Origin of the sequence: Pseudomonas sp. Leaf15, from assembly GCF_001421425.1 — a bacterium.
GTDB classification, from domain to species: domain Bacteria; phylum Pseudomonadota; class Gammaproteobacteria; order Pseudomonadales; family Pseudomonadaceae; genus Aquipseudomonas; species Aquipseudomonas salomonii.
In genome coordinates, this window is sequence record NZ_LMKI01000034.1 from 57672 (window position 1) to 113774 (window position 56103).

56 protein-coding genes (2 of these 56 running past the window's edge) are annotated in these 56103 nt (G+C 60.8%); 24 read left to right on the forward strand and 32 right to left on the reverse strand.

From position 1 onward, the window contains the following. From ASE80_RS23865 to ASE80_RS23875, 3 genes are all read left to right on the forward strand, one after another. Positions 1–112 carry the end of an N-acetylmuramoyl-L-alanine amidase gene (locus ASE80_RS23865; protein ID WP_056861091.1) on the forward strand. It extends 659 nt beyond the left edge of the window, so 112 of the gene's 771 nt are visible here — the last part of the coding sequence; its start codon lies off the left edge, out of view; it ends in the stop codon at positions 110–112. A 175-nt stretch (positions 113–287) separates the two neighbouring features. After that, positions 288–1700 (forward strand): aspartate aminotransferase family protein, encoded by a 1413-nt coding sequence (locus tag ASE80_RS23870; RefSeq protein WP_056861092.1) that lies wholly within the window; start codon positions 288–290, stop codon positions 1698–1700. Between the two features lie 82 nt (positions 1701–1782). Continuing rightward, positions 1783–2007: an MbtH family protein gene (locus tag ASE80_RS23875; protein ID WP_056861093.1), complete on the forward strand. Its 225-nt coding sequence runs from the start codon at positions 1783–1785 to the stop codon at positions 2005–2007. Positions 2008–2071: 64 nt separating this feature from the next. On the opposite strand, the gene ASE80_RS23880 is transcribed toward ASE80_RS23875, so the two are convergent. From ASE80_RS23880 to minC, 8 genes are all read right to left on the reverse strand, one after another. Continuing rightward, positions 2072–3430, reverse strand: a complete 1359-nt coding sequence (locus ASE80_RS23880) for an amidohydrolase (RefSeq protein WP_056861094.1) — start codon at positions 3428–3430, stop codon at positions 2072–2074. 16 nt (positions 3431–3446) lie between these two features. Beyond that, the gene (locus ASE80_RS23885) at positions 3447–5612 is read right to left on the reverse strand and encodes a mechanosensitive ion channel family protein (protein WP_056861095.1); all 2166 of its coding nucleotides are present in this window, start codon (positions 5610–5612) and stop codon (positions 3447–3449) included. Positions 5613–5684: 72 nt separating this feature from the next. After that, positions 5685–5861: a hypothetical protein gene (locus ASE80_RS31165; protein WP_164488409.1), complete on the reverse strand. Its 177-nt coding sequence runs from the start codon at positions 5859–5861 to the stop codon at positions 5685–5687. A gap of 209 nt (positions 5862–6070) precedes the next feature. After that, positions 6071–7360 carry a M18 family aminopeptidase gene (locus ASE80_RS23890; RefSeq protein WP_017137857.1) on the reverse strand — a complete coding sequence of 430 codons (1290 nt, stop codon included), beginning with the start codon at positions 7358–7360 and terminating at the stop codon, positions 6071–6073. 135 nt (positions 7361–7495) lie between these two features. After that, on the reverse strand, positions 7496–8131 hold the full coding sequence (locus ASE80_RS23895; RefSeq protein WP_056861096.1) for an RluA family pseudouridine synthase: 636 nt from the start codon (positions 8129–8131) through the stop codon (positions 7496–7498). Between the two features lie 95 nt (positions 8132–8226). Beyond that, entirely contained in the window at positions 8227–8481 is a 255-nt protein-coding gene (gene minE / locus ASE80_RS23900) for a cell division topological specificity factor MinE (protein WP_003175252.1), read from the reverse strand. Positions 8482–8484: 3 nt separating this feature from the next. Further along, a complete protein-coding gene (minD, locus tag ASE80_RS23905) occupies positions 8485–9297 on the reverse strand; it encodes a septum site-determining protein MinD (RefSeq protein ID WP_056861097.1) in 813 nt (270 codons plus the stop codon). Between the two features lie 200 nt (positions 9298–9497). Beyond that, positions 9498–10235, reverse strand: a complete 738-nt coding sequence (minC, locus tag ASE80_RS23910; protein WP_056861098.1) for a septum site-determining protein MinC — start codon at positions 10233–10235, stop codon at positions 9498–9500. A 118-nt stretch (positions 10236–10353) separates the two neighbouring features. Here minC and ASE80_RS23915 point away from each other — a divergent pair, with 118 nt between their 5' ends. Next, positions 10354–11289: a lipid A biosynthesis lauroyl acyltransferase gene (locus ASE80_RS23915; RefSeq protein WP_056861099.1), complete on the forward strand. Its 936-nt coding sequence runs from the start codon at positions 10354–10356 to the stop codon at positions 11287–11289. A gap of 28 nt (positions 11290–11317) precedes the next feature. Next, positions 11318–12448 (forward strand): patatin-like phospholipase family protein, encoded by a 1131-nt coding sequence (locus ASE80_RS23920; RefSeq protein WP_056861100.1) that lies wholly within the window; start codon positions 11318–11320, stop codon positions 12446–12448. Between the two features lie 109 nt (positions 12449–12557). Here ASE80_RS23920 and ASE80_RS23925 read toward each other — a convergent pair whose 3' ends face one another. The 7 genes from ASE80_RS23925 to puuE all read right to left on the reverse strand — a co-directional run bounded on the left by ASE80_RS23925 (position 12558) and on the right by puuE (position 19799). Further along, positions 12558–13343 (reverse strand): outer membrane protein OmpK, encoded by a 786-nt coding sequence (locus tag ASE80_RS23925; RefSeq protein ID WP_017137852.1) that lies wholly within the window; start codon positions 13341–13343, stop codon positions 12558–12560. A gap of 446 nt (positions 13344–13789) precedes the next feature. Continuing rightward, positions 13790–15136 (reverse strand): nucleobase:cation symporter-2 family protein, encoded by a 1347-nt coding sequence (locus tag ASE80_RS23930; protein ID WP_056861101.1) that lies wholly within the window; start codon positions 15134–15136, stop codon positions 13790–13792. Between the two features lie 196 nt (positions 15137–15332). Further along, entirely contained in the window at positions 15333–16631 is a 1299-nt protein-coding gene (locus tag ASE80_RS23935) for a urate hydroxylase PuuD (protein WP_056861102.1), read from the reverse strand. Positions 16632–16682: 51 nt separating this feature from the next. Beyond that, positions 16683–17186 carry an ureidoglycolate lyase gene (locus ASE80_RS23940; RefSeq protein WP_056861103.1) on the reverse strand — a complete coding sequence of 168 codons (504 nt, stop codon included), beginning with the start codon at positions 17184–17186 and terminating at the stop codon, positions 16683–16685. A 137-nt stretch (positions 17187–17323) separates the two neighbouring features. Continuing rightward, entirely contained in the window at positions 17324–18319 is a 996-nt protein-coding gene (alc, locus tag ASE80_RS23945) for an allantoicase (RefSeq protein ID WP_014719294.1), read from the reverse strand. 41 nt (positions 18320–18360) lie between these two features. Continuing rightward, positions 18361–18876 carry a 2-oxo-4-hydroxy-4-carboxy-5-ureidoimidazoline decarboxylase gene (gene uraD / locus ASE80_RS23950; protein ID WP_056861104.1) on the reverse strand — a complete coding sequence of 172 codons (516 nt, stop codon included), beginning with the start codon at positions 18874–18876 and terminating at the stop codon, positions 18361–18363. Next, positions 18873–19799 (reverse strand): allantoinase PuuE, encoded by a 927-nt coding sequence (puuE, locus tag ASE80_RS23955; protein ID WP_056861105.1) that lies wholly within the window; start codon positions 19797–19799, stop codon positions 18873–18875. Before puuE ends, uraD begins: the two co-directional genes overlap by 4 nt. 390 nt (positions 19800–20189) lie before the next feature. Here puuE and uraH point away from each other — a divergent pair, with 390 nt between their 5' ends. Next, positions 20190–20543: a hydroxyisourate hydrolase gene (gene uraH, locus ASE80_RS23960; RefSeq protein WP_056861106.1), complete on the forward strand. Its 354-nt coding sequence runs from the start codon at positions 20190–20192 to the stop codon at positions 20541–20543. A 163-nt stretch (positions 20544–20706) separates the two neighbouring features. Next, the gene (locus tag ASE80_RS23965; RefSeq protein ID WP_056861107.1) at positions 20707–25941 is read left to right on the forward strand and encodes a dermonecrotic toxin domain-containing protein; all 5235 of its coding nucleotides are present in this window, start codon (positions 20707–20709) and stop codon (positions 25939–25941) included. Here ASE80_RS23965 and ASE80_RS23970 read toward each other — a convergent pair. The 3 genes from ASE80_RS23970 to ASE80_RS23980 form a co-directional block, all read right to left on the reverse strand. Further along, positions 25931–26557 carry a LysE family translocator gene (locus tag ASE80_RS23970; protein ID WP_056861108.1) on the reverse strand — a complete coding sequence of 209 codons (627 nt, stop codon included), beginning with the start codon at positions 26555–26557 and terminating at the stop codon, positions 25931–25933. The genes ASE80_RS23965 and ASE80_RS23970 overlap by 11 nt on opposite strands. Before the next feature lie 66 nt (positions 26558–26623). Beyond that, positions 26624–27970, reverse strand: a complete 1347-nt coding sequence (locus ASE80_RS23975) for an NCS2 family permease (protein WP_056861109.1) — start codon at positions 27968–27970, stop codon at positions 26624–26626. Positions 27971–28359: 389 nt separating this feature from the next. Continuing rightward, the gene (locus tag ASE80_RS23980) at positions 28360–28794 is read right to left on the reverse strand and encodes a MarR family winged helix-turn-helix transcriptional regulator (protein WP_056861110.1); all 435 of its coding nucleotides are present in this window, start codon (positions 28792–28794) and stop codon (positions 28360–28362) included. Between the two features lie 81 nt (positions 28795–28875). Between ASE80_RS23980 and ASE80_RS23985 the strand changes: the two genes are divergently transcribed. Both ASE80_RS23985 and ASE80_RS23990 read left to right on the forward strand, forming a co-directional pair. Then, positions 28876–30042, forward strand: a complete 1167-nt coding sequence (locus ASE80_RS23985; RefSeq protein WP_056861111.1) for an aminotransferase-like domain-containing protein — start codon at positions 28876–28878, stop codon at positions 30040–30042. A 10-nt stretch (positions 30043–30052) separates the two neighbouring features. After that, positions 30053–30655: a glutathione S-transferase family protein gene (locus ASE80_RS23990; protein WP_056861112.1), complete on the forward strand. Its 603-nt coding sequence runs from the start codon at positions 30053–30055 to the stop codon at positions 30653–30655. 69 nt (positions 30656–30724) lie between these two features. Here the strand turns inward: ASE80_RS23990 and ASE80_RS23995 are convergent, their stop codons facing one another. Beyond that, the gene (locus tag ASE80_RS23995) at positions 30725–31615 is read right to left on the reverse strand and encodes a LysR family transcriptional regulator (protein ID WP_056861113.1); all 891 of its coding nucleotides are present in this window, start codon (positions 31613–31615) and stop codon (positions 30725–30727) included. Between the two features lie 111 nt (positions 31616–31726). On the opposite strand from ASE80_RS23995, the gene ASE80_RS24000 reads away from it, so the two are divergent. The 3 genes from ASE80_RS24000 to ASE80_RS24010 are packed head-to-tail and all read left to right on the forward strand — an operon-like array spanning position 31727 to position 34654. Then, the gene (locus tag ASE80_RS24000) at positions 31727–33019 is read left to right on the forward strand and encodes a CitMHS family transporter (RefSeq protein WP_056861114.1); all 1293 of its coding nucleotides are present in this window, start codon (positions 31727–31729) and stop codon (positions 33017–33019) included. A 1-nt stretch (position 33020) separates the two neighbouring features. Next, positions 33021–34343 (forward strand): acyclic terpene utilization AtuA family protein, encoded by a 1323-nt coding sequence (locus tag ASE80_RS24005; RefSeq protein ID WP_056861115.1) that lies wholly within the window; start codon positions 33021–33023, stop codon positions 34341–34343. Next, on the forward strand, positions 34340–34654 hold the full coding sequence (locus ASE80_RS24010) for an AtuA-related protein (protein ID WP_056861116.1): 315 nt from the start codon (positions 34340–34342) through the stop codon (positions 34652–34654). The genes ASE80_RS24005 and ASE80_RS24010 overlap by 4 nt, the downstream gene beginning before the upstream one ends. Before the next feature lie 140 nt (positions 34655–34794). On the opposite strand, the gene ASE80_RS24015 is transcribed toward ASE80_RS24010, so the two are convergent. From ASE80_RS24015 to ASE80_RS24035, 5 genes are all read right to left on the reverse strand, one after another. Beyond that, on the reverse strand, positions 34795–35166 hold the full coding sequence (locus ASE80_RS24015; RefSeq protein ID WP_056861117.1) for a glutathione S-transferase N-terminal domain-containing protein: 372 nt from the start codon (positions 35164–35166) through the stop codon (positions 34795–34797). A 101-nt stretch (positions 35167–35267) separates the two neighbouring features. Then, positions 35268–35813, reverse strand: a complete 546-nt coding sequence (gene folE, locus ASE80_RS24020) for a GTP cyclohydrolase I FolE (protein ID WP_003442011.1) — start codon at positions 35811–35813, stop codon at positions 35268–35270. Between the two features lie 78 nt (positions 35814–35891). After that, entirely contained in the window at positions 35892–36449 is a 558-nt protein-coding gene (locus tag ASE80_RS24025) for a Smr/MutS family protein (protein WP_017137833.1), read from the reverse strand. A 75-nt stretch (positions 36450–36524) separates the two neighbouring features. After that, positions 36525–36845 (reverse strand): hypothetical protein, encoded by a 321-nt coding sequence (locus ASE80_RS24030; RefSeq protein ID WP_056861118.1) that lies wholly within the window; start codon positions 36843–36845, stop codon positions 36525–36527. 136 nt (positions 36846–36981) lie between these two features. Then, on the reverse strand, positions 36982–37572 hold the full coding sequence (locus ASE80_RS24035; protein WP_056861119.1) for a cysteine hydrolase family protein: 591 nt from the start codon (positions 37570–37572) through the stop codon (positions 36982–36984). 240 nt (positions 37573–37812) lie between these two features. On the opposite strand from ASE80_RS24035, the gene prmB reads away from it, so the two are divergent. Then, positions 37813–38721: a 50S ribosomal protein L3 N(5)-glutamine methyltransferase gene (gene prmB / locus ASE80_RS24040; RefSeq protein ID WP_056861120.1), complete on the forward strand. Its 909-nt coding sequence runs from the start codon at positions 37813–37815 to the stop codon at positions 38719–38721. A gap of 77 nt (positions 38722–38798) precedes the next feature. Here prmB and ASE80_RS24045 read toward each other — a convergent pair whose 3' ends face one another. Continuing rightward, the gene (locus ASE80_RS24045; protein ID WP_056861121.1) at positions 38799–39605 is read right to left on the reverse strand and encodes a hypothetical protein; all 807 of its coding nucleotides are present in this window, start codon (positions 39603–39605) and stop codon (positions 38799–38801) included. 99 nt (positions 39606–39704) lie between these two features. Then, a complete protein-coding gene (locus ASE80_RS24050) occupies positions 39705–40667 on the reverse strand; it encodes an alpha/beta hydrolase (RefSeq protein ID WP_056861122.1) in 963 nt (320 codons plus the stop codon). 143 nt (positions 40668–40810) lie between these two features. On the opposite strand from ASE80_RS24050, the gene aroC reads away from it, so the two are divergent. The 4 genes from aroC to ASE80_RS24070 all read left to right on the forward strand — a co-directional run bounded on the left by aroC (position 40811) and on the right by ASE80_RS24070 (position 44078). Continuing rightward, positions 40811–41902 (forward strand): chorismate synthase, encoded by a 1092-nt coding sequence (gene aroC, locus ASE80_RS24055; RefSeq protein WP_056861123.1) that lies wholly within the window; start codon positions 40811–40813, stop codon positions 41900–41902. 10 nt (positions 41903–41912) lie between these two features. Continuing rightward, on the forward strand, positions 41913–43073 hold the full coding sequence (locus ASE80_RS24060; protein WP_056861124.1) for an MFS transporter: 1161 nt from the start codon (positions 41913–41915) through the stop codon (positions 43071–43073). Further along, positions 43070–43600 (forward strand): acireductone dioxygenase, encoded by a 531-nt coding sequence (locus tag ASE80_RS24065; protein WP_056861125.1) that lies wholly within the window; start codon positions 43070–43072, stop codon positions 43598–43600. Before ASE80_RS24060 ends, ASE80_RS24065 begins: the two co-directional genes overlap by 4 nt. 208 nt (positions 43601–43808) lie before the next feature. After that, on the forward strand, positions 43809–44078 hold the full coding sequence (locus tag ASE80_RS24070) for a response regulator transcription factor (RefSeq protein ID WP_017137824.1): 270 nt from the start codon (positions 43809–43811) through the stop codon (positions 44076–44078). A 62-nt stretch (positions 44079–44140) separates the two neighbouring features. Here the strand turns inward: ASE80_RS24070 and ASE80_RS24075 are convergent, their stop codons facing one another. Continuing rightward, on the reverse strand, positions 44141–44419 hold the full coding sequence (locus tag ASE80_RS24075) for a DUF3509 domain-containing protein (protein WP_016970113.1): 279 nt from the start codon (positions 44417–44419) through the stop codon (positions 44141–44143). Between the two features lie 393 nt (positions 44420–44812). Between ASE80_RS24075 and ASE80_RS24080 the strand changes: the two genes are divergently transcribed. The 5 genes from ASE80_RS24080 (at position 44813) to ASE80_RS24100 (ending at position 50581) form a co-directional block, all read left to right on the forward strand. Continuing rightward, positions 44813–46639 (forward strand): long-chain-acyl-CoA synthetase, encoded by a 1827-nt coding sequence (locus tag ASE80_RS24080; RefSeq protein WP_056861126.1) that lies wholly within the window; start codon positions 44813–44815, stop codon positions 46637–46639. A 100-nt stretch (positions 46640–46739) separates the two neighbouring features. After that, positions 46740–47255, forward strand: coding sequence for an ankyrin repeat domain-containing protein (locus tag ASE80_RS24085; protein WP_056861127.1), 516 nt, complete (start codon positions 46740–46742; stop codon positions 47253–47255). Positions 47256–47295: 40 nt separating this feature from the next. Then, the gene (locus ASE80_RS24090) at positions 47296–47826 is read left to right on the forward strand and encodes a hypothetical protein (RefSeq protein WP_056861128.1); all 531 of its coding nucleotides are present in this window, start codon (positions 47296–47298) and stop codon (positions 47824–47826) included. A gap of 67 nt (positions 47827–47893) precedes the next feature. Next, on the forward strand, positions 47894–48085 hold the full coding sequence (locus ASE80_RS24095; protein WP_003172956.1) for a PLDc N-terminal domain-containing protein: 192 nt from the start codon (positions 47894–47896) through the stop codon (positions 48083–48085). 408 nt (positions 48086–48493) lie between these two features. Further along, a complete protein-coding gene (locus tag ASE80_RS24100; protein WP_056861129.1) occupies positions 48494–50581 on the forward strand; it encodes an LTA synthase family protein in 2088 nt (695 codons plus the stop codon). A 55-nt stretch (positions 50582–50636) separates the two neighbouring features. Here the strand turns inward: ASE80_RS24100 and ASE80_RS30435 are convergent, their stop codons facing one another. Continuing rightward, positions 50637–50789 carry a DUF3309 family protein gene (locus ASE80_RS30435; RefSeq protein WP_003236711.1) on the reverse strand — a complete coding sequence of 51 codons (153 nt, stop codon included), beginning with the start codon at positions 50787–50789 and terminating at the stop codon, positions 50637–50639. Between the two features lie 328 nt (positions 50790–51117). On the opposite strand from ASE80_RS30435, the gene ASE80_RS24105 reads away from it, so the two are divergent. Together ASE80_RS24105 and csrA are read left to right on the forward strand one after the other, a co-directional pair. After that, a complete protein-coding gene (locus tag ASE80_RS24105) occupies positions 51118–51933 on the forward strand; it encodes an SDR family oxidoreductase (protein WP_056861130.1) in 816 nt (271 codons plus the stop codon). A gap of 249 nt (positions 51934–52182) precedes the next feature. After that, a complete protein-coding gene (gene csrA / locus ASE80_RS24110; protein WP_056861131.1) occupies positions 52183–52380 on the forward strand; it encodes a carbon storage regulator CsrA in 198 nt (65 codons plus the stop codon). Positions 52381–52387: 7 nt separating this feature from the next. On the opposite strand, the gene ASE80_RS24115 is transcribed toward csrA, so the two are convergent. The 4 genes from ASE80_RS24115 to ASE80_RS24130 all read right to left on the reverse strand — a co-directional run. After that, on the reverse strand, positions 52388–52615 hold the full coding sequence (locus ASE80_RS24115) for a YheU family protein (RefSeq protein ID WP_056861132.1): 228 nt from the start codon (positions 52613–52615) through the stop codon (positions 52388–52390). Between the two features lie 99 nt (positions 52616–52714). Next, positions 52715–53899 carry an osmoprotectant NAGGN system M42 family peptidase gene (locus ASE80_RS24120; protein WP_056861133.1) on the reverse strand — a complete coding sequence of 395 codons (1185 nt, stop codon included), beginning with the start codon at positions 53897–53899 and terminating at the stop codon, positions 52715–52717. A 136-nt stretch (positions 53900–54035) separates the two neighbouring features. Next, the gene (gene ngg / locus ASE80_RS24125; protein WP_056861134.1) at positions 54036–55781 is read right to left on the reverse strand and encodes an N-acetylglutaminylglutamine synthetase; all 1746 of its coding nucleotides are present in this window, start codon (positions 55779–55781) and stop codon (positions 54036–54038) included. Positions 55782–55784: 3 nt separating this feature from the next. Then, positions 55785–56103, reverse strand: the 3' end of a protein-coding gene (locus tag ASE80_RS24130; RefSeq protein WP_056861135.1) for an N-acetylglutaminylglutamine amidotransferase. 1454 nt of this gene lie beyond the right edge of the window; the window shows 319 of its 1773 coding nt (coding positions 1455–1773); the start codon falls outside the window, past its right edge; its stop codon occupies positions 55785–55787.

Here is a 56103-nt window from a genome sequence, read left to right on the forward strand (position 1 = left end):
GACGCGGGCGTTTCAGATGCACTTTCGGCCGCGCGATTATGGTGGGGTGTTGGATGGCGAGACGTGTGCGATTTTGTATGCGTTGAATGAGCGGTATAGAGGGATCTGTTGAGCGTTCCTCCGCTCTGCGTGGGAATGCCGCCTGGGACGCTCCGCGTCCCGCTTTCGATCAAAAACCACAACAAGCCTAAATCCCCCCAGCGCTGGTGCGTTTCCAGAACATGAAATCCGCACATACGCGGATCGCCCGTTTGGTCACCCCTACCCGCGTATTGAGGGATCGAGAGATGTCAGTCGCTACCAGCCGTATCGAAGACGCACCGGTGCATGCAGGCGCAGCACCGGTGGAAACGCTCTACCACTTCGAAGAAACCCCGCTGCTGGCCCGACAGCGCCAGCAAGAGTCCAACGCCCGCAGCTATCCTCGGCGTATCCCGCTGGCGCTCAAGCGGGCCAAGGGCATCTACGTGGAAGACGTCGAAGGCCGTAGCTTCATCGACTGCCTGGCCGGTGCTGGCACCTTGGCATTGGGCCACAACCACCCGGTGGTGATCGCAGCCATCCAGCAGGTGCTGAGCGACGAGTTGCCACTGCACACGCTCGACCTGACCACGCCGGTCAAGGACCAGTTCGTCCAGGACCTGTTCGGGCTGTTGCCGGTAACGCTTGCGCAGGAAGCGAAAATCCAGTTTTGCGGCCCCACCGGCACCGACGCGGTGGAAGCCGCGTTGAAGCTGGTGCGCACCGCCACCGGTCGCAGCACGGTGCTGTCGTTTCAGGGTGGTTATCACGGCATGAGCCAGGGCGCGCTGAGCCTGATGGGCAGCCTGGGGCCGAAAAAGCCGTTGGGCGCTCTGCTGGGTAATGGTGTGCAATTTTTGCCGTACCCCTATGACTACCGCTGCCCATTCGGCCTGGGCGGCGCGGAAGGCGTGCGGGTCAACCTGCATTACCTGGAAAACCTGCTCAATGACCCGGAAGCCGGCGTGCTGTTGCCGGCGGCGGTGATTGTCGAGGTGGTACAGGGCGAGGGCGGCGTGATCCCGGCCGATCTCGATTGGTTGCGCGGCCTGCGCCGCATCACCGAGCAGGCCGGAGTGGCCTTGATCGTGGATGAAATCCAGAGCGGTTTTGGCCGCACCGGCAAGATGTTTGCCTTTGAACACGCCGGCATCATCCCGGACGTGGTGGTGATGTCCAAGGCCATTGGCGGCAGCTTGCCGCTGGCGGTGGTGGTGTATCGCGACTGGCTCGACACCTGGCTGCCGGGCGCCCATGCCGGGACTTTCCGGGGTAACCAGATGGCGATGGCGGCAGGCTCGGCGGTGATGCGCTACCTCAAGGAACACGACCTGGCCGGCCACGCGGCAGCCATGGGCGAGCGCCTGGCGGAGCACCTGCGCATCCTGCAGCGTGACTTCCCGCACCTGGGCGATATTCGAGGGCGCGGGCTGATGCTGGGTGTTGAGCTGGTTGATCCGAACGGTACGCCCGATACCCAGGGCCACCCGCCGGTGCATCGCCAACTGGCGCCACTGGTGCAACGCGAATGCCTCAAGCGTGGCCTGATCCTGGAATTGGGCGGCCGACACGGCAGCGTGGTGCGTTTCCTGCCGCCGCTGGTGATCACCGCCGCCGAAGTCGACCGCGTGGCCGAGATCTTCGGGCGCGCCTTGGCGGCCGCCGTCGCCAGCCTCTAATTTTTAGCGGGCCTGGTACGTTTCTACAGATATCAGCGCTGCGCGTGGTGCGCAGCCAGTTTTTTTGCGATGGAGAACAGCAATGACCTCAGTATTTGACCGCGACGACATCCTGTTTCAGGTAGTGGTCAACCACGAAGAACAGTATTCCATCTGGCCCGACTACAAAGTGGTGCCCGAAGGCTGGCGCACCGTGGGCAAGAGCGGCATGAAGAAAGAGTGCCTGGCTTACATCGAAGAAGTCTGGACTGACATGCGCCCGTTGAGCCTGCGCCAGAAGATGGATGGCGCTGCGCTGGCTGGCTGACACACTGTGGGAGATTCTATGGTTGAGAGTTGCCCCTCAACCATAGAATCTCCCACATAAAGCCTTACTGCGGTGTGTTGGTATACAGATAATCCGTCGCCAACGACGCCAGCGTCCGCACCCCCACCACCAACGCCGACTCATCCACGAAGAACCCCGGATTATGGTTCGGCGCCGCTTTGCTCATGTCCTGATCCCTCGGCGTCACGCCCAGAAACACAAACAGCCCCGGCGCTTCCTTGGCGTAAAACGAGAAGTCCTCGGCGCCGCCCACCAGTGGGCCTTGCACCACATCATCCTTGGCCGCCCAACGCAGGCTTGGCAGCATTTTCTCGGTGAGTGCCGGGTTGTTGATGGTTGGGTCGTATTTTTCGATGATCGTGACCTCGGCCTTGGCACCGCCGCTTTCGGCGATTTTCTCCACGGTCTGGCGCACGTCCGCGTGCAGCTTCTGGCGAATGCCGTAGTCGTAGGAGCGGATGGTGCCGCTCATGTCTACTGACTCGGGGATGATGTTGTAGCGGGTGCCGCCATTGATGGTGCCGATGCTCACCACCGACGGAAATGACGAGATGTCGGTGCGCCGACTCACCACGGTTTGCAAACCGACGATGGTCTGCGCGCCGACGGTGATCGGGTCGATGCCGTCCCACGGGCGGCCGGCGTGGGTCTGTTTGCCGAGGATCTTGATGCGCAGGTCATCGGAGCTGGCCAGGGTCGGGCCCGGCCGATAGGCGATCTGCCCGGCAGGCACACCGGCCCAGACATGCAGGCCGAACACCGCGTCCGGCTTGGGCGCTTTCATCACGCCTTCCTGCACCATCATTTTCGCGCCCCAGGTGTTTTTGCCGTCGGGGATAAAGTCGCTCGGGCCTTCTTCGGCCGGCTGGAAATAAAACACCACGGTGCCGGGCAGGCGCTCGCGCATGCCAGTGAGGATTTTCGCGGTGCTGAGCAAAATGGCGGTGTGGGCGTCGTGGCCGCAGGCGTGCATCACGTCGACTTCCTTGCCCAGGTAGGTGCCTTTGGCTTTGGAGGCAAAGGGCAGGTCGGCGACTTCCTTGACCGGCAGCGCATCCATGTCGGCACGCAGGGCCACGGTCGGGCCGGGCAAACCGCCTTTCAAGATGGCGACCACGCCGGTGCGGGCCACGCCGGTTTTGACTTCGAGGCCCAGGTCGCGCAGTTGTTTGGCGACCAGTTCGGCGGTGCGGGTTTCGGTATTGCCCAGCTCGGGGTGGGCGTGGATATCGCGGCGGGTTTCCAGCAACGCCGGTTCGAGGATTTTGGCCTGGGCGGCGATTTCTTCCCGGGCACTCTCCAGGTCATTGCCCTGGCCATTGCTGGCGGCAATCACCGCGCTGCTGGCGAGCCCGCACAGCATGCCGAAAACCCATTGGTGTGTCAGACCGTTCAAACGCATACAGACCTCTCCTTGTTTATTGTTGTTGATCTTTCTCCTGCACCGTACCGGCGGTCACCACCTGCACGCTCAGGCGCGGTGTTGCCAGGTCCAGCCCGGCTTCATCCAGCTGGCGCTTGAGTGACAGGTTGAACGCCCGTGACACTTCCCACTGCTTGATCGGCGCGGTCTTGAAGCGCGCCCGCAGGATCGCGCTGCCGGACTCAAAGCTTTCCACGCCCTGAATCTCCAGCGGCGACCAGATGTTGCGGCGTTGCAGTGGGTCGTTGCGCATTTTCTGGCCAACATCACGCATCAGTTTGATGGCGTCGTCGATTTCCATGTTGAAGGGGATCGCCACCCGGAAGATCGCGTAGCCGAACTCCCGCGAGTAGTTCTTGATGCTCTTGATTTCGCTGAACGGGATGGTGTGCACGATGCCGTCGATGTCGCGCAGGCGCACGGTGCGGATGGTCAGGCCTTCGACGGTGCCAAGGTGGCCGCCGACATCCACGTAGTCATCAATCGCCAGGGAGTCTTCGATGATGATGAACAGGCCGGTGATCAAGTCGGCTACCAACGACTGTGCGCCGAAACCGATGGCGATACCGATCACACCGGCACCGGCCAGCAGCGGCGTGACGTTCATGCCCATGTTCGCCAGGGCGACGATGGCGGCGATGATAAAGATGGTCACGAACAGCACGTTGCGGATCAGCGGCATCATGGTCTGCGCACGCGCATTGGCCAGGCCTTTGCGCGAGCGGGTGAGGGCATGGTGGATCGCGGTGTCGCTGAGGATCCAGATCAGCCAGGCAAACAGCAGCGTGCCGCCCAGGCCGAACAGTTTGACGCTGACTTCATGGCCGTCACCTTCGGTGAAGCGAATCATCGACAGGCCCCACACACGCAGGCCCAGCTCGATGAATACCAGCCACACCACCAGATGGGCCAGGGTGTAGACGAAGCTTTTCAGGCGCTCGGAGTACAGCGCGTGGCGTTTGTGCCCGCGTTGCGGCTTGAGCGCATGGCGGCGCACCAGCCCGTTGATCACCATGCACAGCACCAGCAACACCGTGCACAGCAGCGATTGGCGCAGCGCGGTGCTGGTGTCGCCGGCCGACAGGAAGGTGGCGAACAGCGAGATACCCACCAGCAACAACGCCGGGATGTACCAGAAGGAGCCGATGATCGAGAGTGTGTCGGTGAGGGCGCGGCGTGTAAGGCGGCGCGACAGCGGCTGGTTGCGGATCAGGTGCGCGATCGGGCGGCGGAAGCGCAGGATAAACACGCCGGTGGACAGCGCGGCCATCACATTGGCGACGGTCGCGGCAGTGTGGGCCAGATGCTGGCCAAGCGCCGCAACCAGCCTTGGGTCGCTCAAGGCTTCACCGAAGGCGGCAAAACTGCCGATCCACCACAGCGGGCGAAAGGCCTGATGACGCAGGATATACAGTGCCCGGTGGCGGTGCGGGCCGTCGAGCACCGAGAAGGCAATCACGCAGATGGCCGAGAAGCAGGTGCCGACCACCAGCGCATAGGCCAGCACCATCGCCAGGGATTTGCCCAGGGACGAAGGCAGCGCGTAGCTGAGGTAAACGGTGATGATCAACGCAATCATCCATGGCCCCAATTTACGCAGGGCGAAACGCACCATGTCCCAGGTGCGCGGGTGTTGCGGCAGTTCTTCGTGCAGGCCGAAACGTTCACGTACGCGGTGGCTGAGCCAGATCAACGCGGCAGCCAGCAGGCTCCACACTGCCAGGATCACGGCAAAACCGAAAATGATCGGCAGCCATTCGGTGGCCGGCAGCATCAACGCCGTGAGTTCATCCTTGGCCAGGTCGATCTCGTTGGACCAGCGCCCCAGCGGGCTGTCGGCCCCTGAAAACTGGGATTCAAGCTCGGCCAGGGTGCTGCCGATCAAGCCGAGCACGCCTTGTTCGGTCGCGGGCTGGGCTTTTCGCGTGGCCTCGCGCAGCTTCTTCAGGTCGCTCAGCAGCTGGGTGCGCTGCTGATCGTTTTCCAGGGTCTTGATCACCTCGTCCAGCGACTGGCCCAGCGGCACATCGGCCTGGGGCTGGGTCTTGTTGGTGCTGCCCAGCAGGCCGGGCAGGCTCACGGCGTGTGCTGGCGCAAGGGGCAGCAGCGTGAGCAGGGCGATCAGAAAATAGCAGGGCAGGGCAAACAGACGGGAAAGCACGAGGCGGTCAACCTTGAAAACGACGAATTGACCGAGTGTACGAGGCCGCTATGCCCAATGCGAGTGCATTTGTTATTCCGCGAGTTTGGCGAGGATCTTGTAAACCACGGTGCCGAGGATCAACAGCATGCCGATCCACATGCCAAACACACCCACTGGCTTGTCGCGAAAGTTGAAGCCGGTCGCGAGCAGGATCATGCCGATGATGATGGGAATGAGCATGGCGTGGAACGAGGACATGGAGATCATGGGGCGACGGCCTTGTCGGAGTGGGAATACTGACAAGTCTAGGTCGGATTGTGGGAAGTTGGAGTGATATGGGTCAGGTTTATGCAAAACCAACTATGGGAGCGGGCTTGCTCGCGAATGCGGTGTGCCAGTTAAAGATGAATTGACTGACACTCCGCTTTCGCGAGCAAGCCCGCTCCCACAGTTTTGACCGCATTCAGCCCCTGAGGTCAGGGCAAATCGCGACTCGCATAAAACGCGCCCAACACCTTCACCAGGTGCGCCAGATCATGGCTGCCACACAGCTCACGGATCGAGTGCATGGCAAACGTCGGCAAGCCGATATCCACGGTGCGCACGCCCAGGTGGCTGGCGGTGATCGGGCCGATGGTCGAGCCGCAGCCCATGTCGCTGCGCACCACAAAGCTCTGCACCGGCACTTCCTGGGCCATGCACAGATGGCGGAAGAACCCGGCGGTTTCGCTGTTGGTGGCGTAGCGCTGGTTGCTGTTGACCTTGATCACCGGGCCGGCGTTGAGTTTCGGGCCATGGTTGGCGTCGTGCTTCTCGGCGTAGTTGGGGTGCACGCCGTGGGCATTGTCTGCCGACACCAGCAGAGATTTCTGAATGGTGCGGACGAATTCCTCACCTTCCGGCAGAAGACGGCGCAGGGTCTGTTCCAGCATCGGGCCATCGGCGCCGCAGGCCGAGCAGGAGCCGACTTCTTCATGGTCGTTGCACACCAGCACGCAGGTTTCGTCGTTTTCGCTGGTGAGCAAGGCTTGCAGACCGGCGTAGCACGACAACAGGTTGTCCAGGCGCGCACCGGCGATGAAATCGCCATTGAGGCCGATCACCGCAGCGCTTTGCGTGTCGTAGAAACTCAGCTCGTAGTCGAGCACCACATCGGCGTTCAGGCCGTGCTCGCGGGCCAATTGCTCGGTGAGCACGGCGCGGAAGTCCACCCGCTCATCACCGGCAAACTGCGCAAGGATCGGCGGCAGCTCGGTCTGGGCGTTAATCGCCCAGCCCTGGTTGGCTTCACGGTTCAGGTGAATGGCCAGGTTGGGGATGATGGCAATCGGCAACTTGAAGTCGATCAGTTGGCTCTCGACCTTGCCGTCGCGGCGGAAGGTCACGCGGCCGGCCAGCGACAGGTCGCGGTCGAACCACGGCGCCAGCAGCGCGCCGCCGTAGACTTCCACGCCCAACTGCCAGAAGCCCTGGCGTTGCAGCTCCGGCTGGGGCTTGACCCGCAGGCACGGGCTGTCGGTGTGGGCGCCGACCATACGGATGCCGTCTTGCAGCGGCGAATGCTTACCGAGCTTGAAGGCGATGATCGAGGAATCGTTACGGGTGACGTAATAGCGCCCGTTGGCCTCGGTGGCCCAGGTTTCGCGCTCGTCGAGACGCTGGTAACCGGCCGCTTCCAGGCGCTGGGCGAGGGCGGCAGTGGCATGAAAAGGAGTAGGGGAGGCCTTGAGGAAGTCGATCAGGCCTTGATTCAACGCTTCGCGCATAAATAGCTCCAGACAGCAATGCGCGGAGTTTACCGTATTGGCTCCACATTTGAAGTGAAGCTACTCGCTTGAAAACCCTGCAAGGCCAATGTGGGAGCAGGCAAGCCAGCTCCCACATTTGACTGTGTTTGCAGTTTAGAACGGGGCGGGGCATTCAAAGCGCAGCCGCTCGCCGCTTTGCGGGTGCGTAAAGCTCAACATGCTCGCATGCAGGCACAGACGCGGCCAGGCGGCCAGGGCTTGTTCATGGGCGTACAAACCATCACCGAGCAGCGGATGGCCGATCGACAGCATGTGCACCCGTAACTGGTGCGAACGCCCGGTGATCGGCGTGAGCTCCACGCGGCACCAGTCGCCACAACGTTCCAGCACCTTCCAGAAGGTCAGCGCATGCTTGCCGAACTCATGGTCGACTACATGGCGTGGCTTGGTCGGCGGGTCGTAGCGCAAGGGCAGGTCGATGCTGCCGCTGTCCAGTTCCGGTTGGCCCCAGGCCAGGGCGGTGTAGGCCTTTTCGGTTTCGCGGTCGTGAAATTGGCGCGACAGTTCGCGGTGACTGTCGGCGTCGCGCGCGAGCAGGATGATCCCTGAGGTTTCCCAGTCCAGGCGGTGCACGATGCGGGCTTCGGGGTAGCCGTTTTCCTGCAGGCGGGTGATCAGGCAGTCTTTGTTGTCATCGGCGCGGCCAGGCACCGAGAGCAGCAGGGTTGGCTTGTTCACCACCAGGACGGCGGCGTCCTGATGCAGGATATGAATAGTGGACAGCGGCATTAAACAGCCTCGTAACAAACGCCAACGGCGGCTCGGCCACCCGGTTCCCAAGCGGGATCAAGGTGATCGAGCCGCCGTGGCGGCCGCCTGTTCGATTAACGATCAGGCAGGGTGATATTGAGTTCCAGAATCGAGCAGCTGCCGTCGTTTTCCAGGGCGACATGTACGTCATCGTTGCCGATATTGACGTACTTGCGGATCACCTCGACCAGTTCCTTCTGCAAGGCTGGCAGGTAGTCCGGGGTACTGCGTTGGCCGCGTTCGTGCGCCACGATGATCTGTAGACGCTCTTTCGCTACCGACGCGGTACTTGGCTTTTTGTTGGCGCGAAAGAAGTCGAGAAATTTCATTGTTTAGTTGCCTCCAAAGATACGCTCGAAGAATCCCTTCTTCTTAACATCGAGGAAGCGATGTTCCACGGTCTTGCCCAGCAAGCGATCAACTGCATCGCTGTACGCCTGGCCGGCGTCGCTCTGGTCGTCAAGAATGACCGGAACACCTTGGTTGGAAGCCTTGAGGACTGCCTGGGATTCGGGGATCACGCCCAGCAGGGTCACTGCGAGGATTTCCTTCACGTCTTCAACACCGAGCATTTCGCCGTTGCTGACGCGCTCAGGGTTGTAACGGGTGAGCAGCAAGTGCTCCTTGATCGGGTCTTGATTTTTTTCGGCGCGCTGGGACTTGCTGGCCAACAGGCCGAGCATGCGGTCCGAGTCACGTACCGAGGAGACTTCCGGGTTGGTGACGACGATGGCTTCATCGGCGAAGTACATCGCCAGGTGAGCACCGGTTTCGATACCGGCCGGCGAGTCGCACACCACGTATTCGAAGGTTTCTTTGAGCTCGGCGAGGACTTTGCCTACGCCTTCTTTGGTCAGTGCGTCTTTGTCACGGGTCTGGCTGGCGGCCAGCACGTACAGGTTCTCAAGGCGCTTGTCCTTGATCAGGGCCTGTTGCAGGTTGGCTTCGCCGTTCACCACGTTGACGAAGTCGTACACCACGCGGCGTTCGCAGCCCATGATCAGGTCGAGGTTACGCAAACCGACGTCGAAGTCGACGATGACTGTTTTATGGCCGCGCAGAGCGAGGCCGGTACCGATAGCGGCGCTGGTGGTGGTCTTACCCACACCACCCTTGCCGGATGTAACCACGAGAATCTTGGCCAAGGTGTTTCACCCCTAAGGAAAAAGGACTTTTCAGCCCCTGAAAAACATCTCTTGGAACTCGCTGCAGGCGGACAGCCTTTGTAGGAAAAAGATGTGGTTTCCACGGGGAAACGCCAACTTCCAATTATTCCTACACAAGTCTTGCCGGTTTCGCTTTGCTATCAGAGTCTAGAGATGCTTGGAAAATGCGGCAGTATCCGTTAAAGACGGATGATGTTCAACACATCGCCCGACAGGCTGACCTGCACCCCGGCCCCCCACAGCGGATCACGGCGCAAATCTTCTGAAACCTTGTACTGGCCTGCGATGGACACTAGCTCAGCGCTTAACTGCTGGCAAAAAATCCGCGCCTTGGTATCGCCCTTGATGCCGGCGAGGGCACGTCCGCGCATGGGGCCGTATACATGGATGTTGCCATCGGCCAGAAGTTCCGCCCCGGGGCTTACCGAGGAGATCACCACCAGATCGCCACCCTGGGCGTAAATCTGCTGCCCGCCGCGCACGGGGGAGGTGATGATCTTCGTAGGCTTGACCGTGGGTTCCGGCGGTTTTTCCGGTTTTTTCTTCACTTCACCTTCCAGCGGTTCGAGCGGGCGCTCGCGGGCACCGGAGGGTGGCAATACGGGCAGTTCAATAGCGATGGCCGCGGCAATGTCTTCGATGCGGCTGGCGCGAATCGCCAGGGTGCGCAAGCCATGGGAGCGGCAGACGCGCATCAGGCCGGGCAAATCAATCGCGCCCTGGCCGGCCGGGAGTTTGTCCAGGGCCAGGACCAGCGGGGCATTGTTGAAGAAGTTCGGCGCCAGCGCGACCTTGGCGGCGAGCTGGCGGTCCAGGGCGTCGAGGTCGTTGCGGGCCAGTTCCAGCACGGTAATGGCGAGCATGCTGCCTTTCAGCTGGAACACGGGATCTTGGTCTAGCGGTTCGGTTTGGCTCATGGTCGGCAAAAGCGGCTTGTCACGAAAAGTGTCGAGACTTATAACGATAACAACCACGGGCCGCAAGCCGAGTCGAACGTTGTAGAATGCGCGGCCCTTGTCTTTACCGGAATCTGTAATGGATCGCCCGCGTTTTCGAGCTGTATTTTTTCACCCGCGCTTTTGGCTGTTATGGCTGGGACTCGGCCTGCTGTGGCTGATTACCCAGTTGCCCTACCGTGCACTGCTGACCATTGGTCGATTACTTGGCGCCGGCATGTACCGCGTGGCCGCTGATCGCCGCCGCATCGCTGCGCGCAACCTCGAGCTGTGCTTCCCGGAAAAATCCGCCAGGGAACGTAAACGGCTGCTCAAGGAAAACTTCGCGTCCACCGGCATCGCCTTCTTCGAGATGGCCATGAGCTGGTGGTGGCCCAAGTCGCGCCTGGCGCGCCTGGCCCATGTCGAAGGGCTGGAGCATTTGAAGCAGGCGCATCTGGATGGCAAGGGTGTGATCCTGATGGCCTTGCACTTCACCACCCTGGAAATCGGCGCGGCCCTGCTCGGGCAGAAGCACACCATCGATGGCATGTACCGCGAGCATGGCAACCCGCTGTTCGACTTTATCCAGCGCCGTGGCCGTGAGCGGCATAACCTCGATTCCCTGGCGGTAGAGCGCGACGACGTGCGCGGCATGCTCAAGCTGCTGCGTTCGGGCCGCGCCATCTGGTACGCGCCGGATCAGGACTACGGCGCCAAGCAGAGTATTTTCGTACCGCTGTTCGGCATCCAGGCCGCTACCGTGACCGCCACCAGCAAGTTTGCGCGGCTGGGCAAGGCGCTGGTGATGCCCTTCACCCAGGAGCGCCTGGCCGATGGCAGCGGTTACCGCCTGGTGATCCATCCGCCGTTGACCGACTTCCCCGGCGAGAGCGATGAAGTTGACTGTCTGCGCATCAACCAGTGGGTCGAAGCCTCGGTGCGCGAATGCCCCGAGCAGTACCTGTGGACGCACCGGCGCTTCAAGAGCCGGCCACCGGGCGAGGCTAAGCTGTACGAACCGCGCCGCCGGTAACCGCTACTTTCTTCTATGGAGTGACGCAATGCGCCCAGCTGAACCGGTCACAGGCTTGATTCTTTCCGGTGGCGGGGCGCGAGCGGCGTATCAGGTGGGCGTACTGGCAGCGATTGCCGAGTTGCTGCCGCCGGGGGCGCCTAATCCTTTTCCGGTGATTGTCGGCACCTCGGCCGGCGCGATCAATGCGGTGAGCCTGGCCAGTGGCGCCACGGATTTCACTGCGGCCATCCAACGCCTTACCGCGTTCTGGCAGGGCTTTCGCAGCCATCTGGTGCTGCGCAGCGATTGGCCGGGCGTGGTTCACCAGGCCAGCCGTTTCTTTATCCATAGCCTGTTGGGCCTGGGTGCCCAGGTGCCGGTGGCGTTGCTCAACAGTACGCCGTTGCGCGACTTGCTCAACGACAAACTGCACCTGCACGGCATTGATGAGGCGATCCGCAACAAGCATCTGCATGCGGTCGCGGTCACGGCCTTTGGTTATGAGTCCGGGCAAGCGGTGACCTTCTATCAGGGCGGCGGCAAGATCGATGCCTGGCTGCGCCATCGGCGCATCGGTGTGCCGACCCAACTGACGGTTGAGCACTTACTGGCCAGCTCTGCGATCCCCTTGCTGTTTGCGCCGGTCAAGCTCGATCAGGAATATTTCGGTGACGGTGCCGTGCGCCAATCCGCGCCGATCAGCCCGGCCTTGCACCTGGGGGCCAGCCGGGTGCTGGTGGTGGGTGTGAGCGGCAACCCGCGGGGCAATGAACCTTCGATGCAGCGTACCTACACCGGCCAGGAGCCGACCTTGGCGCAGATTGGTGGGCATATGCTCAACAGCACGTTCATTGACAGCCTGGAAAGCGATATCGAGCTGTTGGAGCGTCTGAACCAATTCAGCCATGTTGCGCCTGGGCTGGCGCCGGTGGAGGTGCTGGTGATTGCGCCCAGCCAGCCGATCGATGAAATCGCGGCGCGGCATCGGCAGGAGTTGCCGGCGGCGTTGCGTCTTTTTTTGCGCGGGCCGGGAGCGACCAAGACCAGTGGGGCGGGGGTGTTGAGTTACTTGCTGTTCGAGGCGGGGTATTGCAGCGAGTTGATTGAGCTGGGGCGCAAGGACGCACTTGCCAAGCGTGAGGAATTGTCCAAATTCCTTGGGCTGACAGTGAACTAAATGTGGGAGCTGGCTTGCCTGCGATAGCGGTATTCCTGTGCCAACTATGTTGGCTGACAGATCGCTATCGCAGGCAAGCCAGCTCCCACAGGGGATTGGTGTTGCTCAATCAGAAGTGATACTTGACCAGGAAGCTTGCCGTGTCCTGGTTAGTCTTGAACGCGCCGGAATCTTCGATCCCGTACTTGTTCTTCCAGTAGTCATATTCGAAGCCGACATACAGCTGCTTCTCGCCCCAATGCAGCGCCTTGCCCAAGTCGTATTTGACCTGTGGGTTGAAGTGCAGGTTGGCGTGGTAAGTGCCACGGGCGTTCCTGTCGTTGTCCACCACCCAGTCCATGAAACCGTCGATCAGCACGTTGGAGTTGCCCACGGGAATGGTGTACGACCACACCGGCGTGATCTGCCACACGCCATCTCCCGGGCGATTGCCTTCGGTCTGGCGCTGGTAGAAGTTCAACTGGAAGTAGTCGAAGCCAGGGATGTTCAGGTCAAAGCCTGGGCCCAGCAGGTACGACTCGTTATCGCCTTCGCCGAACTCGTAAGTGAAGGCCAGCAGCACATCTTTGATCGGGCCGAATGAGAGGTCTTTGTCGAAGATCTTGCCGAACGACAAGCGTGGGCTGAACTCGCCGTAGTAAGTACTTGGGCCGACGTTGCCGTCTTCCTTGCCGTTGTAAAAGATGCGGTCGACGAACAGGAAGTTGTCGCCGTACTTCCACGCATCGGCGTGCTCGAAGGTGACGGTTTGCTGGATCTGTGGGTTGACGGTGAAGTTCTTGCCCCACAGATACGTCAGGCTGTTGTTCTGCCACTGCAACAAATCGCCTGCCACGGCTTGGCCGCCGGCCAGCAGGGATCCTGCCAGCATCAGGCCTTTGAACATAGGTTTCATTCGGTTGCTCCCGAGTCAAAGTTTTATGGTTGTTTTTCTACGCAGGCGCTCTGGTGTGGCGCCTTTTGGTTCGCTGCAAAAATCGTCTGTTTGGTCAGCTTTAGTGCTTTTAGCAAGAGCTGCGCCAAGGTGTTTAAAAAAGCCAATAAAAGGCCTTCGGCTGCACTTGATGCAGTCGAATCCGGTGGTTTTTTTTGCACGTTGGCCGCAGACATTGGGCCAGGATAAGTTGGCCCTGCAGTCAGCTTTTACATTCGCTGTTTTTTTTTGAGTCGATTCGAGCGGGCGCGGAGAATACTGGCTCCCAGGCCTTGGCTCAAGTGCGCTGTTAGAGAGCGCAGGGGGCGAGAATGGGGCGCGGCTTGTGGCCGGCCCCAGGTGAATAGGGTGCATGCGGGTATTTCCTGTTGTTTATTATTTTTGTTGTTTTTTGCTAACAGGCCAAATCAATGCGTGTGGGCGACAGCGGGCCGTTCCGAACCTCCGAGGATGTTGAACAGGATGTTCAGCGACAAGGCGCTGAGGGTGGCCATGGCGATTCCGCTGTGGGTAATCGGGCTCATCCACAAGGGTAACTGCGCGAAGAACTCCGGGCGCACCACCGGGATCAGGCCCATGCCGATGCTGACTGCCACCAGCAACTGGTTGCGGCGGTCGGCAATGTCGGCCTCCTGCAGGATCTTGATCCCGGTCGCCGCGACCATGCCGAACATGGCAATGGCGGCACCGCCCAATACTGCCGGTGGAATCGATGCCACCAAAAAGGCGGCTTTGGGCAGCAGGCTCAGCACAATCAGGAACGCCCCGGCCATGATCGTCACCGAGCGGCAGCGCACGCCGGTCATCTGCACCAGGCCGATATTCTGGGCGAACGAGGAGTGGGTAAAGGTGTTGAAGAAACCGGCGAAAAATGAGGCACCGGCGTCACACAACAGGCCACGGCGCAGCATCCTTGGCGTGACCTCCTGGCCGGTGATTTTGCCCAGCGCCAGGAACATCCCGGTGGACTCGACGAAGATGATCACCACCACCAGGCACATCGACAGGATCGGTGCCAACTCGAACTTGGGCATACCAAAATGCAGCGGTGTTACCACTTGCACCCACGGCGCCTGGGCCAGGCCGCCGAGGTCGACCATGCCAAGCAGGCCGCACAAGCCATAGCCGAGCGCCATGCCGATCAGCACCGAGATATTTACCCAGAAGCCGCGCATGAAGCGGTTGATCAGCAAGATGGTCGCCAGCACCAGCGCGGCAATCGCCAGGTAAACCGGCGAGCCAAACGTTGCAGCAGCGCTGCCGCCGCCGGCCCAGTTCACGGCCACGGGGAACAGCGACAGGCCGATGGCGGTGATCACGGTGCCGGTTACCAACGGCGGGAAAAACCGCACGACCTTGGACATGAACGGCGCGATCAGCATGCCGAAAAAGCCGGCAGCGATGGTCGCGCCGAAGATGCCCTGCAGGCCGATACCCGGCATGCCGGCCATGGCCACCATGCTGCCGACGGCGGCGAAACTGGCGCCCATCATCACCGGCATGCGAATGCCCACCGGGCCGATGCCGAATGACTGCACCAGGGTGGCAATGCCAGCCACCAGCAGGTCGGCGTTGATCAGAAAGGCGATTTCTTCACGGCTCAAGCCTGCGGCCTGGCCAATGATCAGAGGTACGGCGACGGCGCCGCCGTACATCAGCAAGACGTGTTGCAGGCCTACCAGAATCAGTTGCAAGAGGGGCAGCCGCACCATGGCGGGTGCGGCGGGAATCTGCGGTTCGACTAACTCGGTCATGCAACACCTCGGATCTTTTTTATTGTTGTGTTGTTCGGCATTCAATTGCCGGGTGGAACTCAGTCTTCAAAACGACGCCGATCTCAACTGTGGGAGCTGGCTTGCCTGCGATGGCGGTGTATCAGGCACCGGAAGGGTTGGATGACCCACTGCCATCGCAGGCAAGCCAGCTCCCACATGAGATCTCTGTAATCTGTCAGTTAGTGCGCGCCCCCTGGTTGATCCAGGTGCCGATCAGATCGCGCTCCTGCTGGGTCATCTGGGTGATGTTGCCCAGCGGCATGATCTGGCTGGCCACGGCCTGCGCTTGAATACGCGCCGCCTGCTGCTGGATCTGCGCCGGGGTATCGAACATCACGCCGGCTGGGGCGGTGCTGAACAGCGGGCTGGTGGGCTTGGCCGAATGGCACACGGCGCAGCGTTCCTGGATCACGCCATGCACCTTGTCGAAATCAATCGTCGCCTGGGCCGGTGCGGCAGCAGGTTCTGCAGCGGGTGCGGCTGGCGCGGCAGGTTTCAAGCCACCGCCCAACGCGGTTTCCGGCAATGGCTGGTACTCGATGGCCGCGGGTGCCTTGGCCACGTCCGGGGCAGTCGAAACAGGTTTTGGCCCCGTCACATACGCCAGGCAGATCATCGCCAATGCGCCGACCGGCAAGGTCCACGCATACTTCTGGCTGTTATGCCGCGTGTTGAAATAGTGACGCACCAACACCGCCGCCACCGCGATCCCGGCCAGGATCAGCCAGTTGTATTGGCTGCCATAAGTGCTCGGGAAGTGGTTGCTGATCATGATGAACAGCACCGGCAAGGTGAAGTAATTGTTGTGGCGCGAACGCAGCAAGCCTTTGGCCGGCAGTGCCGGATCAGGTGTGCGGTTCTCGGCGATGGCCGCCACCAATGCGCGCTGGGCGGGCATGATGATGCGGAACACGTTGCCGACCATGATGGTGCCGATCACCGCGCCCACGTGCAGGTAGGCGCCACGGCCACTGAACACTTTGCTGAAGCCGTACGCAGCGGCAATCAACAGCACGAACAGGATCAGGCCGAGCAGGGCAGGGCGCTTGCCCAGGGCCGAGTCGCACAGGAAGGAGTAGATGAACCAGCCGACGAACAGTGAGCCAATGCCCAGCAGTACGCCTTCGGGACCACTGAGGCTGCTGCCCGGTGCCAGCAGGTACAAGGTCGGGTTGGCGTAGAACACTACGCACAGCAGCGCGATGCCCGACATCCAGGTGAAATACGCTTCCCATTTGAACCAATGCAGGTTGTCCGGCATGGTCGGCGGGGCCAGTTTGTATTTTTCCAGGTGGTAGATACCGCCACCGTGGATCGCCCATAAGTCACCGGCCAGGCCGTCTTTGGGGTTGACGCGATTAAGGTTGTTTTCCAGCCAGACAAAATAGAAGGAAGCGCCGATCCACGCGACGCCAGTGATCATGTGAACCCAGCGCACGCTAAGGTTCAGCCATTCCATCAAATGTGCTTCCACAGTCTTTACCTCTCGCCTGTCACCCTTGTTGTCGGGTGATCAGACCTTCTCTTATTGGTGGGGGGCGAGGATCAAACGCTCATCCTCTTTGAAAAAATGCTCATCGCAGTTATTGCCTGTGCCACTGCGATCAACCACCAGGAAGTCATCCCGCTTTTCGATCGTCAGCACCGGGTGGTGCCAGACGCCGCGATGGTAATTAATGCCCTGCCTGCCGTTGGTGACGAAGGCGCGGACCAAGCCCGATACAGGTTCATCGCCAAGTGGCGCGACCACGATCAGAAAGGGGTTGCCGAGCAGCGGGATGAAAGCCTGGCTGCCCAGCGGGTGTCTCTCCAGCATGCACACGGTCAGCGGCATGTCCTGCGCGTCGGCGCGGAAGATGCTGATGATCGCGTTGTCTTCAGGCTGGGCGGTTTCTACCGTGGCCAGCTTGTGAAAGCGCATGGTCGACCCGTTGTTGATCATGAAGTGATCGCTGCCGTCGGTTTCGATAACGTCTCCGAAAGGGGCGAAGGCTTCTTTGGTCAGGGGTTCGATCACGAGTGTGCGCATGGCTGTCTTCTTAATCTTGTGTATGGATCGTTCCCACGCTCTGCGTGGGAACGCCGCCCTGGACGCTCTGCGTCCGCTCTTGTGACGCAGAGCGTCACGGTATGCATTCCCACGCGGAGCGTGGGAACGATCGGGTGTTACTTCGAAACCTTGCCCAAAACCCGCAGGCGGCTCACACCACCATCCGGGAACACGTTCAGGCGGATGTGGGTAATCGGCCCCAGCGCCTTGATCTGCTCGGCAAACGTGTGTTCAGCGTGCATCTCCAGTTTCTGCGCCGGCAGCAGCTCGCGCCAGAACAGCGATTGGGTTTCGATCTGGCTGTCGGTGCCGCCCTTCACGAAGGCGCCCTGGATCGAGCAGGTGTCCGGGTAGTTGCCCTTGAAGTGCAGGGTGTCGACCACGATTTTCTCGATCTCGCCGGGGTGGCCCAGCGCGACGATCACCCAGTCATTGCCTGGCGTGCGACGACGGGCGGTTTCCCAGCCGTCGCCCATATTGATGCCACGGCCCGGGTTGAGGATGTTACTCATGCGGCCGAAGTGCTCATCGGAGCAGGCCAGCGCACGACCGCCGTTGAGGGCAGCAGCCAGGTCGACCTGTTCGTTGTCGCCCACCGAGGACCAGTCGCGGAACGGCACGCCGTACACGCGCAGACGGGCTACGCCGCCGTCCGGGTAGATGTTGAAACGCAGGTGGCTGAAGGCCTGGTCGTTGTTGATCTCGTGGTAGTGGTGGCTGTTGCCTTGCAGCTCCACGGCCGACAGCACTTCCACCCACTGGGTGTTGGCGTCCGGCTCACCCGAGGCCAGGAAGCAGGCTTCCAGGGACGCCGATGGCGGGAAGTTGCCGGTGAAGAATGAAGTGTCGATGTCCACGCCCTTGATCGAGCCGGGTACGCCGAGGCGGATCACCGCGCTGTCGTAGCCTTCGAAGCGCTTGCGGCGTGACTCCCAGCCGTCCATCCACTTGCCGTTGTCATCGAAAACGCCCTCCTTCCAAACGGCCGGGGTCGGCTGGAACAGGCGGTTGGCGTCAGCGAACCAGTCATCGGTCACCGAGATGATCTTGGTGCCCAGGCGGGCGTCGGCCAGGTTGACGAACTTTTCGAAAGGTACGGCGTAAGCTTTCATTCTTCTTGTCTGCCTTGAATAGAGTGGCTGGGGATGGTCGTTTAGAGGGTCAGTAAACGGAACAACGCGATCTTGTTGATCTCGGCCAGCGCGCATTTGAACTCGGCGTCTGCCGAGTTGTGAATGCGCGTTTCGAACGCGGCGAGGATCTGGTGCCGGTTGCTGCCTTTTACCGCCATGATGAAGGGAAACTTGAACTTGGCCTTGTAGGCGTCGTTCAGCTCGGTGAAGCGCGAGAACTCCTCACTCGTGCATTGGTGAATCCCCGCGCCAGCTTGCTCATCGGTGCTGGCTTGGGTGAGTTGGCCCTGGACGGCCGCACGGCCTGCCAGGTCCGGGTGAGCATTGATCAGCGCCAGCTGGCTGGCATGATCGGCGCTCAACAAAATATCGCTCATGCGCTGGTGCAGGGTTTCGATCTGGTCGATCGAGCTGTCCTGGCCCAGGTCGAAGGCCTTTTCGGCCACCCATGGCGAGTGTTCGTAGATATCGGCGAAAGCGGCGACAAATTCTTCGCGGCTCAAGGTCGACGGTTTCAAGGTCTGGAACGCAGTCATTTCGCCGCTCCCGTGTGCGGGTGGGTTTCGTGCCAGTGACGGGCGATGTCAACGCGACGGGTGAACCACACCTGTTCATGGCCTTTGGCGTATTCGATAAAGCGTTTCAACGAAGCCAGGCGTGCAGGGCGGCCGATCAGGCGGCAGTGCAGGCCGATGGAAAGCATTTTTGGCGCCTCGGCGCCTTCGGCATACAGCACGTCGAACGCGTCCTTGAGGTACTCGAAAAAGTCATCGCCCTTGTTGAAACCCTGCACCTGGGTGAAGCGCATGTCGTTGGTGTCCAGGGTATAAGGGATCACCAAATGCGGCTTGCCGGTCGGATTGTTCGGCTCCCAATAGGGCAGGTCGTCGTCATAGGTATCGCAGTCGTAGAGGAAACCGCCTTCCTCCATCACCAGCCGACGCGTATTGGGGCCCGTGCGGCCGGTGTACCAACCCAATGGGCGCTCGCCGGTCAGTTCGGTGAGGATGCGGATGGCTTCGAGCATATGCTCGCGTTCCTGGGCCTCGTCCATGTACTGGTAGTCGATCCAGCGGTAGCCGTGGCTGCAGATCTCGTGGCCGGCCTCGACCATCGCGCGAATCACATCCGGGTGGCGCTGGGCGGCCATGGCCACGGCGAAGATGGTCAGCGGAATATCGAATTCTTTAAACAGCTTGAGGATGCGCCACACACCGGCACGGCTGCCGTATTCGTACAGCGACTCCATGCTCATGTTGCGTGCGCCTTGCAGCGGCTGGGCCGAGACCATTTCCGAGAGGAAGGCTTCGGACTCTTTGTCACCGTGCAAAATGTTGCGCTCACCGCCTTCTTCGTAGTTGAGTACGAACGACAGCGCAATGCGTGCCTTGCCCGGCCAGTGGGGGTGAGGAGGGTTACTGCCGTAACCGATCAGGTCGCGTGGGTAGTCAGCGCTCACTGCAGTCTTCCTTCTTGTTCGTGGTAGCAAGTGTGTGTGGCGGCCGGGCAGTGAAAAGACTGGGTGGCGTCACAGCGATGAGTGATTGTATACAACTTATCAGCCACTTTGTAAGCCTGCATTTCTGCATTTTTTCTGCAGCACTCGGTTAAAAGGGTGTAGCAAGAAACTTGCCTGGTTGGTCAGCTAATGGACAAAAGGTCGTTTAAAAGCAAGGTTTGCTCGCCGATTGCCCCGCCGAGCACCGCCGACAGGCAGATGCAAAACTTTGTGATTTTTATTGTGTACAATTTTTTTAAAAAGTGTCTTAATCAGCCATCGCCAGCTTTTTTGATGCCCTGAAAAAGTGCAGGTTTATCTTCTACTGACTTAAGGAGGCGCGTAGACGCCATGGGACGTTTGACCACACACGTTTTGGACGCCGCACACGGCTGCCCCGGCAGCAATATTCAGGTCGAGCTGTATCGCGTTGACGGCGCGCAGCTGGAACGGGTGGCCACCGCCACCACCAACAGCGACGGCCGTTGCGATGCGCCGCTGCTGCAAGGCGACGACTACCGCAGCGGTGTGTACCAACTGCAATTCAGCGCCGGCGACTACTACCGCGCCCGTGGCGTGCAATTGCCGGAGCCGGCCTTCCTCGACGTGGTGGTGCTGCGTTTTGGCATCAGTGCCGAACAGGACCATTACCATGTGCCGTTACTGATTTCGCCTTACAGCTACTCCACCTATCGCGGTAGCTGAGTCGTCACCTCGCTTCACACCCCCAAAGCTCTTCGTTGGTTTTTTGCCCGCCCACACTGCGGGCTTTTTTTATTCCCGATGGCTAACGGGCCGCCCAATTATGTAACGCACCTGGGGCGGCTGAGGTGCCTAGGCTCGGCTTTTCTGTACGGAAGAGTCTGCCATGAGTACCGACAACACCGCCTGGTTGGCCGCTGAGGTCGCTGCGGCCCAAGCGCTCGATTTTGATGACCCGCAAACCCTGGACGCGGAGCGTGATGCGGCGATTCGCACGCTTGTGACCCGACGGCTTAACGAGGTCTCGCAGCCCAGTCATGAAATCAATCGCCTGTACGAAGCACAAGTCAGTGCCAGAGCGTCGGCAAAATCCCTGAGAAACTTGATCGGGCGGGCGCCGAGAGTGCTGGGCATTATCCGGGGCGCATTGCGCAAAGCCTTCGCGCTTGACCCCGACACGCTGGTGTTCACCGAATCTCGGCCGGCGCCCCTTCACCTGAAGGTCAACACCCTGACCGAAAAAGCCTTGGGGCTGCTGATTCAACCCGATGTGCCGCTCGACATTAGCCAGTTCACGTCCTTGAGTATCAAGGGTGAACCCGCGCGCTCGGTGCCGTTTACCGCCTGGGATGCGCTGGCACGCTTGAAAGGCTTGGCGTTGCTCGGGCAGATCGAGAGGGCTGGACGAGAATATTGGCAGCAACTGGCCCATGGATCGTGGCTGACACGCAAACACCATTGGGTCCAGTTGCGAAAGTCGTTGTTCGCCGAGAATGCATTGCTGGCCCATCGTGTTTATCAACTGACGGACCGCGGCTTTGCGCTGGTCCGCACCCTCATGGAAATCCCTGGCGCCGATGCGCGCCGTCAGGCCGCAGGCGAGTGGGCGAGTATTCAAGTGAGCAGGGTGGCATGGCCTGGCACAAATCGGGCCCTGGTCCCGGTGCCGGGCGCTTTGCATATTTATCGTGATGACGTCGCGGGTGACACGCTCCATGTCATTTATCTGCCGGGTCTGATTCGCGAGTTTTACGAGTTCAGTTCCTGGTACCGCCTGCAATGTGATCTGCCGGCGCTGGTCAATGGTCCTTTGAGTCAGGTGCTCTGGCAGTGTTTGCCACTGCGCCGTTGGCATGAGCTGTGTGACGCGCCAAGCGTTAAGCCGCAGGCATTTGCCCTTCAACTTATCGGTGCGCACGAGGAAGACGCGTTGCTCGCCAGTGCAACCGAGCTGCTGGAGGCGCAGTGGGATAACGAGGTGGCCTGTGCCTTGTCAATCAACCCTGCTGCTGTGGGGGTGCAAGGTGCAGGGCAGGCCGCCGCCACGGATGTGCAACGCTTGCTTAAATTTATTGAAAAAGGCCGTCGCCGGCTGGCGCGCAGCATCCTGTTGGGAAACAGCCTGGACAACTTGCTGGAGTGGGATTGCCGGCGCCGCCTCGGTGAGATTGTGTGTGCAAGCCTGACGCCGGACCTTGCCTTCAAGACCCGTGAAGCGCAGCTCAATCGTTACGAAAAAGGCCTGATGGCCCTGCTCGATCACACGGATGTGAGCGAAAGCAGTGCGCCCTATGAAAACTTTTTGAGCCTTGAGCGGCAATGGCAGAAACACGTGAGTACAGTGACTCAATTAGCACATGGCCCACACGAGCGGATGTTTCAAAAGGCGTTCTGGCTTGAGCAGCCTTTGGGCACGTCTAATCGCGGTTCATTGGTGGGCACTGCCCTGCGCCAGGCGTTGCTTCTGGAAGCCCGGATGCAGCAGCAGTTGAACCTGTTGCCCGCCGTGCACGTAGAGCGATTGAACACCGTATTGAGTGAATCCTGGGTGCCCGGCGACAGCGCTGCTGATACCTGTGCGTTGCAGGTAACCGTCGGCAGCGCGCCCGGTGCGTTGTACCCGTTGCTGGGCGCGTTGCTCGTGACCACCCATGAAGCCTTGGCCCAGCCGAATGGCCCACACTCAGTGTTGTTATGCGTAACGGGGCAGTATGGCGGGCTGGTGCCCTTTGATAACTTGAACGCTTTTGCCAAGGGCCTTCAAGCCAGCCTGAAAAGCCGCGACGGATCGGTGTTGTGGCGCTGCATTGGACGTGATCAGCGCGAGGCGGCGCGGGCCGCGATCAATGGGTTGCCCAGGGAGGCCTGCGTGGGGGTGAGCTACGAGGCCATCAAGCGCCCCGCACTCAAAGACCTGTTCATCAAACTGATGCGACATCACGCCGCGCTGGACACGCTTATTGGCAAGGGTGTCAGGTTGTTCAGTGAAATCAGCGATCCGCAGTTGAGCCGCATGTTGCTGGCTCAGGAATTGTTCGAGTGCCTGCAAGTGCCCGCCAATGATGCGCGCACATTGGCCTTGGTGAATGTCAACCTGTTGCAGGTAGCCGCCACTCAAGCGCGAAAACGCCCGTCGTGGTTGGGCATTGCATCAGCCGGCAAGCGAAAACACTACGAACGGTTGTCACGCCGCTATGTGATCAATGCCTTTGCGGTGGAGAGCAAACTCTGGCGGGATTTGCCGAGCCTGGAGTCATTCGCCCGTAAAGCCTTGGTGGCGCGATTGACGCAGGACGGTTTTTACCCTGAGCTGGATATCGACAAACCACTGGTGGATTTGCCCGATGATGTCAGTTCACAATTGTGCGGCTGGTCGAGTCAGTGCGCAGTGGGCGATCGTGATATTAAAAAGTCTGTCAGCCCACAGCGGACCACCTTCAGTCTGCTGCAATTGGCGTTGCATAATCTCGACCCCAAGGCGCCCTGGACCCGCTGGCGGTTGAATCGTGCACGCTGGCTGGACCCGGCCTGGAAAGAGCGCTTGAGTGTGCGTTACCTGATCGACACCCTGGCTTCGCTCGACATGGGGGGCGAGTACGACAAGCTGATCATCGGGGCTTTTTATCCTCCGGCGGCGACTCAAGCCAAGTCTTCAGGTGTGTCCCAGGCCCTGGTCTATAGGGCTTTGCGACAGCGTGCCCAGATGCAGCTGTACTCTGCGGTGCAGCAAGGCTTGAGTGATACGGCCCAGCGTCTGTTTACCCAGGCGTTGGCGGCCGAGTCGGCACGTGACCTGAAAACCGATGAGTTCGACATCCAGTTGGCGGTGCTGCGCCTGATGGACGCCACCCCCGAACATGATCGGCACATCACGGGCCTGTTGTTCATTCATGACAGGTTATCGAAGCTTTGCGTGGTGTATTGGCCCATGGCTGCGGCAAGCCGTGTGATTGTCGCGTATGCCAGTTTGGAGGAGGCGCAGAAGGCCTTGAACCGTGTCGGTGCACTTGTCGAAAACCAGCAGGCGTTGGCGCGCCAGGTGGCGCCCGGCTGGGAGGCGCAGGCGCTTGCCGGCTACCCCGGTGAGGGCTTGCGGGTGCAACCGCGCCGGCCTCACTCGCTTGAGCCAGGACAACCCGGCCTCTATCGTTTGATTGCCATGGCTGTGGAGTTGTTTTTGGCCCCGGCAAAGACGCCGGCGGTGGACCCTGCAAGCGTCGAAGCGTTGATCAAAGAGCAGATTGAGTCGCAGCCTGAACATTGGTTGGCGGCTGCGCCTACCCCCTATGGCAATGCATTGGCGTTGCTGGCCCACGCGCAGGTGTTCGATCTGCAGCGTCGTACCCAGGCCCAATCCCAGTCTTCCCAGGCGCTGGAACACTACCGCGAGCAACGTTTGGGCGAGCAGTACGACGCGACGATTCGCGGTCTGCTGGGCTTTGTTCCGGTATTGGGCGTTGGCGTCAGCCTGTATGAAATGCTGCTTGCCGCGCGGCGCTTTCATTTCAGCGGGTCTGCCCATGACGCTGTGGATGTGGCGTTCCTGACGCTGCTTGCGTTCGTCGACGTGATGACAGCCTTTAGTCCTTCCACGAAGGGCGCGCGCGTTTCGCGTGTCGCCTTGGGGCGTTTGCATCGCCATCAAGGGATCATGCGGGGTACGCGCGCGGGCCTGAAACCGGCACCGCTCAAACCCCGTCATTTGCTCGAGCACTTCCAGGCCCAGGGCGGTTTGGAGGGGGCCGTTGAATTGGCGGGGCCGGGAGGTAAAGGGCGGTATGTAAAAGATGGCGAGCAGTTTATTCGCGAGGGTAACGAGGTTTACCCGGTCTACCGACGCGAGAACGAGCAGGGGCTGCGCCTGAAAAATAACCAGGGTGAAGGGCAAGATGAACTGATCCTGCACATCGAACAGCCCCGTGAATGGCTATTAGGCGCCGATGCACCGGTGGCCGGGCCGAGTTCAGGCGTGTGGCAACCCTGGGCGCCCACCCGAGGCGTAACGGATTGGTCACCGCCATCGCGCACGCGTACGGAAGCGGCTTTGCGCGCCTCGCCGGTGGCCAACAGTGCCTGGCAGTCTTGGGGCTTTCGGCGTGCTGACCCTCTGACCGAAGTGCCGCCCTTGGGCCGACATATATACCGGGTGCCTGCGACGCCGGGTGTTGACGCCTATGACCTGTTGCGATTGGGGCCGGATTACTATCGATTGCTGCCCCAGGGTACCAACGCGTCGTCTTCGAGCATCGTCTTTATTATGCGCAACCAGGATATTTCCTTCCGGGCCCCCGTGGATGTGGAGCGCTGGCTGGGCATGGCTGTTGCTGAGCAGCCGATACCGGCGACCCTGGGGGCCAATGGGCTGTGGACGCCCCATCAACCGCTGTTCACTGAACGCCTGGACGTCACGATGGGGCGGATTTTTCCCACGATGACCGGGGGCAGCAGGCGGTTTGTTGCCGAGCGGCTCACTGAGTTGGCCGACACCGGCCCCACGGTGACGGCCACGCACTTACTGAATATCCGGGCGACGCTCGACCGGTGGCTGGCCCCGCAAACCCCGGACCGTATGCCCGATCTGCTGAGCATGCTACGGCCTGCGGGTGAGCCGGGCGCCAACATCATTAACATCGGGGTCGATGGGAGCGCGCCGGGGGGCACGCGGCTGGATTTCACTCCGCCCGTCAGCCTGGGCCAATCATTACTCAGGCGTATCCGCGGCAATGGTTTACCTCGTTCGCAAGCGGTTCAAGCGGCCGTCAGGCAGATTCTGGAGCACTACGGATTTACCGTCAGGGGAATCCCGCGGCGGCATGGTGGGGCCAGTATGAATGACTTTTATTGCACCCATCCGCATTCGAATTCGGTTTATTTTGTGCTGAACAACTGGGTCGATAATCGCAACGTCAGCCTGCGCTCCAGGGTGGCCCCGCAGCTCTCCGATGCCTGGTTTCAAGACCGTATCCGTTCGCAATCGCCCTACTCGGCGGAGTTTGCTGCCATTGAGCAAGCCATGCCGGAAAACCGTCTGGTCCGGCTCGTTGCAGGTATTCAGTGGCGAGTTCGTTATGAGGAACCCGCCAGCGTGTATTTTGCCAAAGTCGCTCCGTTCAGCCCTTGAGCAGCGCTGCCGTGGCTGCGCCGCCAAACAGTGCGGCACTGATGCGGTTGAACCAGCTCTGGCCCGCGCCGCTGCGCAGGTAACGCGCGGCTCCATGGGCACCGAGGCCGTAAGCCAGCTTGCAGAGCAAGTCGAGCACGGTCCAGGTAGCGATCATGATCAGCAGTTGCGGGAGGAACGGCTGCTGGCTGCTGAGAAATTGCGGCAGGAAGGCCGCAAAAAACAGGATGTCCTTGGGGTTGCTGGCGCCCAGCACAAAAGCGCGGCCGAACAACGCGCGAAACCGCGGCACGGGCGGCGCCTGCGGCACTTCGGCGCCGTGGGCAGGTTGCCGTGATTGCTGCCAGCTCTGCCAGGCAAGGTAAAACAGGTACAGCGCGCCGACAATTTTCAAGGCACTGAACAGCTGTTCGGAGGCCAGCAATAACGCACCCAGGCCCAATGCCGAGGCGCTCAGCAGGCAGATCGAGGCAAACACCCCGCCCAGAAACGCCGGGTACGAGCGGCGCAGGCCGTAGTTGAGGCTGTTGCTGATCATCAACAGCGACAGCGGCCCGGGGATCAGGATCACCACCAGTGCCGCACCACTGAACAACAGCCAGGTATCCAGGTTCATCTACGTTCCTTCCTTATATGCAAAAAGCCCCACCCGAAGGTGAGGCGGTTTTCAGCCGTTCCCGTACTACAGGAAAATGAACTTGGCGATAAAGATCGCGCACAGCACCCACAGGCTGACAGAAATCTCACGGTACTTGCCGGTGCCGGCCTTGAGCGCCACGTATGTGATAAAGCCCAGGGCGATGCCGTCGGCCACCGAAAACGTCAGCGGCATCATGATCGCGGTAACAATCGCCGGAATGCTGTCGGTGGCCTCATCCCAATCGATATGCGCCATGCTCGCCATCATCAGCATCGCCACGTAAATCAGCGCACCGGCGGTGGCATACGCCGGAATCATCCCCGCCAGCGGCGCAAAAAACATCGCCGCCACAAACAGGACGCCCACGGTCACCGCCGTCAGCCCGGTGCGCCCCCCTGCGGCCACACCGGCAGCACTTTCCACATAGCTGGTCACCGGCGGCACACCGACCATGGCGCCAAATACGCTGGAGGCACTGTCGGCCTTCAGCGCGCGGGACAGGTTGTCGATCTTGCCATCGGCATTGACCAGCCCGGCCCGTTGCGCGACGCCCATCAGTGTACCTGCAGTGTCAAACATGTGTACAAAAAGAAAGGCGAATACCACGCTGATCATGCTGACATTGAACACACCTTTTATGTCCATGGCCATCCAGGTCGGTGCCAGGCTCGGTGGGGTGGAGAGAATGCCGTTGTAGTGCACCAGGCCCAGGCCCCAACCGGCGAGGGTCACGGCGATGATGCTGATCAGGATCGCGCCGAATACCCGGTGATAGCTGAGGATCGCGATCAACAGGAAGCACACAGCCGCCAGCAACGGCGCAGGTTCGTGCAACGAACCGAGCTTGATCAAGGTGGCCGGGCTGTCGACGATGATGCCGGCGGTCTTCAGGCCGATCACCCCGAGGAACAAGCCGACGCCTGCGCCCATGGCATGACGCAGGCTCACGGGGATGCTGTTGAGCAGCCATTCACGCACGCGTGACAGCGTGAGGCCCATGAACAGCACGCCGGAAATAAACACTGCGCCCAGCGCGGTTTCCCAGTGGTAGCCCATGGTGCCGACCACGGTGTAGGTGAAAAACGCATTCAGGCCCATGCCCGGCGCCAGGCCCACCGGCCAGTTGGCGTACAGCCCCATCAGCAGGCAGCCCAGCGCGGCGGCGATGCAGGTGGCGACAAACGCCGCACCGTGATCGATACCGGCGTCGGCCATGATGTTGGGGTTGACGAAGATGATGTAGGCCATGGTGATGAAGGTGGTGAGGCCGGCAATCAGTTCGGTTCTCACTGTGGTGCCATGCAAGCGCAGTTTGAACAGGCGTTCCAGCCAGCCGCCTTGCGGTGGGGCGAGGTCCAGCGTGGGGGCTTCGGTTTTTTGGCTATCCACAGCAAGTACTCCTCAAGAGTTTTATTGTTATTTCCAGCGCCGGTCACAGAGGTGGGCAGCAGCGCTTTGAGGTACTGGCGGGTTTTGTTGACCAGTAGGTCAGGAACTCGCACGAAGCGAATTATGCTTTTGTATACAAATAAAGCAAATAATGTTTTCGATTTTGTCGGCGGAAGGGGATGAAAGGCGGATGAGGGGGCGTTTCTTCGGCTTGTTGTGGCGAGCAAGGCTTGTTGTGGCGAGCAGGCTTGCCCTGCGTTGGGGCGCGAAGCGGCCCTGAAACAGTCACCGCGGGGCTTCAGCTAGAGATCATCGGCAGGTTTTGGGGCCGCTACGCAGCCCAACGCAGGGCAAGCCTGCTCGCCACAACAAGCTCGCTCGGCATAGGGTTAAGGCTGGCCGGCGAGGGCCTGATTCACCGCCAACCATCCAGCCACGGCCTCTTCGCCAGCCTCACTGAACGCACGCTGCAACAACTTCACCTGCTCGCGGCGCAGTGACTGCTCAAAACGCAGGCCTTCTTCAGTCAGTTCCAACAGGCGTTTGCGCTTGTCGGCCTCGGACGCAACGCTGTCAACCAGATGCATTTCCTGCAATTGGCGCAGCGGCATGTTCAGCGCCTGCTTGCTCACCCCAAGCAACTCCAGCAGCTGCTTCACGCTCAAGGCCGGGTAACGCGCGATAAAAAACACGATGCGCTGATGCACACGGCTCAGGCCTCGGCGCTCGAGCATTTCGTCGGCCTTGGCGGTAAACGCCTGGTAGCCGAAGAAGAAGGCTTCCATGGCTTGTTGCTGGCTGCTCTGGTTTTTAAGGTCAAGCATATTGACGTATCCACGCGAGTCGTCGTAATTTCGGTCAACCAGTTTGACGTATTTGCCCCCGACTTCGCTACCGGTGACCCTATGGCCTTCTCTGAACGTGTTACGCGCCTCAAAAGCTCCTTGATCCGTGAAATCCTCGCGGCAGCTCAGCGCCCGAACGTGATGTCGTTCGCCGGTGGCTTGCCGGCCGAAGCCATGTTGCCGGCCCTGAATTGGGATGACCTGCCACTGAACATCGGCCAATACGGCATGAGCGAAGGCGAGCCGCAACTGCGTGAACTGCTCGCCGCCGAGGCCCAAGCCCTGGGCGTGCCATGCCAGGCCAGCCAGGTGCTGGTGGTCAGCGGCTCCCAGCAAACCCTCGACCTGGCAGCCAAGCTGTACATCGACAAGGGCACTCAAGTCATGCTGGAAGGCCCGACCTACCTGGCCGCCTTGCAGATTTTCCAACTGTTCGGCGCCGATTGCCTCACCGTGCAACTGGAGGCCGACGGCCCGAACCTGGCCGCCCTGCGCGCCAGCCTCGAACGCCATCGCCCGGCGTTCATCTACCTCATCCCGACCTTCCAGAACCCTTCGGCCGTGCGCTACAGCGAAGCCAAGCGCGCAGCCGTGGCCGCCTTGCTCGATGAATTCGGCGTAACCCTGATCGAAGACGAGCCCTACCGCGAGCTGACATTCGACGGCGCCAGTGCCCAGCCGATCGCCGGGCGCTTGAAAAAAGCCAGCTGGATCTACACCGGCACCGTCTCCAAGACCCTGTTGCCGGGGTTGCGCGTCGGTTACCTGATCGCCAGCGAGGATTTGTTCCCGCACCTGCTCAAGCTCAAGCAATCGGCCGACCTGCACACCAATCGCATTGGCCAGTGGCAGGCCATGCAGTGGATCGGCACCGAGCAATACCAGCAGCATCTGGTGCAATTGCGCAGTTTTTACCGCGAGCGTCGCGATGCATTCCAGTCGGCGCTGGAGCGCCACTTTGGCGACCTGGCCGACTGGCAAGTGCCTCAAGGTGGATTATTCTTCTGGCTGACCTTGAAACAACCGCTCGACACCCGCACCTTGTTGGCGCAAGCATTGGCTCAGGACGTGGCGTTCATGCCCGGTGAGCCGTTCTTTTCCGAGCCCGACCAACACCTGGGCTCGTTGCGCCTCAATTTCAGCCATATCGACCCGGCCCGCCTGGACGAAGGTCTTAAGCGCCTGGCCGCGGTAGTCCGTCAAGCACAGCACGCGCAAGCGGCATAAGGGGAGCCCCATGTACAAGGTTTATGGCGATTACAAGTCGGGCAACTGCTACAAGGTCAAATTGATGCTCAACCTGCTGGGCATCCCGTACCAGTGGATCGATGTCGACATCCTCAAGGGCGACACCCAGACCGCCGAGTTCCTGGCCAAGAACCCGAATGGCAAGATCCCGGTGCTGGAACTTGAAGACGGCACCTGCCTGTGGGAGTCCAACGCGATTCTCAACTTCCTGGCCGATGGCAGCGAGTTTTTGCCGGCCGAGCCACGCCTGCGCACGCAAGTGCTGCAATGGCAGTTTTTCGAGCAGTACAGCCACGAACCGTATATTGCGGTGGCGCGGTTTATCCAGTTTTACCTGGGCTTGCCCGCAGACCGTCTTGAGGAATACAAGAAGCTGCACAAAGGTGGCTACAAGGCGCTCAAAGTCATGGAGCGCCAACTGCAATTGACCCCGTATCTGGTGGGTGACCAATTCTCCATCGCCGATGTGGCGTTGTATGCCTATACCCATGTGGCCCAGGAGGGTGGTTTTGAGCTGGACGCTTATCCGGGCGTGCAGGCGTGGCTGGCGCGGGTGGCGAGCCATCCTAAACATGTAGCGATGCTGGATTGAGTTTACGCGGTCAAAAATGTGGGAGCTGGCTTGTGTGGGAGCTGGCTCCCACAGTGTCCAGTTTCAGCTTTATGTTTTGCCAGAGAGTTCATCATTTAATAATTCAAAGCAACGCTGCGCCGCCGGGCTGAGCCCCATCCCGCTGCGACTGATCAACCCGATCTCGCGGTTCACGCCGGGATGGTCAATATTGATGCGCTTCAACCCCGCCAAACTGTCCGCCGCCGACTCCGGCAGTACACTGATGCCCAACCCCTGGCGCACCAGCGCCAGCACCGTCGACATGTAGTTGGCTTCCATGCCGGCATTCATTGTCAGCCGCGTCTGATCAAACAACGCGTCCACCTGCTCACGCACACTGCTGTCGCGCCCGGTGAGGATGATTGGTTGGTCCGCCAATTGCTCCAGGGTCAGCCGCCGATGGTGGGCGAGGGGATGGCCGAGCGGCACAAACGCACACAACCGATCATTGAGCACCGGCAAAAACTCCAGGCCGTGGCTCAGCCGGGCACGCACGCCGATGCCGAAATCCACCACGCCTTCACGCACCTGTGCATGAATACGATGGGCCACCAGGTCATGCAATCGCACTTCGATGCCGGCAAAACGCTCGCGAAACAGGCGCAAAGCTGGCGGCAGGGCGCCGGCGCACACCGAGGGCAGCGCGGCGATGCTGACCACGCCACGGCGCAGGGCGGCGAGGTCACGGGAGCCGGTGACGATGTTGTCCAGGTCCAGCAGCAGTTTTTCCATGGGGCCGCGCGCGTCTTCGCCTGCGGCGGTGATGCTTACGTGGCGCGGGCTGCGATCGAGCAGCGCAACGCCGAGCCAGTCTTCGAGTTGTTGCACCTGTACCGTCAAGGCTGAGGGCGACAAGTGCAACTCATTGGCGGCCTTGGTGAAACTGCCGGTGCGGGCTACGGCGAGAAAGGCTTGTATGTGTTGGATGCTGTTCTTCATTTTGTTTTTCCGAACGTGCCAGGCCGAATATTCCAATTTACAAAGACTAACCCGCTTCCAATACTCCAGGGAAAACAATAACCGGCCACCAAGGCCGCTCTGGAGTAACCCATGCTCGCTACCCTGGGTGTCATTACCATCCTGTGCCTGCTCGCTGCCGTCATGAGCAAACGCCTGTCGCCGCTGGTGGCGTTGATCGCCTTGCCGATCATTGCTGCATTGCTCGGCGGTTTCGGCCTGCAAACCAGCGCCTTTATCATTACCGGAATCAAAAACGTCGCCCCGGTGGTGGGCATGTTTGTGTTCGCGATTCTGTTTTTCGGGATCATGACCGACGCCGGCATGCTCGACCCCATCATTGATCGCATCCTGCGTACCGTCGGCACGCGTCCTACGCGGATTGTGGTCGGCACCGCGACCCTCGCGCTGCTGGTGCACCTGGACGGCTCCGGCGCGGTGACGTTTCTGGTGACGGTGCCGGCAATGCTGCCGCTGTATACGCGGCTGGGCATCGACAAGCGCATCCTTGCGTGTGTCTGTGCCATGGCCGCCGGGGTCAATTTCCTGCCGTGGACCGGCCCGGTGCTGCGCTCGTCGGCGGCCTTGCATGTGCCGGTGGCCGACCTGTTCCAGCCGCTGATTCCGGTGCAGATCGTCGGCCTGATCTTCGTGTTTGCCTGCGCCTGGTGGCTGGGCCGTCGTGAAGAAAAACGCCTGGGCCTGGGCGCCGGTTCCTCGGTGGAGGCGGTGCCGCAACGGGTGCTCAGCGACGACGACATCAAGCTGCGGCGCCCACGGCTGTTCTGGGTCAACCTGTTGCTGACCGTGCTCGTGATGGTGGTGATGATTGCCGGCTGGGTCGACCCGGTGGTGATGTTCATGCTCGGCACCGTGGTGGCGCTGTGCATCAACTACCCGAATGTGGACGCCCAACGCGCGCGCATCGATGCCCATGCGAAAACTGCCCTGACCATGGCCAGTATCCTGCTCGCCGCTGGCGTGTTCACCGGCATCATGCAAGGCACCGGCATGCTCAAGGCGATTGCCGAGGTGGCGGTGGCGCAGATTCCCGCCGGCCATGGCAAGTTGATCCCGGCGGTGGTGGGCTTTATTTCCATGCCGTTGAGCATGTTGTTTGACCCCGATTCCTACTATTTCGGCGTGATGCCGGTGATCGCCGAGGTCGGCAAAGCCCTGGGCGTCGACCCGCTGCAAGTGGCCCAGGCCTCGTTGCTGGGCGTACACACCACCGGTTTCCCGGTCAGCCCGCTGACGCCTGCGACCTTCCTGCTGGTGGGCCTGTGCAAGATCGAACTGGCCGATCACCAGCGCTTCACTATTCCGTTTCTGTTTGCTGCGTCGGTGTTGATGACCCTGACCGCATTGCTCCTGGGAGTGATTTGAGATGAAAACCTTGCGCATCGGCTCCGGCGCCGGCTACTCCGGCGATCGTATCGAGCCTGCCGTGGAACTGGCCGAACAGGGCGACCTGGATTACCTGGTGTTCGAATGCCTCGCTGAACGCACCATTGCCCTGGCGCAACAGGCGCGTATCAGCGACCCGCAGGGCGGTTACGACCCACTGCTGAGCGAGCGTATGCGCCGCGTGTTGCCGTTTGTTGGTTTAAAAGGCGGCCGTCGCCTGCGGGTGATTACCAATATGGGCGCGGCCAATCCGGTGGCGGCGGCCGTTGAAGTGCGGCGCATTGCCAACGAGTTGGGCCAGGGCCTCAAGGTCGTGGCGGTGGTGGGCGATGACGTGCTGGATGTTTTACCGCCCGAACAACGCCTGGATAACGGCCAGACTGTCGGCTCTTTGGGCGCACGGTTGATATCCGCGAACGCCTACCTGGGCGTCGACGGCATCCTTGAAGCCTTGCGCGCCGATGCCGATGTGGTGATCACCGGGCGCGTGGCCGACCCGTCGCTGTTTTTGGCGCCGCAGATGTTTGAGTTCGGCTGGGCTGCGGACGACTGGCAGCGCCTGGGGCGCGGCACGTTGGTCGGGCATTTGCTGGAATGCGCGGGGCAGGTCAGCGGTGGTTATTTTGCCGATCCCGGCTTCAAGGATGTGGATGACCTGGCACGCCTGGGTTTCCCGTTGGCCGAAATCGATGCCGATGGCGAAGCTGTGATCACCAAGGTGGCAGGTACGGGCGGGCGGGTCAGCCGTGCGACGTGCACCGAGCAGATGATCTACGAAGTGCACGACCCGGCGGCTTATCTCACGCCGGACGTGACGGCGGACTTTTCCCACGTGAGCTTTGTGGAGGAGGGCGTGGATAGGGTCAGTGCCCGAGGCGCCGATGGCCGGGCGCGGCCTGAACAGTTGAAGGTCAGCGTGGGTTACCTGGACGGATGGATCGGTGAAGGGCAGATGTCCTACGGCGGCCCGGGCGCTGTCGCACGGGCTGAGTTGGCGCGGGATATCGTACTCAAGCGCCTGGCACTCATGGGTGTGAAGATGCAAGACCTGCGCGCCGAGCTGATTGGCATGGACTCCTTGCACGGCCCCCGCAGCAACGTCGAACCCTGGGAAGTGCGCCTGCGCGTGGCCGCTCGGTGTGAGGAGCGCAGCGAAGCGGTGCGGGTTGGCAATGAAGTGGAAACCCTCTACACCAATGGTCCGTCGGGCGGCGGCGGGGCGAGTAAAAGCGTGCGCCAGGTGGTGGCGGTGGCCTCCTTGCTGCTGCCGCGTAGCGCGGTCAACCCGAGGATCGAAGCATGAAACTGCACACACTGGCCCATTCCCGTACCGGCGATAAGGGCGACACCTCGAACATCTCGATCATCGCCTACCGCACAGAGGATTATCCGCTGCTGTGCGAGCAGCTCACGCCCGAGCGCGTCGCTGAGTTTTTTGCCGGCTTGCGTGAGCCGGATGCGGCGCCTGTGCGACGTTATGAATTGCCCAACGTGCAGGCGCTGAACTTCGTGCTGCCGGGGATCCTGCGCGGCGGCGTGACCCGCTCGCTGGCGCTGGACGCCCACGGCAAGTGCCTGGGCTCGGCCTTATTGGATCTGGTAATACTGACTTAATTACACAGCCAAACAAATGTGGGAGCTGGCTTGCCTGCGATAGCATCAACTCGGTCTACCTGAATCACCGAGGTGCCTGCATCGCAGGCAAGCCAGCTCCCACACAAGCCAGCACACCCACATTGGATTTCCTATCGCCTTCAGACCGCTGCAAACCGCTTGTCCAGATAATCAATGATCACCTTGGAGTCATACATCCAGGTGGTCTGGCCATTCTCTTCAATACGCAGGCACGGCACTTTGATCTTGCCGCCTTGCTCCAGCAGGGTCTGGCGGTCCTGTGCATTGTTTTTCGCGTCCTTGAGCGCCACCGGCACATTCAGGCGGTGCAGGGTGCGGCGAGTTTTCACGCAAAACGGGCAGGCGTGGAACTGGTACAGCGTCAGTTCCTTGGCCGCCGCATTCACCTGAGCCTGTTGCTCGGCGGAACGCTGCTTTTTGCGCGGGCGAGTCAGGAAGTCGCCCGCGATGATGATTTGGCCGAGACCCACTCGAAGTGCTTTGACGAACATGGCTGATACCTCTTGCCCATGAAGAAGGGGCCGCAGCTTACCTGAATTTCGCAGGCGAAAAAAAACCGGCGATGAACGCCGGCTTTTCCTTACACAGCCTGTTACTTGATCAGGCTGAGGAATTCGCTGCGGGTGGCCGCGTTTTCGCGGAACTCACCCAGCATCACCGAAGTGATCATCGACGAATTCTGTTTCTCCACACCGCGCATCATCATGCACATGTGCTTGGCTTCGATCACCACCGCCACGCCCAGGGCGCCGGTCACTTGCATCACCGCGTCGGCGATCTGGCGGCTGAGGTTTTCCTGGATCTGCAGGCGGCGCGCATACATGTCGACAATCCGCGCGACCTTCGACAGGCCCAGCACCTTGCCGCTCGGGATATACGCCACATGCGCCTTGCCGATAAACGGCAGCAGGTGGTGCTCGCACAGCGAGTACAACTCGATGTCCTTGACCAGCACCATTTCGCTGTTGTCGGAGCTGAACAAGGCACCGTTGGTGACTTCTTCCAGCGTCTGTTCATAGCCGCGGCAAAGGTACTGCATCGCCTTGGCGGCACGCTTTGGCGTGTCGAGCAGGCCCTCGCGGGAAACGTCCTCGCCGAGCTGGCCGAGGATCGCCGTGTAATTCTGTTCCAGGGACATGAAACTACCTGTGGGATTTTCGCAAAGCGCAAGGTTACGGTGGCGGACACATCGCTGCAAGCCTGACGATGGCACTTGTTACTCGTCGCGCCCTTCCATCATGGTGCGCTTGAGCATCACATACACCGCACCGGCGCCGCCGTGGCGGGCCTGGCAGGAGGTAAAGCCGAGTACCTGGGCATGCTGGCGCAGCCAGGTGTTGACGTGGCTCTTGATCATGGGGCGCTTGCCGTCCAGGCGCACGGCCTTGCCGTGGGTGACGCGCACGCAGCGGATTTCGAATTTGGTCGCTTCGGCCAGGAAGGCCCAGAGGGTTTCGCGGGCTTTTTCCACGTTCATGCCGTGCAGGTCGAGGCTGCCTTCGAACGGAATCTGGCCGATCTTGAGCTTGCGCATCTGGCTTTCCTGCACGCCGTCGCGGGCCCACATCAGCTCATCTTCCGGGCCTACATCGATCACGAACTGGTCCGACAGGCCGTCCACGGTGGTGGCGTCGGTGCGCACGGTCGCGGCCTGGCGCAGCTTGGCGATCTGCGCCCGGTCGGCCTTGGGTTTGCCGGTGTCGGCACGATCGTGCTTGATCGGCTTGACGCCGCGCAGCTCGTTTTTGAACAGGGAAAAATCGTCGTCTTGCATGTCAGCCTCCGCGAAGGGCGGGCAGTTTACCTAAATCGCGGCGGCCAGGGCGCAGGAAACGCTATCCAAGCGCCATCAGTCGTGCTTTTTCATCAAGTGCGAAGCGATGTTCAGTGACAGCGGCTGACGCATTTTCCGACGGCTGCGACGCCATAACCACACGCCCAACCACAGCACCAGCAACCCGATTACCAACAGGATAGCCGAGCCACCGGGGCTGGCATTCAACTCGCCAAGGGCCGGCGAATGACCAAACAGGCCGGCGCCACCAGCGCCGGCCAACAGCAAACCTACAATGGCCAGCAACGCGGCAAAGCCGGCTACCAGGCGCAGACGCCAATTGCTCGGGCCCTTGGGGCGCAAGCGACGAGCGTCAAAACCATCGGATATCTTCATTCCGACCTTTCCTCCAGGGTATCGGCCCTTCGACCGGAAGATACACAGGTTGTTCCGACAGCAGCGGTAAATGCGCCAAATGAGCGGGCTTTGCGGATGAGCGGGGCAATAAATACGCCGCTCATCTCAAGGGCGATCAGATCAGATCTTTGGTCAGCGCGAGGGTGGCGAAGTTGTCAGCCATGATGGCCATCTCGGTGTGCTGCACGTGCTCGGCGCTCAGGATGCCACTTTTGTAAGGCAGGTCACGGGTGGCGCAGGCGTCTTCCACCAGGGTGCAGCGAAAGCCCAGGTTCTTGGCGGCACGCACCGTGGTGCTGACGCTGGAGTGGCTCATGAAACCGCAGACGATCAAGTCCAGGGAGCCGAGGTCTTGCAGGTGTTTCTCCAGGCCCGTGCCGTGGAACGCGCTCGGCAGTAGTTTGCCGATAATGGTTTCATCGCCTTGGGGTTCCAGGCCAGGAATGAATTCACCGCGCTCGCCTTGCGGGTCGAACAGGCCACCGACGGTGCCAAGGTGACGCACATGCACGATCGGTCGCCCGGCGTTGCGTGCTGCCGCGACCAACTGCTTGATATTGTCGACCGCCGCGTCCATGCCGGACAGCGCGAGCGGGCCGCTGAGGTATTCCTTCTGGGCGTCGATGATCACGAGGGTCGCATGGTTCAGGTTGGCTGCTGCGTAACCGCGACCGCTGAGTTGAAACATCGTCTTTGGAACGGACATTCTGGGGGCTCCTGTGAGTGGGGCTTTTGTCACATTGTCCACTGGCTGAGCGGTTCTGTGAATCGCTACCATCGTAAGGTACGCCGTTGTTGACGTGCAGCCATGTCAAGAGGTGGGCTTGTTTAGCGCAATGATGGCAATTTGAATGAAATCCGACGGATGGTGAAGGGGTTTCGTACATCGTCGGTACAGGCGAAGGCTGTTAGAATCGCCAGTCGTTTTTTCCAGGAGCTTGCCCCCGTGATTACCTCTCGCCTGCGCACGTTGCGCGACCACATCCGTTGGGCTGTCAGCCGTTTCCATGGGGAAGACCTGTTTTTCGGGCATGGCACCGACAACGCCTGGGACGAAGCCCGGCAATTGGTGCTCGGCGCCTTGCACCTGCCATGGGAAATTGCCGACAGCTACCTGGACTGCAATCTGGAAGAAGAGGAAGTCGCCCACGTGCAGCGCTTGCTGCACAAGCGTATCCATGAGCGTGTCCCTACTGCCTACCTGTTGAAGGAAGCCTGGTTCTGCGGCATGTCGTTTATCGTCGACGAGCGCGTGTTGATCCCGCGTTCACCGATTGGTGAGTTGATCGAAAACCGCTTCGAGCCGTGGCTGGCCCAACCGCCGGCGCGCATTCTCGACCTGTGCACCGGCTCCGGTTGCATCGGCATCGCCTGTGCCTATGAGTTCCAGGACGCTGAAGTGGTGCTGGGCGACTTGTCCTTCGAAGCGCTGGAAGTGGCTAACCAGAACATTGAGCGTCATGGTGTTGATGAGCGCGTCTACACCGTACAGGGCGACGGCTTCAATGGGCTGCCGGGCCAGCGTTTTGACCTGATCGTGTCTAACCCTCCGTATGTGGACGCCGAAGACTTCGCCGACATGCCTGACGAATACCAGCACGAACCGGAACTGGGCCTGGCCTGCGGCGACGATGGTTTGAACCTGGTGCGGCGCATGCTGGCCGAGGCCGCCGATCACTTGACCGAAAAGGGCTTGCTGATTGTCGAGGTCGGCAATAGTCAGGTGCACGTCGAAGCGCTGTACCCGGAAGTCGACTTTGCCTGGCTGGACTTCCAGCGCGGCGGGCACGGTGTGTTCATGCTGACGGCTGAGCAGTGCCGGGCACATCAGGCGGTGTTTGCGGCGCGGGTTTAACTTCATTCCACAATAGGAACGCGGTCAGTGTGGGAGCTGGCAAGCCAGCTCCCACATTTGGAATGCATTCCAACCTTTCAGCGGTGTGTGGCAATCCAGATCAACAACCCCGCCTGAAATACCGTAAACGCCACCAGGCAGGTAATGGTAAAGCGCAGCCCACTGTCCTCGCGCTTGAACTTGGTGACCTTTTCCTCTTCCTTGCGCAGCTTCACTTCCTGCTCGGCCAGGTTCTGCTCGGCCTGCTGCAGCATCTGCGCCGCCTCGAGGATTTCTACGTACTGCACCTTCTCGGTGTTCCAGCTGTCCAGCACTTCGCTGACTTTGCCCGGTTGCACATTGCCTTTGAGGTGCTGCACATCGGCGTAGGCCACGTCAAAACCCTGGATGCGCAGGAAGTGATCGCGGCGCAGGCGCGTGGCTTCGTTGAGTGCATCCTTGTTGGCGAGGTCCACGCCGTCGACGCGGTAATGTGACCACTTCTTTTTTGCCCACGCGGCGCCCTGTGCGACCAGAAAACGTCCCAGGCCGCGGTTGGCCGGTTCGATTTCCAGGCTGTTGCCCGGGCCGAAGTGCACACGGTGCGTTTCGTGGTCGACCCAGATATCCAGGTGATTCTGCTCGCGACGCACACGCTGGCCCGGCAGCTGGATCACCATGCGCAACAGGCTGTGCTTCTTGTCATGGCGCTCGGTATAGCCGAACTGCACAAACCGCAGCGGCCGTGCGCCGGTGGCGCGATCGGTGGCCAGAGGCGCGAGGCGCAGCATCTTGAAGTGTTCGGCCTGGACGTCCGCCCACGGCAGTGGTGCGGCCTCGACAGCCTCGGTTTTTTCAGCCGGGTTGTCGGCAGTAGAGTCGGGTGTTGCTTCGGTGGTTGTCATGCGGCGCGATCCTGTCCAAGCCCTGCGAGTCGACAGTCTTTTTACTGTCGACTCTGGGCTTATCGGCCGTTTTATTCAGGACTGGAGGCAAATAGTCGCTTAACGGGGTTGAAGTCCGTCGATAAAGCGCACGATACGTTGGCCCAGCTCGGCGGCGAGGGGCAGTCTCGGGTCGTTGTATGACTCCAGCTGTTCCTTCACGCCCTTGGGTACGATGCGCATCACGTGGTTCATGCCTTGAATCACGGCCAACTGTGCGTCCGGCTTGGCCGCTTGCAACTGCTGGGCATCCGCCACGCCGACCTGGATATCGTTGGTGCCCTGGATAATCAACGCCGGCATCGTCAGTTTGGCGAAGGCCGCCGACGGGTCGGCGCGAAACAGGCTGATCAGGTAAGGCTGCACGCTGGGGCGGAAGATCCCTTCGAGCGGGCGCGGCACATCCGCGTCCACCTGGCCGGCCTTGAGGTGGTCGAGTATTTCATTACTGCGCAGCAACAGGGCCGGCGGCAGGTGATCGGCCAGTTGCTGGCGGATCACCTGATCCACCGGCCGGGCGCTGCCGGACAGCGAAATAACCCCGGCCGGATCGAGTTGCGGCGCGGCCAGGGCGGCCACCAGCGCACCTTCGCTATGGCCCAGCACGATCAACTGGCCCATGCGGCTGTCGGCCTTGAGCAGCTTGCCCCAGGCCACGGCATCGGCCACATAGGCATCCAGGCTGAGGTTGCGTTCGTCGGGGGTGGCGGCCAGGCTCGCGGCCACGCCGCGTTTGTCGTAGCGCACACTGGCGATGTTGTTGCGCGCCAGCACCCAGGCCAGGCGCTTGAGGCTGTCGTTACGCGCGCCATCGGCGCTGTTGCCGTTGCGATCGGTTGGGCCGGAGCCGGCGATGATCAGCACCACGGGCACGGGTTTGTCGGATTTGGGCAGCAGGAGCGATCCAAACAACTCGCCGCTGCCGGTGTCCAGGCTGATCGGCCGTTGCAGCACAACAGGGGAGGCGGCGAAGCCAAGGCTGGAAAACAGGGTAAGGGTCAAAAGCAAAACTCGCAGCATCATCGCGCCATCATCAGGAAGGTGCCGGTTGGACCAACGTCTACCGGTAAGGTTTCGAGGATGAACTAGTCGGTTAGCCTGCGTATACTGGCCGCCTTAAGTTATTACGGTTGAGTTGATTCAACTGATTTCACGGAGCGCCCTGCATGTCCGGCAATACCTTCGGCAAGCTGTTCACTGTCACCACCGCGGGCGAAAGCCATGGCCCGGCGTTGGTCGCCATTGTCGACGGCTGCCCGCCAGGCCTCGAGTTGTCTCTGGAAGACCTGCAGCGTGACCTCGACCGCCGCAAGCCCGGCACCAGCCGCCACACCACCCAGCGCCAGGAGCCCGACGAAGTCGAGATCCTCTCCGGCGTGTTCGAAGGCCGCACCACCGGCTGCGCCATCGGCCTGTTGATTCGCAACACCGACCAGAAGTCCAAGGACTACTCGGCGATCAAGGACCTGTTCCGCCCGGCCCACGCCGACTACACCTACCACCACAAATACGGTGAGCGCGACTACCGTGGCGGTGGCCGCAGCTCGGCGCGCGAAACCGCCATGCGCGTGGCCGCCGGTGCCATCGCCAAGAAATACCTGGCCACCCAGGGCATCGTGATCCGCGGCTACATGAGCCAGTTGGGCCCGATTGAGATCCCGTTCAAGACCTGGGACAGCGTCGACGATAACGCCTTCTTCAGCCCCGACCCGGACAAGGTGCCGGAACTGGAAGCCTACATGGACCAGTTGCGCCGCGATCAGGACTCGGTGGGTGCCAGGATCACCGTGGTCGCCGAAGGCGTCAAACCGGGTTTGGGCGAGCCGATCTTCGACCGCCTCGACGCCGAGCTGGCCCACGCGCTGATGAGCATCAATGCGGTCAAGGGCGTGGAAATCGGCGCCGGTTTCGCCTGTGTCGCCCAGCGTGGTACCGAGCATCGCGATGAGATGACCCCGCAAGGTTTCCTCAGCAACAACGCGGGCGGCATCCTCGGCGGTATTTCCTCCGGCCAGCCGATTGTTGCGCACCTGGCGCTCAAGGCCACGTCGAGCATCACCACGCCGGGGCGTTCGATCGATGTGCACGGCAACCCGGTGGACGTGATCACCAAGGGCCGCCACGACCCGTGCGTGGGCATCCGCGCTACACCGATTGCCGAGGCCATGATGGCCATCGTGTTGATGGACCACCTGTTGCGCCACCGTGGGCAAAATGCCGATGTGCAGGTGAGTACGCCGGTGTTGGGCCAGCTGTGACGGGCTGACCGTGACAGCCCTCCCATACTGGCGCCTCTCCAGCTTCTACCTCTTCTACTTCGCCCTGCTCGGGGCGACGGCGCCGTTCCTGGCGCTGTACTTCGACCACCTGGGGTTCTCCAGCGCGCGTATCGGCGAGCTGGTGGCCATCCCCATGCTGATGCGCTGCGTGGCGCCCAACCTGTGGGGCTGGCTCGGCGACTACACCGGCCGGCGCCTGGCTATCGTGCGTTTTGGCGCGGTGTGCACCCTGGCGAGTTTCTCGCTGATCTTCTTCAGCAAAACCTACGCCTGGCTGGCCCTGGTGATGGCGTTGCATGCGTTCTTCTGGCACGCGGTGTTGCCGCAGTTTGAAGTGATCACCCTGGCGCACTTGCAAAAGCAAACGGCGCGCTACAGCCAGATCCGCCTGTGGGGCTCCATCGGTTTTATCCTCACCGTGGTGATCATGGGTCGCCTGTTCGACGGGCTGAGCCTGGACATTTACCCGGTGGTGGTCGTGGTGATCATGGCCGGCATTATTGGCGCCAGCCTGTGGGTGCCGAACGCGCAGCCCGCCGTGCAGGGCAACCGCCTGGCCGGTGACGGTTTTCTCAAGCAATTGCGCAGCCCCGGCGTACTGGCGTTTTATGCCTGCGTGGCCTTGATGCAAATGAGCCATGGCCCGTATTACACCTTCCTGACCCTGCACCTTGAACATTTGGGTTATAGCCGTGGCGTGATCGGCATGCTGTGGGCGCTGGGCGTGGTCGCGGAGGTGCTGATGTTCCTGGCCATGAGCCGCATCCTCACGCGTTTTTCGGTGCGACGGGTACTGCTGGCCAGTTTTGTGTTGGCGGCTATCCGCTGGTTGCTGCTGGGGTCATTCGCCGAAATCTTCTGGGTATTGCTGCTGGCGCAGGTGCTGCATGCCGCCACGTTCGCCAGCTTTCATGCGGCCGCCATCGCTTTTGTGCAACGCAGCTTCGGCGCCAGACAACAAGGCCAGGGCCAGGCGCTGTATGCCGCGCTGGCCGGCACCGGGGGCGCATTGGGTGCTCTTTACGCCGGCTACAGCTGGAACCTGCTGGGCCCGACCCTGACCTTCAGCATCGCCAGCGTCGCCGCCCTGGCCGCCGCCATTATCATTGGCCTTCGATTGCAAGAACCGACTACAGGAACCGAGCAATGAGTTATGTCGCTGTTTACGCTGCCGCCACACCGGATACCCCGAACAAGGTCCTGACCCATTTCGACGATATCGTCTCGACGCTGGCCGACCACGGTGTGCGCTTTGTGCGCTGGCAGCCAGCGCCGATAGAGAAGGGCGCCAGCGACGCAGATATCATCGCCGCGTACCAACTGGAGATCGATGCCCTTGGCTACGCTGCCGTGGAGGTGCTTAGGGCAGCGGGCGATCCGGCACAGAACGTTGAACTGCGTGCGCAATTCCTCAGTGAACGCCGCTACAGCGAAGACGAAGTGCGTTTCTTCGTCGCAGGCCAGGGCCTGTTCAACCTGCACGTGGGCGACTACGTATATGCCGTGCGTTGTGAGAAAAATGACCTGCTGGTGATTCCGGCCGGCATGCCGCATTGGTTCGACATGGGCGAGAACCCGCACTTTGTCACCTTGCGTTTGTTCAACACCGCAGAAGGCTGTGAGCCTCAACTCACCGGCGATGTTATTGCCGATGGTTTCCCGGGCTTGGACGACTAAGCACAGATATTTAAATGTTCAACCCAGGCAAGTTGGAAGTTGTTGTGGGAATAAGCCTGATTATCTGTAGGGCGTAGCTGTTTCTGCTACGCACTGTGCTTTCAATCCATTCGTTATGTAACTCTCTGTGGACTCGATGTTTATATCACCTGTCAATAGCAGGAATCCGAAAGGTGATAGGGCATCCACTACAAAAGGAGAGAGCACAATGAGTGGCCCAGAACAGTCGTGTCGCACGCCGGTGGACGCGCCGATGACCGTTAGAAGACGTCTGAGCCTGGGCGGCAAGCCCCTCACCCCGACAGAGCTGGAAATTTTGCGCTGGGCCTCGGAAGGCAAGACCGTCTGGGAAATCAGTCAGATCCGGGCAACCTCTGAAGCCACGGTGAAATTCCATCTGCGCAATATCTACGGCAAGCTGGAAGTCACCAACCGCGTACAGGCGATGAATGAAGCCAGCCGGCAAGGCTTGTGCTGAAGCCACACAAAAAAGGGCCGCGACGCCTGTAAGCGTCGCGGCCCTTTTTGGTTATCGCTGGTTTATGCCGAGTGGTAGGTCGGCAAGGCAAAGCGATTCTGGCTTTGCAGCATCGAAATCTGTGGCAGTTCACTGGCTTGTTCGGCCAGGTCGCGGCGGATCGCGCTGATCACCCAGGTCAGTTGGTCAGCGGTGTGCAGCTGTTGATACGAGATCGAACGCTTGACCTGTTTGCCTTCGCTGTTGCGCAGGGTCAGCAGGATACCGCCGTCTGGACGTGGCTGAGTGGTGACGTCGTATTGGGAGAATACAGAAGCGAATTTATCTTGGATCAGGCTCATGTCTATCAGCTCCGTTGGCTCAAGTTGGCAAGCATGGAGAGATAGGTGCAGTGATTGTGCCAGTATTGGATATCTGAAAAAGTCGTTATAAATCAATCAGTTAAAAATTTTACAGATTTTCGGTTTCGTGCAATTTGCATGAATGGCCATCGTGCATCCTGCATTTTGCGTTATTCGCGCCAGCTGTTTCAGGTCAGCCTCGAAGATAAAGACCGCCTCGGCTGGGCAAAATTCCTTTTCGGTGGAGGCCGACTCGGGATACAAAACTTTTCAAATCCCGCATGTACAGTCAAAGAATGGCAGGCGTATTTTCCTGCATGGCATTCGGCATCTGCCTACAGGGCTGCCGCTGTCCCTGGATCATACGAAGAATAAGAAAAAGGATGTTCCGCCATGAGCCATCAACAAGACGACATGATCACCTGGGGCAAGCTCTTGCGTAAGGTGCCTGCGATTGTTCGCGCCCTGCCACGCGTGGTGCGCGGCATGCGCGCCGCGAATGTCACCGACCCCGCGCAGCCTTGCGGCCTCGGTTGGCACTTTGAACAGGCTGCGTTGCGCAACCCCGACGGCGCGGCGTTGTTGTATGGCGACAGCGTGCTCAGCTACCGCGAAGCCAACCAGCGTGCCAATCGTATCGCGCATTACCTGCACGAGCAGGGCATCGGCAAGGGTGATGTGGTCGCGCTGTTTATTGAAAATCGCCCGGAGCTGCTGCTCAGCGTGCTGGCCGTGGCCAAGCTGGGCGGCATCTGCGCCATGCTCAATACCGCGCAAACCCAGGCGGCGCTGGTGCACAGCCTGAACCTGGTGAACCCGGTGGCGATCGTGGCAGGCGCGGAATTGCTCGACGCCTATGCGGCGGTGCGCGATCAAGTGTCGATCGCGGCCGAACGCAGCTGGTGTGTGGCGGATCAATCCTCAACCGTGGTGCCGCAGGGCTACACCGACCTGCTGGCCGCCAGCGCCGACAGCCCGCTGGACAACCCGGCCAGCAGCGGGCACATCTTCTTCAACGACCCGTGCTTCTATATCTACACCTCCGGCACCACCGGTTTGCCCAAGGCCGGCATCATGAAACACGGGCGCTGGACCAAGACAGCGGTGAGTTTCGGCAGCATCGCCCTGGACATGGGGCCGCAAGACGTCCTGTATTGCACCTTGCCGCTGTACCACGCCACCGGCCTGTGTGTGTGCTGGGGCTCGGCAATTATTGGCGCGTCGGGCTTCGCCATCCGGCGTAAATTCAGCGCCAGCCAGTTCTGGGACGATGCGCGCAAATTCAACGCAACCACTTTGGGGTATGTCGGCGAACTGTGCCGCTACCTGCTGGATCAGCCGGCCAGTGCGCAGGATCGCGACAATAAAGTCACCAAGATGGTCGGCAATGGCCTGCGCCCCGGTGTCTGGGCGCAGTTCAAACAGCGTTATGGCGTGGAGCACATCTGCGAGCTGTATGCGGCCAGCGACGGCAACATCGGGTTTACCAATGTGCTGAATTTCGACAACACCATCGGCTTTTGCCTGCAGCATTGGGCGCTGGTGGAGTACTCCCATGAAGCCGGCGAGCCGTTGCGGGGCAGCGACGGTTTCCTGCGCAAGGTGCAAACCGGCGGGCAGGGCTTGCTGCTGGCCAGGATCGATGAAAAGTCGCCGTTCGATGGCTACACCGACCCGGAAAAGAACCGCAAGGTGGTGCTCACGGACGTGTTCGAGAAGGGCGACCGCTACTTCAATACCGGCGACTTGTTGCGCAGTATCGGCTTCGGTCATGCGCAATTTGTCGACCGGCTGGGCGACACCTACCGTTGGAAGGGCGAAAACGTCTCCACCACCGAAGTGGAAAACGTGCTGTTGCAGCACCCGCAGATCGCCGAAGTGGTGGCCTATGGCGTCGAGATCGAAAACACCAATGGCCGCGCCGGCATGGTTGCCATCACCCCAAGTGAGTCGTTGGCAGCCCTGGACATGCGCGAGCTGCTGCAGTTTGCCCACGGTCAGTTGCCGCACTATGCGGTGCCGTTGTTTTTGCGCATCAAGGTGAAGATGGAAACCACTGGCACCTTCAAATACCAGAAGGTCAAGCTCAAGGAGGAAGCCTTCGACCCGGACAAGGCCGGTAACGACCCGGTGTACGCGTGGCTGCCGGGCTCCGACAGTTATGTACCGGTCACCGGGCAATTGCTGGCACAGATCCAGGGCGGGCAGTTCCGTTATTAATTCTGGCTATGAATGCTTTTGACAAAAAAGCCATGACAGCGGGGAACTCCCTCGCGACACTGGGCGCCTTATACACATTCCCAGACAAGGAGTTTCCTGCATGTCAGACCAGCCCAAACAAATGACCGACGATGAAGCCGCCGAATTCGCCGAGCAGGTTTTCGATGTGGCCCGCAAAGGCGATGCGGCGATGCTTACAGCGCTCCTGGCCAAAGGTCTGCCGGCCAATTTTCGCAACCACAATGGTGACACCTTGCTGATGCTCGCGGCCTACCACGGCCATGTCGATGCAGTAAAAGTGCTGCTGGAATTCAAAGCCGACCCGCTGATCGCCAACGATAAGAACCAGCTGCCGATTGCCGGCGCCGCGTTCAAGGGCGACCAGGCGGTGGTTGAGGCGCTGATCGAAGGCGGCGTGCCGGTGGATGCCTCATCTTCGGACGGGCGCACAGCGCTGATGCTGGCCGCGATGTTCAACCGCGTTGAAATGGTCGACTACCTGCTCGCTCAAGGCGCCAATCCCAAGGCCACCGATGCCCAGGGCGCGACCGCGCTTGCGGCCGCACTAACCATGGGCGCGGCGGATACGGCGGCGCAGTTGCAGAAACTGGTGTAGGCTACGCGCCCTCAAAAACCAGCTGCCACAGGACCTTCCCATGCACACCGCCCTCGTCGAACTTATCAGTAAAATCAGCGCCGGCGTCATGGGCGAGGAAGAGGTGGTACGCATCGCCACAGAAGCCGCCCAGGCCTACGCGGACCCGGCGGCGTTTCTGACGGCGAACCCGGATATCAACTACGACGACACCTTCCCTATCCCGTTGGGTGAGTGGGTAGTAGTTGGCAGCCTGCCGGACACGGTGCTGTTCCAGGCTGACACCTATGGCGATCTGTTCGCACAGATCGTCGCCTCATTCGGCCCCGGCGTGGCGTTCAACCTCAAGCCCAAGCAGCTGGCCAAGACCGAAGACCTCACCGCGCTGAATCGCATTCAGATCCAGATGAGCGCGTTGAGCCCCGAAGAGGGCGGCTATGTGTTGCTCAACTTCAGCCAATTGCTCGATGACGAGATCCAGGCGGTGCTGGTGTATGGCAATGACCTGCCGCGCGTGTTGGAACTGTGCGCCGAAGTCGGGATCAAGGCCGAGCCGTCGCTGGAAGCCTTGAAAGTCGCCGTCCACGTCTGAAATAAAACGGAACCCCTGCCAGGGCTGACTATCCTACAAGTGCATGCCCTCACTTAGGAGCGACACCATGGGTTCCACTTTCAACGGTCTTATCGGCCTGATCATCCTGGCGCTGGATATCTGGGCGATCATCAACGTGTTCAAAAGTGGCGCCAGCACCGGCGCTAAAGTGTTGTGGATCCTGCTGATCCTGTTGCTGCCGGTACTGGGCCTGATCATCTGGGCGATTGCCGGGCCGCGCGGTAACGTGCGGATTTGATCGCTCACTTAATTTGAAGTGAGCACCATCCCTGTGGGAGCGGGCTTGCCCGCGATAGCGGTGTATCAGTATCAGATGTTTTGACTGACACACTGCAATCGCGGGCAAGCCCGCTCCCACATTGGTTTTCAGCGTACTCAGGATTTTGTGTGTCGAAACTATTCGCTGCACACAATTTTCACATCTTTTCCAAGACAATTCGGCGGTTTTACGGCTCTGCCAAGGCTCTAACTCGGGTGCCCTTAAAGGCAGGTCCCGGGCGCACGTTCAGTAATTAATAGCGTTGATGCCGTTGATCGGGCACCATTTGCGCCACCGCGTTAACCGCCTACCCCAGCCAGCCTGGGCGAGGGTCGGACGCCACTGCATTATTTCGAAACTTAAACTTCCAATGGGTCCTAGAACGACATGGCAAACCCGGACGCCCTGAGTCAGCAGCGAGCTTCTAATCGCTTGCTGCAACCGACCGTCAAATCCCATCTGGCATACACGCTGCTTTGCGCGCTGGTCATGATGGTGATGTTCTCCCTGCTGCGCCTGGCGCTGCTGGTCTACAACCGCGAGATGATCCTCGACACGCCGGCCTCGACCTTCCTCGAAGCCTTCGTCAACGGCACGCGCTTCGACATCCGCTTTGTGATGTATGCATTGGTTCCGCTGCTGCTGGCGTTGTTCAGCGTACGGGCCATGGCAGCGCGCGGGTTCTTCCGTTTTTGGCTGACCGTGGTGTCCAGCATTGCCCTGTTCCTGGGCCTGATGGAGATGGACTTCTACCGCGAATTCCACCAGCGCCTCAACGGCCTGGTGTTCCAGTATGTGAAGGAAGACCCGAAAACCGTAATGAGCATGCTCTGGTACGGTTTCCCGGTGGTGCGCTACCTGCTGTCCTGGGCCGTGGGCACTTTGATTCTGAGCATCGCCTTCAAGGGCGCCGACCGCGCGACGCGCCCACGTGGCCCGTTCAGCGGCGGCACCGTCGGCACTCGCCAGGTGGCTCCGTGGTACAGCCGCATTGCGGTGTTTGTGGTGTGCCTGCTGATCGCCGTGGTCGCCATCCGTGGCACCCTGCGCCAGGGCCCGCCGCTGCGTTGGGGTGATGTCTACACCACCGAATCCAACTTCGCCAACCAGTTGGGCTTGAACGGCACGCTGTCGTTGATCGCTGCGGCCAAGTCGCGCTTCTCCGAAGAGCGCTCGAACATCTGGAAAGCCACGCTGGACCAACCGCTGGCCACCCAGACCGTGCGCGACATGCTGGTGTTGCCGCAAGAGAAACTGGTGGATACCGACACCGCCGCCGTGCGCCGTGACTACACGCCACCGGCCGAGAAAACCCTGCCGATCAAGAACGTCGTGGTGATCCTGATGGAAAGCTTCGCCGGTCACTCGGTCGGCGCACTGGGTCGCCCGGGCAACATCACGCCGTACTTCGACAAACTGTCCAAGGAAGGTTTGCTGTTCGACCGTTTCTTCTCCAATGGCACCCACACCCACCAGGGCATGTTCGCCACCATGGCGTGCTTCCCGAACCTGCCGGGCTTCGAATACCTGATGCAGACCCCGGAAGGCAGCCACAAGCTGTCGGGCCTGCCGCAGTTGCTCAGCGCGCGCAAATTTGACGACGTGTATGTCTACAACGGGGATTTCGCCTGGGACAACCAGTCGGGTTTCTTCAGCAACCAGGGCATGACCAACTTTATCGGGCGCAACGACTTCGTTAACCCGGTGTTCTCCGACCCGACGTGGGGCGTGTCCGACCAGGACATGTTCAACCGTGGCCTGGAAGAGTTGAAGGCCCGCGAAGGCGGCAAGCCGTTCTACGCCCTGCTGCAAACCCTGTCCAACCACACGCCGTATGCGTTGCCGACGCCATTGCCGGTCGAGAAAGTCACCGACCGTGGCAGCCTCAACGAGCATTTGACGGCCATGCGTTACTCTGACTGGGCCCTGGGCCAGTTCTTTGAAAAGGCGCGTAAAGAGCCGTACTTCAAGGAAACCCTGTTCGTGATCGTGGGTGACCACGGTTTTGGTAATGAACAGCAGATCACCGAGATGGACCTGGGCCGCTTCAACGTACCGATGCTGATGATTGCACCGGGCATGCAGGAGAAGTTCGGCGAGCGTGACCACACCGTGGGCACCCAGATCGACATCGTGCCGACCATCATGGGCCGCCTCGGTGGCGACACCTTGCACCAGTGCTGGGGCCGCGACCTGTTGAACCTGCCGGAAGGCGACAAGGGCTTTGGCGTGATCAAGCCGTCGGGCAGCGACCAGACCGTCGCCCTGGTCACTGCGGACCGCATCCTGGTACTGCCTAAAGAGATGCCGCCGAAACTGTGGGAATACGAGCTGGGCGCTAACCCGACCGGTAAGGTGATTCCTGAATCGCCGGACGAAGCCGCGCTGAAGCAGAAACTTGAGTCGTTCCTGCAGACGGCCACCAAGAGTCTGTTGGATAACACCGCCGGTGTGATCGACGGCAAGCCGGACTAATAATCCGGGCATAAAAAAAGAGGCCTTCTAAAAGGCCTCTTTTTTTGTCCGGATTTTATATCCGGCCGAGCAGCAACAGCACCACCAGCACCACCAGCACCACACCGAGAATACCCGATGGGCCATAGCCCCAGTTACGTGAGTGCGGGAACACCGGCAGGCCGCCGACCAGCAGCAGGATCAGGATAATGATCAGAATCAGGCTCATGTTTTTTTCCTTGTGGGCCTTCTGAAAAGACCGGTTGTTTATCGACAGGCCCGTGGGTTTATTTACGGACGCCTTAATAACTCCGACTGTGCTGTTGTGCAGAAAATTCCATAGTTTCTTAAAGCATTTCGCAGACAGGCTTATTTCTTTTAATACGTTCGCAATGCCGTGCACTTAGTTGAAAAAGATTGAACTTACGCTATAAGCCGCGCTGCTACCCGGCCGGCGGTTTGCCTGAGGCATTCATCAACTGGATGGTGCGTGGGTGCAGGAAAAACCTTCGCTACACTGCCGATCACTTCTTCCGTGAACTACAAGGCTACTACCTATGCAAAATCGCATGATGATCACTGGCGCCGGGTCCGGCCTGGGTCGCGAAATCGCGCTGCGCTGGGCGCGCGAGGGTTGGCAGTTGGCCTTGTCGGACGTCAGCGAGCCCGGCTTGCAGGAAACCCTCAAGTGGGTACGCGAGGCCGGTGGCGATGGGTTTATCCAGCGCTGCGACGTGCGTGACTACAGCCAGCTCACCGCCTTTGCCCAGGCATGCGAAGTGAAGCTGGGCGGCATTGATGTGATCGTCAACAACGCAGGCGTCGCCTCGGGTGGGTTCTTTGCCGAGTTGTCCCTGGAAGATTGGGACTGGCAAATTGCGATCAACTTGATGGGCGTGGTCAAGGGCTGCAAGGCGTTCCTGCCGCTGCTGGAAAAGAGCAAGGGCCGGATTATCAACATCGCCTCCATGGCTGCGCTGATGCAGGGGCCGGCGATGAGCAACTACAACGTGGCCAAGGCCGGCGTGGTGGCGTTGTCGGAGAGTTTGCTGGTGGAACTCAAGCAGCAGGAAGTCGGTGTGCATGTGGTGTGCCCGTCGTTTTTCCAGACCAACCTGCTGGATTCATTCCGTGGGCCAACGCCTGCGATGAAGGCGCAGGTCGGCAAGTTGCTGGAGAGCTCACCGATTTCGGCGGCGGATATTGCCGATTACATTTATCAGCGGGTGGCAGAAGGGGAGTTCATGATTTTGCCCCACGAGCAGGGGCGCATGGCGTGGGCGTTGAAGCAAAAGAACCCGCAGTTGCTGTATGACGAGATGACGCTGATGGCCGACAAGATGCGCGCCAAGGCGCAGGCAACCAAGGGCTGATGATGATCGTTCCCACGCTCCGCGTGGGAATGCCGCCCCGGACGCTCCGCGTCCCGCTTTTGAAGGCGTGACGCGGAGCGTCACCGGATGCGTTACCACGCGGAGCGTGGGAACGATCAGAAACTGGGGCTTGTCTGTCAGTAAAATTACCAGGCTGCGTAGGCCTTGCCTGATTTTACCGCAAGCCATTGCTGCGCCAAATCCAATCACGCATGGTCAAGGTCCTGTCACTCCAAAAGGACAACCGCCATGCTGGTTTTAAGCCGCGCTGTAGGCGAAATCATCTCCATCGGCGATGACATCGCCCTGCACATTCTCGAACTCAACGGTACTCAAGTGAAATTCGGCATCGCCGCCCCGGCGGGTGTGAATGTCCATCGGGCCGAGGTGTACCAGAAGATCCTCGAACGCCAGGCCGCAGAAACCCACGCCGTACCCAACCGCTGAAACCTGCTCAGTCAAACAAATGCTTGGGCACGTCGTGCTTGAGCATCAGCTGGCATTGCTCGCTTTCCGGGTCGAACACAATCAGGGCCTGGCCCTTGGTCAAGGCATGGCGCACGCGCAGTACCCGGGTTTCCAGGGGCGTGTCGTCGCCGTTGTCAGTGCCGTCGCGAGTCACGAAGTCTTCGATGAGGCGGGTCAGGGTGTCGACTTCAAGTGCGTCGTAGGGAATCAGCATACAAGCCTCAGAGGTAGGAACCCGGCGATGCTACTGCGCCGGGGCCTTTGTTACTAGCAGTTACCAGCAGTTACCAGTAGTTGCCAGTAGTTGCCAGTGTCAGGACTTCTGACCGACCAGGCTGTCCACCGATGGCACGCGGGTGTCGCTCTCCATTTGCGTTTCGTGCTCAATCTGATGACTGAACCGGTCCAGCGAACCCTGGGCCGGTTGTGCGTCGCTGGCGAATACCGGCGGGCTGAGGATGTATGCGCTCAACAAGCGGCTGAGCGCGGCCAGGCTGTCAATGTGTGTGCGCTCATAGCCATGGGTCGCATCGCAACCGAACGCCAGCAGTGCGGTGCGAATGTCGTGGCCGGCGGTGACCGCCGAGTGGGCGTCGCTGAAGTAATAGCGAAACAGATCGCGGCGCACCGGCAATTCATTTTCCGAGGCCAGGCGCAGCAGGTGACGGGACAGGTGATAGTCATACGGCCCGCCGGAATCCTGCATGGCCACACTCACGGCATGTTCGCTGGAATGCTGGCCGGGCGCGACCGGGGCGATGTCGATACCGACAAATTCACTCACATCCCAGGGCAGGGCGGCGGCCGCGCCACTGCCGGTTTCTTCGGTGATGGTGAACAGCGGGTGGCAGTCGATCAATAACGGTTCGCCGCTGTCGACAATCGCCTTGAGTGCGGCAAGCAGGGCGGCCACACCGGCTTTATCGTCCAGGTGGCGGGCGCTGATATGCCCGCTCTCGGTGAACTCCGGCAGTGGGTCGAACGCTACATAGTCACCGATGCTGATGCCTAGCGAGTCGCAATCGGCGCGCGTGGCGCAGTAGGCGTCCAGGCGCAATTCCACGTGGTCCCAGCTCACCGGCATTTCATCCACGGCGGTATTGAACGCATGCCCGGAGGCCATCAGCGGCAACACGCTGCCACGGATTACGCCGTTGTCGGTAAACAGGCTGACGCGGCTGCCTTCGGCAAAACGGCTGGACCAGCAGCCCACCGGCGCGAGCGTCAGGCGGCCGTTGTCCTTGATCGCCCGCACGGCGGCGCCGATGGTGTCCAGGTGCGCGGAGACGGCGCGGTCGGGGCTGTTTTTCTGGCCCTTTAACGTGGCGCGGATGGTACCGCGCCGGGTCATTTCAAAGGGGATGCCGAGTTCTTCCAGGCGCTCGGCGACATAGCGCACGATGGTGTCGGTAAACCCGGTGGGGCTTGGAATGGCGAGCATTTCCAGCAACACTTTTTGCAGGTAGTTGAGATCCGGTTCGGGGATGGTTCGGGTCATGGAAACTCCTGATGAGTTGAGGGCGATCGTTCCCACGCGCAGCAAAGGAATGCCTCACTGGACGCTCTGCGTCCGCTCTTGTGACGCGGAGCGTCACCGGCTGCATTCCCACGCAGAGCGTGGGAACGATCAGTGGTCAGGCAGTCGGCTGACTGTGCGGAAACAACAAATCCACAAACTTCTCCGCTGTCGGTTGCGGTTCGTGATTAGCCAGCCCGGCGCGTTCGTTGGCTTCGATAAACACGTACTCGGGTTGGTCGGCGGCGGGCACCATCAGGTCCAGGCCGACCATGGGAATGTCCAGTGCACGGGCGGCACGCACGGCGGCGTCCACCAGTGTCGGGTGGAGAATCGCGGTGACATCTTCCAGGCAACCGCCGGTATGCAGGTTGGCGGTACGGCGCACCGCCAGGGTTTGGCCACGGGGCAAGATGCTGCTGTAGTCATAACCGGCGGCGTGCAGGGTGCGTTGGGTTTCGGCATCCAGCGGGATTTTGCTTTCGCCGTCGGTGGCCGCCTGGCGACGACGGCTCTGGGCCTCGATCAAGGCGCCGATGGAATGCTGACCATCACCGGTGACCTCGGCAGGGCGCCGAATCGCAGCGGCAACCACTTCAAAGCCGATCACCAGGATGCGCAGGTCGAGGCCTTCGTGGAAGCTTTCGAGCAACACGCGGCTGTCAAATTGACGCGCCGTCTCGATGGCTTTTTGCACCTCCTCGATGGTCTGCAGATCCACCGCCACGCCCTGGCCTTGCTCGCCATCCAGCGGCTTGACCACGATGCGCTGATGCTCATCGAGAAATTCCAGGTTGTCGTCGGCGCTGCCGGCCAATTGTTGCGACGGCAGCTTCAAACCTGCCGCACTGAGCACCTTGTGGGTCAGGCTCTTGTCCTGGCACAGGGTCATGCTGATAGCGCTGGTCAGGTCGCTCAACGACTCGCGGCAACGCACTCGGCGCCCGCCGTGGCTGAGGGTGAACAGGCCGGCATCGGCGTCATCCACTTGCACATCAATGCCACGTCGATGGGCTTCTTCGACAATGATGCGTGCATACGGGTTAAAGCCTGCCTGCGGGCCGGGGCCGAGAAACAGCGGCTGGTTGATGCCGTTCTTGCGCTTGATCGCAAAGGTGGTCAGCGCCCGGAAACCGAGCTTGGCGTAGAGGCTCTTGGCCTGGCGGTTATCGTGCAGCACCGACAGGTCAAGGTAGCTCAGGCCACGGCTCATAAAGTGTTCCACCAGGTGGCGCACCAGCACCTCGCCGACACCCGGGCGCGTGCATTGCGGGTCGACCGCCAGGCACCACAGGCTGCAACCGTTTTCCGGGTCGTGGAAGGCTTTTTGATGGTTCAGGCCCATCACGCTGCCGATCACCGCGCCGCTGTCTTCATCTTCGGCCAGCCAATACACCGGGCCGCCCTGGTGGCGTGGTGTCAGGCGCTCGGCGTCGACCGGCAGCATGCCACGGCCTTGATACAGCTGGTTGACCGCCTGCCAATCGGCCTCGCTCTGCACCCGGCGAATGCGAAAGCCGCGAAATACCCGCGTAGCGGGGCGGTAGTCGCTGAACCACAGGCGCAAGGTGTCGGAGGGGTCGAGGAACAACTGCTGCGGATCAATCCCGAGGATCTGTTGGGGCGCTGCCACGTACAGCGCAATGTCGCGCTCGCCCGCCTGCTCGTTGAGCAGTTCCTGCGCCAGGCTGGCCGGGTCCGGGAAAGTGTGCCCGATCAACAACCGCCCCCAGCCGCAATGCACGGCGATCGGCTCGGCGGCCAGTGGGCTGCCGTCTTCGGCCAGGCGCGCCTGCAGGCGTTCGTAAGTCGGCGCCTGGCCCTTGAGCAAGCGTTGGCTGTAAGCCGCTGCAAGAGGTTTCATCAATCAGATTCCTTGTTCGCTGAGCCACAGGTTCAGCGCCGCCAGTTGCCACAGTTTGGAGCCGCGCAGCGGCGTCAGTTGGCCTTGCGGGTCGGTCAGCAGGCGGTCGAGCATGGCCGGGTTGAACAGGCCGCGATCCTGGCTCGGGTCCATCAGCAGATCGCGCACCCAGTTCAAGGTGTCACCCTGCAAATGCTTGAGGCCCGGCACCGGGAAGTAGCCTTTTTTGCGGTCGATGACTTCGCTGGGGATGACTCGGCGCGCGGCTTCTTTCAGCACCTGCTTGCCGCCATCGGGCAATTTGAATTTGCCCGGCACACGG

Excerpts from the sequence above, each read along its gene's own strand:
- uraD (WP_056861104.1), bottom strand. The coding sequence starts at position 18,876 with ATGACTGCGTTCCAGACCTTGAAACCGTCGACCTTGAGCCGCGAAGAA.
- ASE80_RS23915 (WP_056861099.1), top strand. The coding sequence starts at position 10,354 with ATGGATCGCCCGCGTTTTCGAGCTGTATTTTTTCACCCGCGCTTTTGG.
- uraH (WP_056861106.1), top strand. The coding sequence starts at position 20,190 with ATGGGACGTTTGACCACACACGTTTTGGACGCCGCACACGGCTGCCCC.
- ASE80_RS24105 (WP_056861130.1), top strand. The coding sequence starts at position 51,118 with ATGCAAAATCGCATGATGATCACTGGCGCCGGGTCCGGCCTGGGTCGC.
- ASE80_RS24095 (WP_003172956.1), top strand. The coding sequence starts at position 47,894 with ATGGGTTCCACTTTCAACGGTCTTATCGGCCTGATCATCCTGGCGCTG.
- ASE80_RS23880 (WP_056861094.1), bottom strand. The coding sequence starts at position 3,430 with ATGCGTTTGAACGGTCTGACACACCAATGGGTTTTCGGCATGCTGTGC.
- ASE80_RS23970 (WP_056861108.1), bottom strand. The coding sequence starts at position 26,557 with ATGAACCTGGATACCTGGCTGTTGTTCAGTGGTGCGGCACTGGTGGTG.
- ASE80_RS23995 (WP_056861113.1), bottom strand. The coding sequence starts at position 31,615 with ATGAAGAACAGCATCCAACACATACAAGCCTTTCTCGCCGTAGCCCGC.
- aroC (WP_056861123.1), top strand. The coding sequence starts at position 40,811 with ATGTCCGGCAATACCTTCGGCAAGCTGTTCACTGTCACCACCGCGGGC.
- minE (WP_003175252.1), bottom strand. The coding sequence starts at position 8,481 with ATGAAATTTCTCGACTTCTTTCGCGCCAACAAAAAGCCAAGTACCGCG.
- csrA (WP_056861131.1), top strand. The coding sequence starts at position 52,183 with ATGCTGGTTTTAAGCCGCGCTGTAGGCGAAATCATCTCCATCGGCGAT.
- ASE80_RS23930 (WP_056861101.1), bottom strand. The coding sequence starts at position 15,136 with ATGACCGAGTTAGTCGAACCGCAGATTCCCGCCGCACCCGCCATGGTG.
- ASE80_RS24045 (WP_056861121.1), bottom strand. The coding sequence starts at position 39,605 with ATGACAACCACCGAAGCAACACCCGACTCTACTGCCGACAACCCGGCT.
- ASE80_RS24100 (WP_056861129.1), top strand. The coding sequence starts at position 48,494 with ATGGCAAACCCGGACGCCCTGAGTCAGCAGCGAGCTTCTAATCGCTTG.
- ASE80_RS23870 (WP_056861092.1), top strand. The coding sequence starts at position 288 with ATGTCAGTCGCTACCAGCCGTATCGAAGACGCACCGGTGCATGCAGGC.
- ASE80_RS24030 (WP_056861118.1), bottom strand. The coding sequence starts at position 36,845 with ATGAAGATATCCGATGGTTTTGACGCTCGTCGCTTGCGCCCCAAGGGC.
- alc (WP_014719294.1), bottom strand. The coding sequence starts at position 18,319 with ATGAAAGCTTACGCCGTACCTTTCGAAAAGTTCGTCAACCTGGCCGAC.
- ASE80_RS31165 (WP_164488409.1), bottom strand. The coding sequence starts at position 5,861 with ATGATCTCCATGTCCTCGTTCCACGCCATGCTCATTCCCATCATCATC.
- ASE80_RS30435 (WP_003236711.1), bottom strand. The coding sequence starts at position 50,789 with ATGAGCCTGATTCTGATCATTATCCTGATCCTGCTGCTGGTCGGCGGC.
- ASE80_RS24005 (WP_056861115.1), top strand. The coding sequence starts at position 33,021 with ATGAAAACCTTGCGCATCGGCTCCGGCGCCGGCTACTCCGGCGATCGT.
- minC (WP_056861098.1), bottom strand. The coding sequence starts at position 10,235 with ATGAGCCAAACCGAACCGCTAGACCAAGATCCCGTGTTCCAGCTGAAA.
- ASE80_RS24065 (WP_056861125.1), top strand. The coding sequence starts at position 43,070 with ATGAGTTATGTCGCTGTTTACGCTGCCGCCACACCGGATACCCCGAAC.
- ASE80_RS23920 (WP_056861100.1), top strand. The coding sequence starts at position 11,318 with ATGCGCCCAGCTGAACCGGTCACAGGCTTGATTCTTTCCGGTGGCGGG.
- ASE80_RS23965 (WP_056861107.1), top strand. The coding sequence starts at position 20,707 with ATGAGTACCGACAACACCGCCTGGTTGGCCGCTGAGGTCGCTGCGGCC.
- ASE80_RS23895 (WP_056861096.1), bottom strand. The coding sequence starts at position 8,131 with ATGCCGCTGTCCACTATTCATATCCTGCATCAGGACGCCGCCGTCCTG.
- folE (WP_003442011.1), bottom strand. The coding sequence starts at position 35,813 with ATGTCCCTGGAACAGAATTACACGGCGATCCTCGGCCAGCTCGGCGAG.
- ASE80_RS24000 (WP_056861114.1), top strand. The coding sequence starts at position 31,727 with ATGCTCGCTACCCTGGGTGTCATTACCATCCTGTGCCTGCTCGCTGCC.
- ASE80_RS24120 (WP_056861133.1), bottom strand. The coding sequence starts at position 53,899 with ATGACCCGAACCATCCCCGAACCGGATCTCAACTACCTGCAAAAAGTG.
- ASE80_RS23985 (WP_056861111.1), top strand. The coding sequence starts at position 28,876 with ATGGCCTTCTCTGAACGTGTTACGCGCCTCAAAAGCTCCTTGATCCGT.
- ASE80_RS24010 (WP_056861116.1), top strand. The coding sequence starts at position 34,340 with ATGAAACTGCACACACTGGCCCATTCCCGTACCGGCGATAAGGGCGAC.
- ASE80_RS24075 (WP_016970113.1), bottom strand. The coding sequence starts at position 44,419 with ATGAGCCTGATCCAAGATAAATTCGCTTCTGTATTCTCCCAATACGAC.
- ASE80_RS23875 (WP_056861093.1), top strand. The coding sequence starts at position 1,783 with ATGACCTCAGTATTTGACCGCGACGACATCCTGTTTCAGGTAGTGGTC.
- ngg (WP_056861134.1), bottom strand. The coding sequence starts at position 55,781 with ATGAAACCTCTTGCAGCGGCTTACAGCCAACGCTTGCTCAAGGGCCAG.
- ASE80_RS23925 (WP_017137852.1), bottom strand. The coding sequence starts at position 13,343 with ATGAAACCTATGTTCAAAGGCCTGATGCTGGCAGGATCCCTGCTGGCC.
- ASE80_RS23940 (WP_056861103.1), bottom strand. The coding sequence starts at position 17,186 with ATGCGCACACTCGTGATCGAACCCCTGACCAAAGAAGCCTTCGCCCCT.
- ASE80_RS23990 (WP_056861112.1), top strand. The coding sequence starts at position 30,053 with ATGTACAAGGTTTATGGCGATTACAAGTCGGGCAACTGCTACAAGGTC.
- ASE80_RS24085 (WP_056861127.1), top strand. The coding sequence starts at position 46,740 with ATGTCAGACCAGCCCAAACAAATGACCGACGATGAAGCCGCCGAATTC.
- ASE80_RS24090 (WP_056861128.1), top strand. The coding sequence starts at position 47,296 with ATGCACACCGCCCTCGTCGAACTTATCAGTAAAATCAGCGCCGGCGTC.
- ASE80_RS24050 (WP_056861122.1), bottom strand. The coding sequence starts at position 40,667 with ATGATGCTGCGAGTTTTGCTTTTGACCCTTACCCTGTTTTCCAGCCTT.
- ASE80_RS24025 (WP_017137833.1), bottom strand. The coding sequence starts at position 36,449 with ATGCAAGACGACGATTTTTCCCTGTTCAAAAACGAGCTGCGCGGCGTC.
- ASE80_RS24015 (WP_056861117.1), bottom strand. The coding sequence starts at position 35,166 with ATGTTCGTCAAAGCACTTCGAGTGGGTCTCGGCCAAATCATCATCGCG.
- ASE80_RS24115 (WP_056861132.1), bottom strand. The coding sequence starts at position 52,615 with ATGCTGATTCCCTACGACGCACTTGAAGTCGACACCCTGACCCGCCTC.
- ASE80_RS24035 (WP_056861119.1), bottom strand. The coding sequence starts at position 37,572 with ATGTCCGTTCCAAAGACGATGTTTCAACTCAGCGGTCGCGGTTACGCA.
- ASE80_RS23980 (WP_056861110.1), bottom strand. The coding sequence starts at position 28,794 with ATGCTTGACCTTAAAAACCAGAGCAGCCAGCAACAAGCCATGGAAGCC.
- ASE80_RS23890 (WP_017137857.1), bottom strand. The coding sequence starts at position 7,360 with ATGCGCGAAGCGTTGAATCAAGGCCTGATCGACTTCCTCAAGGCCTCC.
- ASE80_RS24080 (WP_056861126.1), top strand. The coding sequence starts at position 44,813 with ATGAGCCATCAACAAGACGACATGATCACCTGGGGCAAGCTCTTGCGT.
- ASE80_RS24070 (WP_017137824.1), top strand. The coding sequence starts at position 43,809 with ATGAGTGGCCCAGAACAGTCGTGTCGCACGCCGGTGGACGCGCCGATG.